The sequence below is a fragment of the Bradyrhizobium nanningense genome (genome assembly GCF_004114535.1).
GTDB lineage: Bacteria > Pseudomonadota > Alphaproteobacteria > Rhizobiales > Xanthobacteraceae > Bradyrhizobium > Bradyrhizobium nanningense.
This window is the reverse complement of sequence record NZ_LBJC01000030.1, coordinates 115,203-169,949: the sequence shown is the minus strand read 5'-3', so window position 1 is coordinate 169,949 and position 54,747 is coordinate 115,203. Positions and strand designations below refer to the sequence as shown.

Genomic DNA, 54,747 nt, shown 5'->3' with positions numbered 1-54,747 from the left:
CCGAAAGGATGGAGCATCCTCATCCTGTCGCTCGTCGTGCTGCCGTTCTGGACCAGCGTGCTGGTGCGCGCCTATGCCTGGCTGGTGCTGCTTCAGCGCAGCGGCGTGATCAATCAGCTCCTGCGCAATCTCGAATGGATCTCCGAGCCGCTCGCGCTGGTCCACAACACCTTCGGCACGGTCGTCGCGACGGTGCACATCCTGCTGCCCTTCATGGTGCTGCCGCTTTATGCGACCATGCAGAAGATCCCGAACGAGCTGATGCAGGCCGGCGCCAGCCTGGGCGCAAGCCCGTCGCTAACCTTTGTCCGCGTGTTCCTGCCGCTGTCGCTGCCGGGCGTGCTGGCGGGCTGTACCATGGTGTTCGTGCTCTGCCTCGGCTTCTACATCACGCCGGAATTGCTGGGCGGCGGCCGCACCGTGATGGTGTCAATGCTGGTGAGCCGCAATGTCGAGCTTTACAACCAGTTCGGGGCCGCGAGCGCCGTCGCAGTGGTGCTGCTCCTCAGCGTCCTCGCGATCTTCGTCGTCGTCAGCCGTTTCATCTCGCTCGATCGCGCGTTGGGGCAGAAATGACGCGCTCCGCGGCCGCAAGCATCGTCCTCTATGCGATCAGCGCGCTGGTGCTGGTCTATCTAATCCTCCCCATTCTGATCATCGTGCCGATCTCGTTCTCCAGCGCGCGCTTCCTCACCTTCCCGCCGCCGTCCTTCTCGCTGCGCTGGTATCAGCAATATTTCGCCAACCCGGCCTGGATGCAGGCGACGCGGGTGACGCTGACCGTCGCAGTCCTGACCGTCCTGATCGCAACGCCGTGTGGGGTGGCTGCTGCCTACGCCATCAGCCAGTCGAAGCTGCGGATCATGCGCGTGATCCATATGGCGCTGCTGCTGCCGCTGGTGGTGCCGATCATCATCACCGCGGTCGGCATCTTCTTCGTCTATGCCAAGGTCGGCCTGGTCGCCACCATGCCCGGCCTCGTGCTGGCGAATGTGATGCTGGGATTGCCTTACGTCGTCATCTCGGTGCTGGCGGGCTTACAGAGCTTCGATCCGGCGCAGGAGATGGTGGCGCGCAGCCTCGGCATGAACCGCCTTCGCAGCTTCTTTGCGGTGACGCTGCCGCAGATCAAGTCCAGCGTAGTCGCCGGCGGCATCTTCGCCTTCATCTCGGCGGTGGACGAGACCATTGTCGCGCTGTTCATCTCGGGCGGCCAGTACCAGCCGCTGACCAAGCGCATGTTCACCGCGCTGCGCGACGAGATCGACCCGACCATCGCCGCGATCTCGACGCTGATGACGGCGGCCTCGTTCATGCTGGTGCTGCTGGCGAGCGCGCGGCAGAAGAAGGGCGGGTGAGGGGAGCGCCGCTCCGCTTTCGGCGTCGTCGCCCGACTTGAGCGCCAGCTAAACCTTCGGCGCCAGCCACGCCAGGATCATCTCCACGATCTGCGTCCGGCTCTTCGCCAGCATCCTGGGCTCGCTCAGGTCGCGATCGAACAGCGCGCCAAAGGTGTGGCGGTTGGCGACGCGGAAGAAGCAGTAGGAGGAGATGGCGAGGTGCAGGTCGATGGCATCGACGTCGTCGCGGAAGACGCCTTCCTCGCGGCCGCGCCTGAGGATGGCGTCGAGGGTTGCGATCACGCTGGCGTTGAGCTGGCGCAGCAGCAGATTCTGCTTCAGGTGCTTGCCGTGATGGATGTTCTCGATTGAGACCAGGCGGATGAAGTTCGGGTTGCGCTCGTCGTGGTCGAAGGTCGCTTCGATCAGCCGACGCAACCCTTCGCGCGCGTCGCAGCTCGCGATGTCGAGCTGGTCTTCCAGCGCGCGGATGCTGCGATAGGCCTCCTCGAGCACCGCGAGGTAGAGCTGCTCCTTGCCGCCGAAATAGTAGTAGATCATGCGCTTCGAAGTGCGCGTCCGCGCCGCGATCGCATCGACGCGCGCGCCGGAATAGCCTTCCGAGGCGAATTCGGCCATCGCCACTTCGAGGATGTCGCGCTTGGTGCGCTCAGGGTCGTTGATGCGCTTGGATGGGGGCGGCATGCGCTCGAGCACTATTGTTTCTCCCGCCAATTTCCACGGATCATCCTGGAGGTGAAGGCAAATTGGGCCGCTTCCGGCGATGACCCAACGTGTATTTTACAGGCGTACGAGTTCGTATACCACAATCCCAAACCAAGCTTACGGCAATCAGAACCATAATCGCGCGCGAGGCGGGGCCCGCCTGTCGCGGTCCGGAGGGGCGCGTATGGCCCTTGATCAGGATCGTCCGATCGCGAAATCCGCAGCCGTTTCCGCGTGAATGGCCGTGGTGTCGAACGTCTCGACCGACGTGTCATCGGGGCCGACCAGCATCGTGATCTCGGTGCAGCCGAGGATGATGCATTCCGCGCCGGCGGCGACGAGCGCGGCCATCACGTCCTGATAGCGGCGACGCGAAGGATCGGCGACGATTCCGAGGCACAGCTCGTCGTAAATGATGCGGTTGACGTCGGCGCGCGCCTTGGTGGGAGGAATCAGCACGTCGAGATCATGCGCGCGCAGCCGATCGACGTAAAAGTCCTCCTCCATCGTGAACCTGGTGCCGAGCAGCCCCACGCGCCGGTAACCTTTCGCCCGAATCCGCTGCGCCGTCGCGTCACCGAGGTGGATGAACGGAACGGTCACGCTGGAGACGATGTCGGGCGCCAGCTTGTGCATCGTGTTCGTGCACAGCACGATCGCCCGTGCGCCGGCACTTTCGAGGCGCCGCGCGACCTCGGCCAGGCTGGCCGCCGCCTCGCTCCAGCGGCCCGCGTACTGCATCTGCTTGATTTCTTCGAAGTCGTAGGAATACAGCAGCAGCGGGGCGGAGTGCAGCTTGCCCAGCCGTTCGCGGACGCGCTCGTTGATCAGCTTGTAATAGAGCGCCGTGCTCTCCCAGCTCATGCCGCCGATCAGGCCGATGGTCTGCATTTCCGATGTCCTCGACGTTGGGGTTCGGCCGGACCATAGACGAAAACGTCCAAGCTCGGTAGCCGTCGCAAAGGCTTGCCTAGCGGGCAACGCGCCTGTGTCGGCCTTTGTCAATCCGCAAGCGCCAAAATATTCCGCTTTGCCGAAATTCGGTTTCGGCGTATGTGTCGCTCATCCTGATCCGGCGAAAGGGGCGGTCGTACGTCGTCACGAGCCGCGGATCGGGGAGCGGTGGACGCAGGCGGCGTCGTGCACGAGAGGCGGGAGCAGGGCGGGATCAACCCCGTGAGGTCCTGCTTCGTGCGGACGAGCGGCGCTGGTGCGTACGGCCAAATCGCGTGGTCCTGGCTGTCGTCGCTACAGCCAAGCCTTGCGGAGGTGCGCCGAGCCCGACCGGGCAAAGCGCGCCGCCAATCCGCGAGGTGACGGAGGCAAGCAGGAACTCGTCTCCGGAGAGAGCGCGCCATACGCTGTCAAACATCGCGCAGGGAAGGCCGGACGTTTCGGCTTCACCTGTTGATCCGTTGTGCCTATGCGTGTGCATCTGATTGCACGGCGGACCGAGGGTGCCAGCCGGCGCCCGGCCTTCCCTGCGCCCTTTCATTCTGAGGGCGTGACGCGAAGCGCAAAACTCGGGCGGAAAGCGCCGCGAGGATGCGAAGGCGTGTCTGCAGCCACACACGCGCTGTCATCGCCCGGCTCGACCGGGCGATCCAGTAATCTGAGGCCATTTGAATCAAGGCTGCGGCGTACTGGATTCCTCGCCCCCGTGCGCAATTGCGCACTAGGCGGGGAATGACAGCGTCATTTGAAGGACCATCTTGTCAGCTCATACACCGTCATTGCTGTCACGTCATCGCGAACGGGTGGTCGTGCAAGGAGCAGGGATCGGCATGCCGCCTGCGCAGGCTATGATCGGCTTTCGAGCTTGCGCGCTCTCCCGGCCTGTCTTACGCAGTTCCCGAATAGTAGCGCATCGCCAAAGCCTTGAGGGAGCCGACATGACCATCCGCAACACCCGCACCGGCGGCCAGATCCTGATCGATCAGCTCGTCGCGCAAGGCGTCGAGCGCGTCACCTGCGTGCCGGGCGAGAGCTATCTGGCCGCGCTCGATGCGCTGCATGACAGTCCGATCGACGTCATGATCTGCCGCGCCGAGGGCGGCGCGGCGATGATGGCGGAGGCCTATGGCAAGCTCACCGGGCGGCCCGGAATCTGCTTCGTCACCCGCGGTCCTGGCGCCACCAATGCCAGCCACGGCGTCCATATCGCCATGCAGGATTCGACGCCGATGATCCTGTTCGTCGGTCAGGTCGATACCGGCATGCGCGAGCGCGAGGCGTTCCAGGAGCTCGATTACAAGGCCGTGTTCGGCGCCATGGCGAAATGGGCGGTCGAGATCGACCGCCCCGACCGCATTCCGGAGCTGGTGGCGCGTGCCTTCCGCGTCGCCATGCAGGGCCGCCCCGGTCCTGTGGTGATCGCGCTGCCGGAGAACATGCTGACCGAGACCGCGGCCGTTGCCGATGCCATGCGCATCGAGCCTGCGGTGAGCTGGCCTGGGCCGGCCGATCTCGAAAAGCTCGGTGCCATGCTCGCGGGCGCCAGGGCGCCGCTGGTCATCCTCGGCGGCTCGCGCTGGACCGACGAGGCGACCAAGGGCATCGCGCGCTTTGCCGAGCGGTTCGACCTGCCGGTCGCGACCTCGTTCCGCCGGGCCTCGCTGATCGATGCCGATCACTCGCATTATGCCGGCGATCTCGGCATCGGGCCGAGCCCGGGCCTGAAGGCGCGCATCGATAACGCCGACGTCATTCTCCTGATCGGCGGCCGCATGTCGGAAATGCCGTCCTCGTCCTACACGCTGTTCGACATTCCCTCGCCGAAGCAGAAGCTGATTCATGTGCATCCAGGCTCGGAAGAGCTCGGCCGCGTCTATCAGCCGGAGCTGGCGATCCAGGCGTCGCCTGCCGCCTTCGCTGCCGCCGTCGAGACGCTGAAGCCCGCGGGCGCAGTGGCCTGGAAGGGCGAGGCCGCCAAGGCGCATGCCGATTACCTTGCCTGGACCGACAAGGCGCGCGAGCTGCCGGGCACGTTCCAATACGGGCAAGTCATGACCTGGCTGCGCGACCGGCTGCCGAAGGACGCCATCGTCTGCAACGGCGCCGGCAATTATGCCGGCTGGATTCACCGCCATCACCGCTTCCACAGTTTTGCGGCGCAGCTGGCGCCGACCTCGGGCTCGATGGGCTACGGCGTGCCGGCGGCGGTGCTTGCGAAACGGCAATATCCGGATCGAATCGTCGTCGCCTTTGCCGGCGACGGCTGTTTCCTGATGAACGGCCAGGAGTTCGCGACGGCCGTACAGTATGACGCGCCGTTGGTCGTGATTGTCGTCGACAATTCGCAATACGGCACCATCCGTATGCACCAGGAGCGCGACTATCCCGGCCGCGTCGTCGGCACTCAGCTCAAGAACCCTGACTTTGCGATGTATGCGAAGGCGTTCGGCGGTCATGGCGAGCGGGTCGAGCGCACCGAAGAATTCGCGCCGGCGTTCGAGCGGGCGCTGGCCTCGGGCAAGCCGTCGATCCTCCACTGCATCATCGATCCCAGAGCGATCTCGGTCGGCAAGGATTTTACGCCCGCGGTGAAGGCATAAGGCGATGGCGGGCGGTCGCCACGTTGCGATCATCGGCGCCGGCGCGGTCGGGGTGATCAGCGCCATCGAGGCGCTGCGCGAGGGCCATCGCGTCACGCTGATCGATCCGGGCGAGCCCGGCGGCGAACAGGCAGCGAGCTACGGCAATGCCGGTTGGCTGTCGTCGCACTCGGTGATCCCACCGGCCGAGCCTGGCATCTGGAAGAAGGTGCCGGGCTATCTGATGGACCCGTTCGGCCCACTTGCGATCCGCTGGTCGTATTTGCCGAAGGCGCTGCCCTGGCTGATCAGATATCTGCTCTCCGGCTGGACCGCGGCGCGGGTCGAGACGACGGCCTTTGCGCTGCGTGATCTGTTGAAGGACGCGCCGCTGCTGCACCGGAAGCTTGCCGAAGAAGCCGGCGTTCCGGAATTGATCGAGCGCAACGGCGTCATGCACGTGTTTCCGTCGCGCGGCAATTTCGACAACGACCTTGGGTGGCGCCTGCGCAAGAAGGTCGGTGTCGAATGGCTGGAGCTTTCCGCCGACGAGATGCGTCAGCGCGAGCCTGATCTGCACCCGCGCTACACCTTTGGTGTAGTGGTGGAGGAGGCTGGCCGCTGCCGCGATCCCGGCGCTTATGTCGCAGCGCTCGCCAATCATGCGATCGCGAGCGGCGCCAAGCATGTGCGGGCCAAGGCGACCGGTCTGAAGCTGTCCGGCAACAAGCTCGTGGCCGTCGTCACCGAGACCGGCGAGATCGCTTGCGATGCGGCCGTCGTCGCGGCTGGCGCCCGCTCGAAGCAGCTCACCGCATCGCTCGGCGATCCCCTGCCGCTGGAGACCGAGCGCGGCTATCACGTCATGATCGAGAATCCGGAATCGGGCCCGCGCAGCTCGATGATGGCGTCCGATGCCAAGATGGTGGTGAACTGGACCAACAGGGGCCTGCGCGCGGCCGGCACGGTCGAAATCGCGGGCCTTCAGGCCGCGCCGAACTGGAAACGCGCGGAGATCCTGCGCGACCATCTCATCAGCATGTTTCCCAAGCTGCCGAAAGACATTCCGGCCTCGCGCATAAAAACCTGGTTCGGCCATCGGCCAAGCATGCCGGATGGACGACCCTGCATCGGCTATGCGCGCGCCTCGCGCGATATCGTCTATGCTTTCGGCCATGGCCATGTCGGCCTGGTCGGTTCGGCCCGGACCGGCCGCCTTGTCGCGCAGCTCCTCAGCGGCAAGCAACCGGAAATTCCGCTTCTTCCCTTCGCGCCCGATCGTTTTCTCTGAGGTCGCAACATGACCATTTCAGCCAACGCGTCATCCCGAATCGCCCGTGGCGGCAAGGCCATCTATGGCGCGCCGCTCGGCATCTTGATGCTGGAGGCGCGCTTCCCCCGCATTCCCGGCGACATGGGCAACGGCACGACCTGGCCCTTTCCCGTGCTCTATCGCGTGGTGAGCGGGGCCTCGCCGGAGAAGGTGGTGCTGAAGGGCGCGGCCGGCCTGCTGCCCGACTTCATCGATGCGGCCAAAGATCTGGTGCGGTTAGGGGCCGAGGCGATCACCACCAATTGCGGCTTTCTCTCGCTGTTCCAGAAGGAGATCGCGGCCGCGGTCGGCGTTCCCGTCGCGACCTCGTCGCTGATGCAGGTGCCGTGGGTGCAGGCGACCCTGCCGCCGGGCAAGCGCGTCGGTCTCGTCACGGTGTCGGGCTCGACCCTGACGCCGGCCCATCTCGAAGGCGCCGGGGTGCCGCTCGACACGCCGCTGGTCGGCACCGAGAACGGCAAGGAGTTCTTTCGCGTCCTGATCAAGGCCGAGAAGGACGACATGGACGTCGCACAGGCCGAGCGTGACGTGGTCGAGGCCGGCAAGCAGCTCGTCGCCAAAAATCCCGATGTCGGCGCCATCGTGCTCGAATGCACCAACATGCCGCCTTATGCGGCGGCGCTTCAAGCCGAGGTCGGGTTGCCGGTTTATGACATCTATTCCATGATCACCTGGTTTCACGCCGGACTGCGCCCGCGCGTCTTTGCGTGAGCGCGTCCGCGAGACCGTCACAAGTCCTGGAGCGAACCCATGAAATTATCTGGTAAGGTCGCCGCCATCACCGGCGCCGCACGCGGCATCGGAAAAGCCTGTGCGAAGAGACTTTTGGACGACGGCGTCAAGGTCGTGATCTCCGACATCGATGCCGAGGGCCTTGCCGCGACGGCCGCCGAGCTGGGCCGGCCGGATACCTTGCGCGCCGTCGTCGGCAATGTCGCCAAGCGCACTGATGTTGACCTGCTCGTCGCCACCGCCGTGAAGGAGTTCGGCCGGCTCGACATCATGGTCAACAATGCCGGCGTCGCCCGCAACCGCGACATCCTCGACATCACCGAAGAGGAATTCGACGAGATCATCGGCATCAACCTGAAGGGCGCGTTCTTCGGCGTGCAGGCGGCCGCCAGGCAGATGATCGCGCAAGGTGGCGGCGGCGTCATCATCAACATGTCGTCGGTGAATGCGCTGCTCGCGATCCCGGCGCTTGCGACCTACGCGATGTCCAAGGGCGGCATGAAGCAGCTCACCTCGGTCGCCGCAGTCGCGCTCGCCCCGCACAACATTCGCGTCGTCGCGGTCGGGCCGGGCACGATTTTGACCGACATGGTGGCGTCGTCGATCTACACCTCGGAGGACGCCCGCAAGACAGTGATGTCACGCACGCCGGCGGGCAGGGGCGGCGAGCCGAGCGAGGTGGCCTCCGTTGTCGCGTTCCTCGCCAGCGACGATGCCTCCTACATCACCGGGCAGACGATCTATCCGGATGGCGGAAGGCTCGTCCTGAACTACACGGTGCCGGTGAAGGAGAAGTAGGAGGAGGTCGCCCCACACTCGCTGTCGTCGCCCGGCTTGACCGGGCGATCCAGTACTCCGAGACAGCAGTGATAGAACCGATGGGCTGCGGCGTACTGGATTCCCCGCTTTCGCGGGGAATGACAGTCGTTGTGAGGCGAGCAGTATTCCTCTCACTCCGCCGCAACATTGATCCCGTGACCGAGCCGCTTCGAGATGCCGCCGGCACAATCCCGCAGCGCATGCGCGATCGGGCTGTCCCAGCGCGCGTCGAACGTGCCCTCAGGCCCCATCGCGGTGATGACCAGCGCGACATGGCCGGAATGGTCGAACACCGGGGCGGAGAAGGCATTGACGCCGGGCAGGGGATCGCCGAGGGCGCGGGCAAGGCCCTGCTTGCGCACCTCGGTCAGCATCTCCGCGACCTTGGCGCCCTTCACCGCGCGCTTGGGATTGTAACCGACGCCATGACGGTCGAGGCCGCTCTCGAGCGCGGCGGCAATCGTCTTCTCCGGCAGGAACGCTGCGAACGCCCGGCCGGTCGCCGTCTCCAGCAGCGCCATCACGGAGCCGACGCGCATGACGATGTGAACCGGCTGGGCCGGCTCTTCGAGCTGGACCACGGTCGGCCCTTGCGTGCCCCACACTGCGAGTGAGACTGCATGTCCGATCTGGCTCGCCAGCGCGGCGATCTTCGGCCTTGCGATGCGCACGCCGGAGAGGCGGCGGAGGCTGATCAGGCCGAGCTCCAAGGCCAGTGCGCCGATCTCGTAGCGGCCGGTGGTCTCGTCCTGCTCGATCAGGCCGATGCGCGAGAAGCTGGCGAGGTAGGGATGCGCCTTGGCCGGCGCCATGCCGGCCTCGCGCGCGAGGTCGCGCAGCATCATCGGCTCGCCGCACCGGGCGAGGGCCCGGAGCAGTTCTCCGCCGACCTCGATCGACTGGATGCCGCGGCTTTCCCTCTTCATGCGCCTCCTGGCGTCTGGCTTACGCCGCGTCGCGCTTGGCGGCGCTGTCGGCGAGATGACGGCCGGCAATGTAGCCGAAGGTCAGTGCCGGCCCAAGCGTGATGCCGGCACCGGGATAATTTCCGCCCATGATGCTCGCCATGTCGTTGCCGGCGGCATAGAGCCCAGGAATCACCCGGCCCTCGGCGTCGAGCGCCCGCGCGTTCGCGTCGGTGACGATGCCGGCATAGGTGCCGAGATCGCCGATCACCATCTTGATGGCATAGAACGGGCCGTTCTCGATCGGCGCGATGCAGGGATTGGGCCCGTGCATCGCGTCGCCCTGGTAGCGGTTATAGGCCTTCGAGCCCTTGCCGAAGGCGGCGTCGTGGCCCTGCGGCGCCGTCGCATTGAACTGTTTGACGGTCTCGACGAAGGCCTTGGCATCGATGCCGGCCTTCGCCGCCAACGCCTCCAGCGTATCGCCGCGCATGAGATAGCCGGTCTGGAGGTGATGACCCAGCGGCATCGGGAAGGGCGGCACGCAGCCGAGGCCGTATTTGCGCAGCGTCGTGTGATCGCAGACCAGGAACGCGGCGATCTCGTCGCCAGGCCTGGCCGCCTTGACCATGGCCTGGACGAAGTCGTGATAGGAATTGCCTTCATTGGCAAAGCGCTTGCCGTCGCGCATTACCGCGATCACGCCCGGCTTGGCGCGGTCGATGAAATGCGGCATCACGCCCTTCGATCCGTCCTTGCGCGTGGTGAGCGACACCGGCACCCAGGCCGCCGCGTTGGGCAGGCGATCCTCGACTCGCCCGCCGGCGGATTCTGCGAGACGCAGCCCGTCGCCGGTGTTGCCGGTGGGCCCCGGCGAATAATGCTCGTTGCCGGTCGGCGCGTGCGGGAACATCTTCTTGCGCCGTTCCGCGTCATGGGGAAAGCCGCCGCAGGCGAGCACGATGCCCTGGCGCGCGCGAACACGCACGTCGCGTCCCTCGCGCGAAACGATCGCGCCGGTCACGGTGCCGTTCTCGACCGTTAGCTCGCGCATTGGCGAGGACAGCCACATCGGAATTTTGAGATCGAGCGCGGATTTGGCGAGGCGCCCGGCGAGCGCATTGCCGTTGGTCAGTGTCATGCCGCGGCCATAGCGCAGCACGTCCATCAGGTGCCGCGACAGCCGCTTGGCGACGTAGACCGCCGAGGTCAGCGACTTCGTCACGCGCATGAAATGGATGATCTCCTTGCCGCTTCCCAGCATCATGCCGAACACGGTGAGCTCGGGCAGCGGCATGCCCAGCGTCTTGATGAGGTCGCCGAGCTCGCGGCCGTCGAACGGACGCGTCACCATGGAACGGCCGCCCTGTGCGCCGCCCGGCGCCTCCGCGTGATAGTCCGGAAACACCAGCGGCATGTCGAAGCGCAGCGCCGTCTTGGTGGTGAAGAAGTCGACCGCCTCGGGGCCGGCCGACAGAAATGCATCAACGCGTGCCGCATCGTAATTGTTGCCGGCCTCGTGCCGCAGGTAAGTGCGGGCTTGCTCCGGCGTTTCCGCAATGCCATAGGCCTTCGCCAGCGAGGTGCCGGGAATCCAGAGCCAGCCGCCGGAGCGGGCGGTGGTGCCGCCGAAGCGCGGCTCCTTCTCGACGATCAGCACGTCGAGGCCGCGGGAGCGGGCGGTGATCGCGGCCGACATGCCGGAGCAGCCCGATCCGGCCACGAGCACATCGCACTCGTAGGTTTCGCTTGCGCTATGCTCGTTGCCGGTCATCTGAACCTCACTTTTTGAGCAGCGGACATTTGGACTCGGAGACCGGGCGGAAGGCGTCTTCGCCCTTCACGGTCTTGACGATGTCCAGATAGTCCCATGGTTCCTTCGATTGCTCGGGCGATTTGACCTTGGCGAGGTACATGTCGCGGATGACGCGGCCGTCCTCGCGCAACTTGCCGCCATGGACGAAGATATCCTCGATCGGCAGCTCGCGCATCTTGGCCATTACCTTGGCGGGATCGTCGCTGCCGGCGGCCTTGATGCCTTTCAGGTAATGCAGAACCGAGCCGTAGACGCCGGTATGGATCATGGTCGGCATCACCTTGGTGCGCTCATAGAACTTCTTGGACCAAGCGCGCGTCGCCTCGTCCATATTCCAGTACGACGCCGTCGTCATATAGGTGCCCTGCGCGGCTTTGAGGCCGACCGCGTGCACGTCGGTGTCGAACATCAGCAGGCCGACCAGCTTCTGGCCGCCCTGCACCAGGCCGAACTCGCCGGACTGCTTGATCGCGTTGTCGGTGTCCTGGCCGGCATTGGCGAAGGCGACGACGTCGGATTTCGAGCTCTGCGCCTGCAACGCGAAGGAGGAGAAGTCCGCGGTATTGGTCGGATGCTTGACGCCGCCGAGCACCCTGCCGCCCATCTCGTTGATGAAGCGGGTTGCGTCCTTCTCGAGCTGCTGGCCGAAAGCATAATCGGCCGTGATGAAGTACCAGGACTTGCCGCCTTCCTTGATCACGGCGGAGGCCGTCACCTTGGACAGCGCGTAGGTGTCGTAGGTGAAGTGCACGGTGTTCGGACTGCACAGCTCGTCGGTCAGCGAGCTCGCGCCGGGGCCGGAGAGCAGGGCAATCTTATTGCGTTCGCGCACCATGTTGTGCACGGCGATCGCGATGCCGGAATTGGGGATGTCGACGACGGCGTCGACCTTGCCGTTGTCGAACCAGCCGCGCACGATCTGCACGCCGACATCGGTCTTCATCTGGTGATCGGCGCTGATGATCTCGATCGGCTTGCCGAGCACGGTCGGCCCGAACTCCTCAACCGCCATCTTCGCGGCCTCGACCGAGCCCGGTCCTGAGTTGTCCCGGCCCCAGCTCGACAGGTCCGTCAGCACGCCGATCCGCACCGCGTCGTCGGAGACTTGCGCGGTCGCCGCTGTCGTCATGGCCGCCGACGTCATGGCCGCGAGCATGGCGCAGGCCAGAAGCCCTCTCATCGTTGTTTCCTCTCTTTTATGGGCCGCACGGCGCGGCCGATCGCTCTGGAGGTAAATTAGATATATACAAATAAGTTTGTCAATGACGAACTGGTTGGGCGAGGAGAGGCGGAACTTCTTCAACCCCGCCGATCATCAGGATCGCCGTGACGCCGAGGCGCCGGAAAAGCGGCGCGCGACGGCCTCGAGTCCTGCCCACCTCAACGGCAAGCGGCAGCGCCGGGCATCACCAGGAAGGTGATGCTCGCTGGCGGCAGGCGGACCCGACCTGCCGCCGTCGCGCGCGCTTCGAAGCGGGGCAGGTCGTCGTCGTCCGACAGCGAGAGGCTCTTGCCGTTCAACTGCACGCTGATGTCTTGCAGATGATCCGCCCGAAGCGTGTAGCGCGCGGCCGAAACGGCCAGCGTCACGGAACGTGACTTGTGTCGCGACGTGTTGATGAGAAGCACGGATGCCGCACCCTTTGTCGCGGCATGGCAATGTGCATAGACGTGGAGGCCGGCTGTCGAGGCCACGTCCGGATCGAGCACGGTCGATCCCATCAATCGGCGCCAGAGCAGGGCGCCCCAGTAATTTGGCCGCGGGCGAAAGGTCCTTTCGTCAAGCAAGCCGTAGTCGCTCGCCGCGAGCGTGTTGTGCATGACGACCTGCACGCCGGCCTTGGCAAGACGGCCGAGTTGATCGAGATAGCGGAACGTGTCGAGGAAGGTCGCATCCCACATGTTGCCGCCGCAGGCGGCATTCGCCGTCTCCGTCAGCCAGATCGGCTTGCCCGGCTCGAATGCGTCGCGCAATCTGCGATAGATGTTCAGCGTGGCGTCGGTCCGCGACAGCCAGTCTTCGGACAGCGCCTGCACCGGATCGTCGTGCGTGCCGCAGCGAGCCGAGAGCGTGTTGTAGTGATGATAGGAGACGCGATCGAGCCCAGGCCCCGTCGCGGCGAGCAGGTCGCGCGTGCGAATGCCGCTGGATGAGGACGCGGACTCGCTTGCGGAGCCCGGACCGGCGATGAGGGTCTCCGGTGCCGAGCGCCGTATCCAGTCGCGAAAGATATTGAAGTCGCGGCCATAGGCCATGGCGTCATATCCCGGCGGGGGGCCGTTGATGGCCGCGAGGGTCGGCTCGTTCATGAATTCGACGGCGGCGATGCGGCCACCCAGTTGGCGGGTCTCGTCAATGAGACGCTGCGCCTGGGCCGGCCTCCACGCGCCGTCCGGGCCACGGCTGCCGGGACTGACGGCAAAGGACGTCACGATCTCCGCATCGACCGCACGGGCAAAATCGACGACGCCACGCCATTGCGCGCGGGTGAGCACGCCGTTGAAGCCGGCGGGTGGCGCGGATTCCGCAGCGTCATTGTCGGCGAAAAACGTCGCATTCGCCCAGGTGCCGCTGACGCGCATGTAGGCGGGCCCCAGCGCCGCGGCGAGCCGGCGCAGCCGCTGGTTGGAGAGATCAACCGGTGGCCGATAAGCGTAGCGATCACGACGCATGTCCTTCTGCGCGTAGGGCTTCCAGAACCGGCCGCCGGTCACCTCGACCATCTCGACATTGTAGGACTGGAAGCGGGCGTCGATCGTGCCTGATACCTTCATGCGTGCAGGCGTGATCATGTCCGCGCCATCGCCGGCCCCCAGCGACGTCGCGCCGAAGAGCAGCGCGAAGCCAATTCTCCGGAATGTCTGCATGGCACGGGTGCCTGCCAATGAAGGCCCTGCCGAACGAGTTCCCATCCTGTTCGACGGGGCAAGGCTATTTCTACGCCTGGTGCGACACAGCTAAATGGCCGGGGATCGTCGAAACTCTTGGTTCGGCAGGCTACCCCTGGGAGAGGTCCGGCGGCCGCAAAATTTTTTCTGGCTGGCCTCTTGAAACCAACTTTCCATTTTCTAAGTCGTTTTTCGCCGCGAGAGCGGTGTGCCGGACGCCAGATCGGGTCCGGTGCGGGCGCCGGGCCGGTCTTCGGACCCCGTCTGAGACCCCGTCCTGCGCTCCTTCGTATCCATCTTGCTCTCAGGAGGACTTGGTTATGAGGACCAGTTTCGACTTCGCGCCCCTGTGGCGTTCCACCATCGGCTTCGATCACCTGGCCGACCTCGTCGACAGCACGCTGCGCCAGGCGACCGAGGACAATTATCCCCCCTATAACATCGAACGCTCCGGCGAGGACCATTACCGGATCAGCCTTGCGGTGGCAGGCTTCGGCGCCAGCGACATCACGGTGACGGCCGAACAGAATGCGCTCACGATCGAGGGCAGGAAACCCGAGACCGCCGCGCGAGAATATCTGTACCAGGGCATCGCCGCACGGCCGTTCCGGCGTGTGTTCAACCTTGCCGACTATGTCCAGGTGAAGCAGGCTTCGTTCCAGGACGGACTGTTGATCATCGACCTGGTCCGCGAGGTTCCGGAAGCGATTAAGCCGCGTCGGATCCCGATCGCGGGTGCCGCGCCTGCGGCCTCGCAGATCGAGCAGAAGAAAGCTGCTTAAGCTTCCGAGCAAGCGAGGTGGCGGAGCGCGGCGCGCCACACGTGGGCCGCGCTTCCCCGATGCATGAAGGAGAGAACCATGGCTTTTCGTGATCTCATTCCCTGGTCAGGGAAACAGGAGCTTAGCCCTGCGCGCGACAATTTCGATCCCTTCCTGACCCTTCACCGCGAGATGAACCGTCTGTTCGACGACGTCTTCCGCGGCTTCGGCGGGACCAGCCTGTCGCCGCTGATGGAAGGCCGCTTCGGCTGGCCGAGGGTCGAGCTCAGCGAGACCGACAAGACGCTGACCGTCTCGGCCGAGCTTCCCGGCCTCACCGAGAAGGAGGTCCAGGTCGAGATTGCCAATGGCGTGCTGACTCTCCGCGGCGAGAAGAAGGCGGAGCGCAACGGCGAAGGCAGATACTTCACCGAGCGTTATTACGGCGCTTTCGAACGTCAGATCCCGCTAGAGGGCGTCGAGGAGGACAAGGCCGAGGCATCGTTCAAGAACGGCGTCCTGACCGTGTCGCTGCCGAAATCCGAGAAGGCGCGCGAAGGCGTCAAGCGCATCGCGATCAACACGCAATGAGTGAAAGCGGGACGGCGGCGATGACCGCCGCCGTCCAAACGTCAACAAGCCCGTCCCTTGGAAAGGAGCATGAGGGGAGGTTCACCAATGACCAATGTCAATACCAACACCGGCACTCTCAATCCGCTGTTTCATCCCGCGGCCCATTACGACTCGCCCGCCGACGTTCTGAATGCGGCCGAGCTCTCTCCGCCGGAGAAGCGGATCATCCTGTCGTCCTGGGCATCCGACATGTACGCGGTCGAGTCCTGTCCCGCTCTGCGTGAGATCCCCGGAATGAGCCACACGGTCCGGCTCGCCGACATCCTGGCCGCCCTGCGCAAGCTCGACGGCGACAATGACAACGACGATCCGCCGCGCGGCGGCGGCGTGCCGATGCGGCTGCGGCGGCCCTGGGCCGCCGCCGAGGGGCGAAGCCCATGATGCTCACGCAGACCGTTCTGGGACTCGTGCTGCTCGGCCAGGCCTCGGCGGCCTTCGCCGCTCCGTTTCTCGCCATGCAAGGCTGGCTCCTCGCGTCCCACGACGAGTGAAGCCACCCCGTTCTCCGATATCCATACAACGCGGCAGGAAGAAAGATGAATGCTGTGCGTCCGCTCTTGCTGGCGATGCTGGTGATGACGCTCACGGCGTTACAGCCTGCTGCCGGCCAAATCCCCGACATGAAGACCGGCGGCTCGGTGCCGACACTGGCGCCGCTGGTGCGCCGGGTGACACCCGCCGTGGTCAACATTTCCGTGCACGGCCGCGTGCGCGAGGACAATCCGCTCTATCGCGACCCGCTGTTCCGCGAGTTCTTCGACGTTCCCCGGCAGATCGAAAAGGAGGTCAGCGCGACCGGCTCCGGCGTGATCGTCGATGCCGAGCGCGGTTATGTGCTGACCAACAATCACGTGGTCGAAGGCACTTCCGCGGTCCAGATCACGACCAAGGACGGCCGGCAGTTTTCCGCCAAGGTGGTCGGGCGCGATCCGCCGACCGACGTTGCAGTGCTTCAGATCCAGAACCCGGCGGGCCTCAAGGCGCTTCCCTTCGGCGACAGCGATGCGCTCGACGTCGGCGATTTCGTGCTTGCGATCGGCAATCCCTTCGGCCTCGGCCAGACCGTGACCTCCGGCCTCGTCAGCGCGCTGGGCCGCACCGGTCTCGGCAAGCAGGGCTACGAGGATTTCATCCAGACCGATGCCGCGATCAATCCAGGCAATTCCGGCGGAGCGCTGGTGAGCCTGCGCGGCGAGCTGGTCGGTATCAACTCGGCGATCATCTCGCCTGCGGGCGGCAATGTCGGCATCGGCTTTGCCATTCCGGTCAACATGGCGCGCAAGGTGATGGAGCAGATCGTCGTGAGCGGCCGCGTCGAGCGCGGTCGCATCGGCGTCTCGCTGAAGGACCTGCATCCGTCGATCAACAAGGGACTGAACCAAGGCGCCGTCATCGCCGAGATCGTGGCGGACTCGCCCGCCGAGAAGGCCGGCCTGCGCAAGGGCGATATCGTGACCGCAGCCGACGAGCGCCCGATCCGCACCGCCGCCCAGCTCCGCAACACGATCGGCCTTGCACGCGTCGGCGAGGAGGTGAGGCTCACTCTGCTGCGCAACGGTGCGCCACTCACCGCCACCGTGCGCGTGGCGCCGGCGACTGAACCGAGCAGCGCGCTTGCAGGCCCCAATCGCCTCGTTCGTTAAAGCATGATGGGATGAGGCTTGATTGCCGCGATGACGGAGGTGCACTCCCTCTCCCGCTTGCGGGAGAGGGCTGGGGAGAGGGTGTCTCCTCAATGGGACAATCTCCAAGAGGAGAAAGCCTTCTCCCGGCGCGCGGGACGATGCTTCGCATCGCCCGGGACGCGCCGACCTCTCCCGCAAGCGGGACAGGTGAACGAGCCCGCGGCAATCGATTCAACCTAAAGCTACTCCGCTCTAGATCGCAGTCCGCCAAAAGGAAAGTGGCTCGCCCCTGCAGCGGTCATAGACCGCATGCTCTCCCCTGCTCAGGCGGCGCGGTCATCCGGCCCGCCTTGCAGGTCGCGGATCAGCCGACGCTCGCGCTCGATGCGCTGCCGATAGAGCTCGCGCTCATGCTCGGTCTTCGCGCTTGCAAGCAGCAGCTCGTAGTGGCCGATCACCTTTTCGCTGCCGCGAATGAGCAGGTCCCGCTGACTGTTCATCGCGCCAACCCGATCGCATCGGCCGGCAGTCCTGAGGCGCGGAAGCCGACAGGGAAAGTCGCTGCGGTCAGCGCATCGAGCGCCGACTTCTCTTCTGCCAGGCGTCTCTCGATGAAATTGCGCTCCAGCTGCGACAGCCTTGTCTTCAGCAGCCGTCGATAGCGGTGAATGTTGTTGCGGTGCGCACGTATGCGGGCCAAATTCTCATCGAGCATCGTCGTCTCTCCAGACGGTCGCGTTGGGTCCTTTGATCTTTCGAGGGTGAGAAAGTGCTTTCTCGGTGAAAGAAATATTCAACGCGAAACCGCTGTCAAGATGTTCGAAGCTCGCACCCGGCCATCCCTGTTGCGGGCACGCTGAAGATCGACTATCAGCCGGAGCGGCGCGCTTGACGCGGCCCAACGACAAGGAGGGGAGCCCCTGCAATGAAACGGACCTCACCGACGCGACGCGATCTGCTTGCAACCGCAGCGGTCGCGACCGCGGCAACCATGGCGGACGTCGTTCCGGCCCCAGCGCAGGCCGGGCCCAAGCCGATCTTTCCGGTGCCGATGGTGACCATCCCCATCGTCGGCGAGAAAGAGGTGTTCCAGGTCCGGCGTATCTACTGCATCGGGCGCAACTATGCGGCACATGCGATCGAGCGCGGCTCGGATCCGAACCGCGAGCCGCCGTTCTTCTTCCAGAAGCCGACCGACGCGATTCAGAACGTCGCGATCGGCGAGGTCGCCGATCATCCCTATCCGTCGTTGACCAAGAACTATCATCACGAGGTCGAGCTGGTTGCCGCGCTGAAATCCGGCGGTACCAATATCACGGTCGATAAGGCGCTCGACCACGTCTATGGCTACGCGCTCGGCCTCGACATGACCCGGCGCGATCTGCAGAACGGCATGGCGGCGGAGAAGAAGCCCTGGGAGATCGGCAAGAGTTTTGACCACGCCGCGGTGCTCGGCCCAATCCATCCGGCCAGCAAGACCGGCCATTTCGAGAAGGGCGCGATCTCGCTGGCCGTCAACGGAACGGTCAAGCAGAACTCGGATCTCAGCAAGATGATCTGGAGCGTGGCCGAGCAGATCGCAAAGCTGTCGGAAGCGTTCGAACTGAAAGCCGGCGACATCATCTATTCCGGTACGCCGGAAAATGTCGGTCCCGTCGTCAAGGGCGACGTGCTGCTATGCAAGCTCGAGGGCCTGCCGGACATGTCGATCAAGATCGTGTAGCTGCAAGCTGCCGCTGCAACCGCCGGTTGGCGGCGGAAGCTCTGCGACGGCGGAGTTCCACCCGCCGATTGCCTTTTGTTGGCCGGCAAGCGAACCTCGTGCGGCCATAATTGAGAACGAGTGAATTCCCGCGAGGGAGGCGCTCCGATGACCAAAGCTCTGATTACTGCTGTCGCAATGCTGGCCTGTGTGCCCGTGAGCGCGGTTGCGCAGGAGCGCGCCGGTGATGCAGCGCTCGGCGCGGTATCCGGCGCGGTCGTGCTGGGACCGGTTGGGGCGGTCGCCGGAGCCTTGATCGGCTACACCGCCGGACCTTCGATCGCCCGATCCTGGGGCATGAGAGGGTCGCAGTCGGCCGGACACCGGCGGCCGCCGCGCCGCGCGGCCGCGACCAGGAGCCCGCCAGGCACGCGCGAGGCGATGGCAGCCAACGGTCAAGTGAGAGCAGCCGCCAATCCGGCTCCGCCGCCGGTTCAAGCTGCGCCCGCCGTGCCGGCGCAGAGCTCGACGCCGCCCGTTCAGGGCTTCGACTGAGACCGCGGCTTCGAGCGGTCGCCTTCGGCCGCAGCCGGTCGACGTGGCGGGCTTGCGCCCCGAACTAGGGCTGGCCGAGGATCTTCTTCGCGGCGCGGAGATGCGGCCTGTCGATCATCTGGCCGTCGAGCCGCAGCGTGCCGGAATTCGGATTGCTGGCGAACGCCGCAATCACCTTCTCCGCCCAGGCCCGTTCGGCGTCCGTCGGCTCGAACGCCGCATTGACGATATCGACATGCTTGGGATGGATCAGCGCCTTTGCCGAAAAACCGTCGCGCCGCGCGGCGCGTGTCTCCTGCTCGAGGCCGGCGAGGTTGTCGATGTCGGTATAGACGGTGTCGATCGGCGCGACCTCGGCCGCGGCCGCTGCCATCAGGCAGAGATCGCGTGCGAGACGATAGGGGCTGTGGAACACGCCACCTGAGGCTTTTGCGGTGGCGCCGAGCGAAGCCGAGAGGTCTTCCGCGCCCCACATCAACCCGGCGAGGCGAGGGGAGCAGCCCTTGTAGCTGCCGAGGCCGAAGATCGAGCTTGCCGTCTCCGTCGCGACGCAGACGATGCGGGTCGTGCCGACCGCGATACCGGATGCAGCTTCCAGAGCTTCGAGCCAGGTCGCGACCAGGCGCACGTCGTCGCCACCCTGCGATTTCGGCAGCACGATGCCGTCGGGCCTGCCGGGCAGCACCGCGGCGAGATCGGCCAGCGTCATGCCGGTATCGAGCGCGTTGACGCGAACATAGAGCTGGTGCGGGCCGGGACGCTTCCTCAGCATCGCCAGCGTCAGGGTGCGGGCTTCCGGCTTCTTCTCGGCGACGACGGAGTCTTCGAGGTCGATGATCAGAGCGTCGGCCTTGCCTTCGCTCGCCTTCTCGAATTTGCGCGGGGAATCGCCCGGCACGAACAACATCGAACGCATCAGACCGGCCTCTTGTGCATCATCGCCATGCGGCGGCATTTGCCGACGATCTCGTCATTCTGGTTCAAGGCATGGTGCTCGAACTCGACGATGCCCGCTCTCGGGCGCGATTTGGATTCCCTCAACGAAAGCACCTTCGTCGTCGCCCGCAAGGTATCGCCATGGAAGACCGGTTTTGGAAACGTGACGTCGGTCATGCCGAGATTGGCGACGGTGGTGCCCAAGGTCGTATCATAGACCGTCATGCCGATCATGATGCCGAGGGTGTAAAGGCTGTTGAAAATGCGCTGGCCGAACTCGGTCTTTTCGGCGAAATGGGCGTCGATATGCAGCGGCTGCGGGTTGAGCGTCAGCAGGCTGAACATGGTGTTGTCCATCTCCGTGACGGTCCGGGTCAGCGGATGCCTGAACTCCTGGCCTACGGAAAAGTCTTCGAAATAAAGTCCGGCCATCGCGGTTTCCTCCCTGCGAAATAACGGGCGCGCTCCTGGCGTCATGCCGCATGAGCCTATGCATCGTAGACACAGTTGATGGACAAATTCACGTATCTGTACCCGGGGTTTTCGAGCTAAAGAACGCAGGCGAGGGCACGTCGCGGCGCAACAAGCGGCCACGGCCCTTGCGGGGGGAACGCGAGAGACGGGAGATGGCGCGGTCGCGGCTCCCAAGAAGGGGATCAAGATCATGGATTTCGCGCTCACCGATCAGCAGGAAGCCATTCGCGATGCCATCGCCAAGATCTGCGAAGGCTTTCCCGATGCCTATTGGCTGAAGAAGGACCACGACGGCGGCTTCCCGCACGACTTCCACAAGGCGCTGGCGGATGCCGGCTGGCTCGGTATCTGCGTGCCAGAGGAATATGGCGGCTCGGGGCTCGGCATTACCGAAGCTGCGATCATGATGCGCACGATCGCGGAATCCGGCGCCGGCATGTCCGGCGCTTCCGCGGTGCACATCAACGTGTTCGGCCTCAACCCCGTCGTCGTGTTCGGCACCGAGGAGCAGCGCAAGCGCATGCTGCCGCCGATGGTCGAGGGCCGCGAGAAGGCCTGCTTTGCTGTCACCGAGCCCAATACCGGCCTCAACACCACGCAGCTCAAGACCCGCGCGGTCGCCAAGAACGACCGTTACGTCGTCAACGGCCAGAAGGTGTGGATCTCGACCGCGCAGGTCGCGCACAAGATCCTGCTGCTCGCACGCACCACGCCGCTGGAGGAAGTGCGCTCGCCGACCCACGGCCTCAGCCTGTTCTACACCGATTTCGACCGCAACAGGATCAAGGTCCACGAGATCGAGAAGATGGGCCGCAAGATCGTCGATTCCAACGAGCTGTTCTTCGAAGATTTCGAGATCCCGATGGAGGATCGGATCGGCGAGGAAGGCAAGGGTTTTCAGTACATCCTCGAAGGCATGAACCCCGAACGTATCCTGATCGCGGCCGAGGCGGTCGGCCTCGGCAAGCTGGCGTTGGCGCGCGCGACCGAATACGCCAAGACGCGAATCGTGTTCAATCGCCCGATCGGCAAGAACCAGGGCATCCAGCATCCGCTCGCGGTGAACTGGGTCGAGCTCGAGGCGGCCTGGCTGATGGTGATGTCGGCGGCCTGGCAATACGACAAGGGCATGCCCTGCGGCGCCGCGGCCAACGCCGCAAAGTACCTTGCGGGCGAGGCCGGTTTCTCGGCTTGCGAGCAGGCCGTGATGACCCATGGCGGCTTCGGCTATGCCAAGGAGTTTCACGTCGAGCGTTATTTGCGCGAAGTGCTGATCCCACGCATCGCGCCGGTCAGCCCGCAGCTCGCGCTCAGCTTCATCGCCGAAAAGGTGCTGGGGCTCGCCAAATCATATTAGGCTCGGCGCCCGGGAAAGATCGCGATGAATCTCGCTCACCGCCGCTAGCTCAATTCATCATCGCGAGCGTCGGACGCTGGCTCTCGCTGGATCCGATGATCCCCGGAAGATCCGTCGCCTCGCCGGCGATCATGTGCGACATGCCCCAGAACAGGTGAGCGAGGCGTGAGAACACCAGCCGCTCGCGCTCGGCAGGAACGGTGCCAACAGGGATCGTGACGGTCTCGAGGCCAACGACCTTCTTGAAATCCGGCCAGATCGTCATCGACTGCGCGATCACGGAGTAGCAGCGCGGATCGTCATCGCTCTCGTCGGGCGCGGACGGCAGGCCCGGATATTGCGTCGGCGCGGCGTAGAATTTGTAGGCACCATAGCCGAGCTTGAGCAGGAATTTCTCGGGCACGGCGACGTCGGCGGCGAAAGATACCAGCCGCGCCTCGCTCAGCACGTTCAGGTCGATGGCGCCGAGGTCCGATGCGCGGAGCGCCGAGCAGAAGGCGAGGTCGCGATTATGCTCGCGGAGCAGATTGGCCAGCGGCTGCTGCTGTTGCACGGTGTCGGTGAGCAGGATGATGGTCTTGAGCATCTCTGATATCCCTCAGGGGAAAAGTTGGCGTGCGGTCATGACCGCATCCTCGGACGCGTGTGCGGCGAAGAAGTCGTTGGCGATGCGCTGCCCCGGAGCGATCTCCAGGATGCGGTATCGCGCCAGACCGGCGGCTTCACGCGCGACGCCGACGTCGTCCTGCCAGGCGCAGAGCGACAGCTCGAGCCGGCCGTATCCGCCGCAATCGGCGGCATAGGCGCCGGTCACGGCCTCGACGGTCGCGGCGACCGCACCCGCGTCGCTGGCCGAGACGTCGCGCAGGATCACGGCGATGCCGCCTCTGGTCTCGGCCTTCGAGGTCATCACCATGAAGGCGTCGCGGGCGCCGGTGCGGCCGGCGCGGCGGGCCGCGCGCACGATGCCGGCAAAGCCGGGATCGGGACCGAGCTCCAGCGTCGTCGTCTGCTGGTCATGCAGGATCGTGGCGCGCGAGGCTCCGAGGTCGCCTTGCAGTGCGTGATAGGTGCGCGGCAGCCATACGGTATCGAGCGGCACCTGCGACGAGGTCAGGCTCCAGGCCTGATCCAGCAAATAGCCCTCCCAGACCGCGGGATAGGCGGCCGCAAGTTGCTGCCAAGCGTGAAGCAGCCGTTCCGCATGGGCGGAGCGGCCGAGATAGAGCGTGCGCGCCGACATCTCCCAGCGATTCCACTTGTGCAGGGCGACGTCGCAGCCGAGGAAGGCGGGAAGCAGCGGCGCGCCGCGCAAGGTCGCACCGGCATCGACGAACAGCAGCGGCTCGCGATACTTGTTCCACATCCGCACCATGAACTCCGCTTTCTCGAAGCAGAGCAGGCGGTCGTCTAGCTGGGTGTCGATCGGTTCGATATGACAGTCGAGCTGCAGGCGTTCGAGCGAATGGCGGAGGCGGCGCGGCGCGGCCTCGTCGCCGCCGCGCGGATGGCAGGAGACGATCCGCGGCCGGAGGGGGGAGGTATCGGCGGCGGCGAAGAATCTCGACCAGCCGATGCCGCCCCACCACATCTCGTGCGGGCCGTCGGCTCCGCAGGGGCCAACGGTGCCGAACTCGGTCAGCTTGGACTTGAGGAAATCGAAGCCGGGGTTCTCGCTTCTGGGAATGACGACGGCGCAGGCTGGATTGAGCGAACGGTAGAACAGCTCGGCCGCCGCGCCGCTCAGTGGCTCCTTGAGAATGATGACGCCGTCGTGCCGCCCGTCCGGGACGCCATCGAGCGTCGGCGCGCCGTACTGGCCGACCAGCCAGCCCAGGCGGTCGTGCTGGGCCCGGCCGAGCTTGATGCCGCCGGCTTGCAGCAACTGGTCAAGATTCGCCTGCGTCGCGTCCCGCAATTCCATGCCCCCTCGTAAGCCCTGGGATTTCAACGGCCGGGGCGGCGCGATCAGGCGCACTATTTGGAGCCGGGGTGATCGCGACGGAGTAGACCGCGATCTCCTGCGTCATCGGGCTGACCGGGATCAGCAGGCAACCGTCTTCAGTCTCGGCGCGATAGTGGCCGCCATTCCGCTGCACGCCGGCGTAGATCAGCCCGTCAGTCGCGATGGCGACAACCTCCTGGCTCTCGGCGGCGTCACGAACGTCGTCGCCCCGCTGCAGGGTCACGCCGTGAAGCAGGCCCTCGGGCGCAAATTTCGCCAGCGGCAGTGCGATCATGGTGACCGCCATGCGACGCGACAGGGGAATGCGCAGACGCAGCTCGCCAAGCCCGGTGCGGTGAACGGTCACCCCCTCCAGCGCTGCGCCGCCGTCGGCGCGGAACAGTCCGACCTGGACTGGGCCGGCGGGCCGTTCCTCAAAGACGTCAGCAGGCAGGCGGTTGGCGCCGAACAGCACGTAGAGATAATTATAGGATGGCGACAGGCCGGCGAAACTGCCCGCGAGCCACATTGGCGGCGCGGCGGCCGTGCAGGCTGCCGAGAGGCCGCGGGCGGTGATCTGGTTGCGCACGAACGGCCCATCGAGCAGCGGCGCGAGCGCGTGAGTGCCGAGATTGACGTCGTGTTTCAACGTGCCGAGCAGCGCGAGCTCGTCATCGTCAGGCAGCAGCAGAAGCCGGCCCAGCGTCGCCGCGCACCAGCTCGCCGCGACATCGGGTGCGGCATAGGGATCGAGGTCGTAGTCGCGGGCGACACCGTCCGCGCTGCCTGCGAAAGCCAGTGCGCCGGCCTGGAGCTCCGCGGCAATCGCCACCTGCTCCGGAGGACGCGGATTGATTTCGCGCAGCACCGCGCCGCCGTCGTAATCGCACACCGAGCCGTCCGCTGAGCAGCAGGCCTGCTCCAGCAACGCGACATTGCGGATCAGCATGCGCTTGACGTGAGGCGTGACGACGAGGTCGGAAATGAAGCCCGCCGCGCTGTCCTGCTCGGCGAGGTCGTCGAAGGCGTCGTCGAGCGACATCAGATAAGCGCCGTGGAGGCGGATCTCGATGCCTTCGAGGTCGAAGATGCGGCGCAGCGCCTTCTGCACGCTGCCGGAATAGCCGAGATCGGCGATGACGAGGTCGGTGCAGTCGTCGAAGCCGGGGATGGTCTGGCGGAGATAGGCGAGCAGCCTGGCGCGCAAGCCCGCGGCGAGCGCGACGATCTCAGCCGGATCGATCAATCCGGGAAGCGCCTCGGCTAGCTCTGCGCCGGAGGCAATCCCGTCCGGAAAGCCGGCAAAGAATGCGGCGACTTTCGCCGGCATGATCTTCACCATGTCGTGGAAGGTCGGCGCGTCGATCTTGAGTACCTTGCCGAGCAGATCGACGAGTGGCTGCATCGTATCGGCCGAGGCGATCAGGCTGACGCGGCGGTTGATCTCGAAATAGGCCGATGTGGCGTCACGTAGCTCCTGCCGGATCCGGTGCGACAGGAAACCGTCGCGGCCGAGAAAGCCGAGCGCGACCTTCCGGCCGGGACCCGCAATCTCCTCGCAGCGCCGCGTCACGAAGGCGTCGAACGCGGCCATCGCCGGGCCGAGCACGGTCAGCCCGAGGTGGAAGGCTTGCGACCTCTTGGCGCTGCGCGCGGCGACCATGCGCCGCAGCGTTCGTGCGCCATGATCGAGCCTTGACGGCGCGCCACCGCACAGCAGCTCGAACAGCGCCGTCTCGCGCTGAAACTTCGAGGCGAGCTGCGCAGTCGCCTGCGGATAATAGCGGGGATGAATGCCGTGGCGCCTCGCCCCCTTGATGTCGGCCTTCTCATTGTCGCCGACGTGAAAGGAAGCACCGGCGTCAATGCCCTGCTCGGAGACGTAGGTGGCGAACAACGCTTCGCTCTTGCCGCTGCCATGGTCGCAGGACGCATAGAGGAAGTCCCAGGTCAGCCCGGGACGGCAAGCCCGCAGCAGCCGGGCCAGCCGGCCGGAGTCCCAATAGGTGTCCGAGATGAATCCGACGCGATGGCCGGCGCGTTTCATGTCCAGATATTGCTTGAGCATGTCCGGGTTGACGCGGCAAAGCTCGACCTCGGCGGTGAACTCGGCTTCGACCAGATCATTCAGGTCGGTTCGTGACAGACCGAACAGCTTGAATGGAAAACAGGAATAGATCTCGTCGATGCGCACTTCGCTCGCGCCGCGTTTCTCCTTCGCAGTCCGGCGCGCACGCGATTCGGCCTGGATGCGATGTTGAACGAAACTCGCGGAAACATTCGGACAAGGTCGTGAAATGCCGGATAGCTCGTAAGTCCTTTCAAATACGCCGTCCGGCGTCGTGCATGCGCGCAACAGAAATGTATCGAAAACATCGAACGACCAAGCAGAAACAATTTGCGCGCGGCGCTCCGCGCCGACCGTAGCTAACTTCATGCTGCAATTCCCCGCCCACTGGGATGATTAACGTGCGCATGCGTCGGGTCAGGCGCCACAAATGCAAAAAAACTTCACGCGCGATTCAAAATCGCGTTCGTCGCGACTGACAGATTCAAAAAAATCGCTAGGTTCGAAAAAGGTGATTCGGAAAAAATTGCCGAGTGCGGAAGTCGTCTCTCGTTCAGTCACGCTCGGAAACAATCGCTTCTTGATGCGCCACGCGCGCGTCGCGTTCGATCACCTAGTGCCGAGTAATGTCTGCGTTTTCTCCCACATGCATCTGTTCAGGATGGATGATCCGCCATGGCGCGAGACGATGTGATGATTGCAGGATCGATGCGCGAAGTTCGCGCGCGGTCGGCAGTTGTTGCCCGCCACTCGGCAAAATTGACCGGCTAACATCTTGAAAAACAACAAAAAATCTTCGCCTGGATCGCTTCATTGGCCCGTTCAACGCCTGGAAGCCGTGTGGCATGTGCGCCCCCGGCATTGCGGGTTGGAGGTTGCGGGATGAGTTACGCTGCTGATGTCATGGCGCCCGCCGAGGCCGGGAGTGCGACAGCGGTGTCGGCCGAAGCGGCGGTGCCGATGATGCCCTCAGTGCCGCTCGCGCCGGACGGCGCGCCTGTCGCCGACGACGTCGTCTATGATGAAGACAGCGAGCTGCTCGACAAGCTCGCGACCGGCGACGAGGTTGCCTTCCGTATGCTTGTCGAGCGCCACATCGATCGCGCCTATGCAATTGCGCTGCGCATCGCCGGCAACGCGGCGGACGCCGAGGACGTGGTGCAGGACACCATGCTCAAGATCTGGAGCCATCGTGGACGCTGGCAGCATGGCCGCGCCAAGTTCTCGACCTGGCTGTACCGTGTCATTTCCAATCGCTGCATCGATCTGCGCCGCAAGCCGCGCAACGAGAACGTCGACACCGTGCCGGAGGTCGCCGACGGCCAGCCCGGCGCGGTCGAGATCATCGAGCGTAACGAGCTGAACGACATGCTGGAACTGGCGATGCAGCGCCTGCCCGAGCAGCAGCGCATCGCGGTGATCTTCTCGTACCATGAGAACATGAGCAACGGCGAGATCGCTCAGGTGATGGACACGACGGTGGCCGCCGTCGAGTCGCTGCTCAAGCGCGGACGCCAGCAGCTTCGCCAGCTCCTGCGCAAGCACGAGCGCGACATCCGCACCGCGTTTACCGACTGCTAACCATAAAATCGCGCCAGCGAAAGCTTTCGCGCCTGATCTCCGTGCACTCCGTCGTTTGAGCGAACGGACGGGGCTGCGGTCCGCGTCGTCGTAAGTCGATTTCAACGATGCGGCACGCCATGCCCATCAGCACAGGAGCTTTCAATGCCCGCAATCAACACCAATACCGCCGCCAATGCCGCGGTTCGTTACCTCAACATCAACTCATCGCAGGAGACCTCTTCGCTCTCGAAGCTGTCGAGCGGTTCGCGCATCACGTCGGCTTCCGACGACGCCGCCGGTCTTGCGATTTCCACCCGCATCTCCTCGGACGTCACCACGCTGCAGCAGGCCGCGACCAACGCCTCGCAGGCCACCGCGATCCTGCAGACCGCCGACGGCGGCGCCTCGAACATCTCCGACATTCTCGCCCGCATGAAGTCGCTGGCCTCGGAATCGGCGTCGGGCACCACGACCGACTCCAGCCGCGCCTATATCAACTCGGAATTCACGCAGCTCACGAGCGAAATCGATTCGATCGCGTCCGGCACCCGTTACTCCAGCCAGAGCCTGCTCGACGGCTCCAGCGTGTTCGCCTCCGGCGTCTCGGTGCTGGTCGGCTCCTCGGGCTCGGATACCATCACCATCACGCTCACGAGCCTGACGGCCTCCTCGCTCGGCGTGTCCTCGCTCGACGTCAGCTCGCTGTCGGACGCGACCTCGGCGCTGACTACGCTTGATACGGCGATCGACACCGTCTCCGCCGCCCGCGCCAGCATCGGTGCCCAGGAATCCCGCTTCAACTTCAGCGCGGACTCGATCTCGACCCAGACCGAGAACCTGCAATCGGCCAACTCGGCGATCAAGGACGTCGACATCGCGGCCGAGCAGTCCAAGCTCTCCTCCGCGGAAGTGAAGACCCAGGCTGCCGTGTCGGCGCTGGCCGCGGCGAACCAGATGCCCCAGTACCTGCTCAAGCTGCTGGGCTGATGACGAGACGGGCGGGCCGGCGTGATGCCGGCCCGCTTCTTACCAGGGACCGATACGCAAAGTGGCTTCCGTCAGTTCGAGCACCAGCAGCACAAGTTCGGGTGTGTCCGTCACCACGAGCGGGACCACCAATTCGAGCAGCATCGACTGGTCGGCGCTGATCCAGTCAGCCGTCGACGCGAAGACCGCGCAGGCGGATACGATCTCGACCACGATCACGAACAACGAGGCCAAGATCTCGGCCTATCAGACGCTCCAGAGCGATCTGAAGACGCTGTATTCGGGGTTGGCGTCGCTGTCGACCGCAGTGGTCAACTCGTTGTCCACCAGCGCGTTTGCCACGCGTGCCGCGAGCATCAGCTCGACCGGGCATGTCAGCGCCTCCTCGGCGCTCTCCATGACGATCAAGAGCGGCGCTGCGACCGGCGACCACACGCTGACGATCAGCCAGCTCGCCGCCGCGCAGAAGGTTGCCGGCACTTCGCAATCGAGTCAGACCGACGAGCTCGGCTATTCCGGCTCGTTTTCCATTGGTCTGGAGGGCGGTACTACGTCCGACATCACCGTCACCAGCACGATGTCGCTCCAGGACGTCGTCGATGCCATCAACGCCCAGACCTCGACGACCAATGTCCAGGCCTCCATCGTGCAGGTGTCCAGCACCTCGTACCAGATGGTGTTGACCAGCACCGAGGATGCGGCCGATATCAGCTATTCCAGCACGTCCGGCGACGACATCATGAACCAACTGGGTGTGACCGACAGCTCGGGAAGCTTCTCCGACGTCATCCAGGAGGCGCAGTCGGCCGAATTTACGCTCGACGGCATCTCGATGACCCGCGATACCAACGACGTCACCGACGTGCTGACCGGGGTCACCTTCAGCCTGCTCCAGGCGACGCCGGACGGAACGTCGCTGAACATCAGCATCGAGACCGATACCAGCCAGATCCAATCGGCTCTGGAGACGTTCGTCACCAATTACAACGCCTTTCGCGACGAGGTCGTCGCCCAGCAGGCGACCGCAACCGACGGCACGGCGGATTCGAGCGCGGTCTTGTTTGGCGACGGAACGATGCGCAACATCATGGATGCGCTCCAGAATGCCCTGAACAGCACGGTCGGCGGCATGACCATGGCCGATCTCGGTCTGTCGTTCAACGAGAGCAACGAGCTGGAGCTCGACACCTCGACACTGTCGGACATCCTGAGCACGAATCTGAGCGGCGTGACCAAGCTGTTGTCGGCACAGACGACGACCTCGTCGAGTCAGCTCAGCGTCGTCAACACGGGGACGTCGCCGCAATCCTTCACCCTGGATCTGACGGTCGATTCCGACGGCAACCTCGCCTCGGCATCGGTCGGCGGCGATTCGACGCTGTTTACGGTCAGCGGTACCACGATCATCGGCGCCGCCGGTTCGATCTACGCCGGCATGGCCTTCACCTACAGCGGGTCGACCTCCCAATCGATCACCGTGACATCGACCTCGGGCATTGCGACGCAGCTCTACCAGATCGCGAAGGATTACTCGTCCTCGACCGGCGTGCTGCAGACGCTGATCACCAATCTGACGACGCGCGATGACGATCTTCAGCAGAAGGTCGACGACATCAACAGTGCGGCCGCGACGCTGCAGTCGCAGCTCCAGACCCAATATGCAAAGTACCAAGCGGCGATCGAGAGCGCCAACAGCACGCTGACCTACCTCAAGGCACTGCTGAACAGCTCCTCGAGCAATTGATCGTGTGAGACAGAGTGATCGATGATGCATAAACAGATGGCGTACATGGCCAACCAGGCCTATCGGGGCGCGGCAACGAGCGTGCCGCCACTCAAGGCGATTTCGATGCTGCTCGGCGGAGCGATCACCTTTCTCCATAAGTCGCTGGCCGCGCAGGAAGCGCGCCGCTTCGAGGAAGGGCACGAACACCTGATGAGGGCGACCGCAATCCTGCGCGGGCTGAGCCACAATCTCGACTTCGCCAAGGGCGGCGCGGTGGCGGAACAGGTGTTCCAGACCTACAACGCGATGATCCTGGCAAGCCTCAAGGCGTTCGGCCGCCCGCATGCGCGTGCGAGTTTCGGGCGTATCATCGCAGGGCTCGCCGAGCTTCGGGAGGCCTGGGAATTCGTCGACACGACGGCGCGTGGCGGGATGGCTGCGCGGGCCGATTCGGCGCGCAGGGGCTGAGGCGGTGGTTTCTCTCCGATGCGGGGAGGGCGGCCGACGACGTCTTCCGTCCGTTTCGTTGGTTTCCGTAGTGGTCCGGGCCCTTTTGGCGCCAAAGCCGGTCCGAAACCGGTTTCCGACGCACGCGCAATGCTTTATGACGGGCCGGACCAAGGCGGGACCGGCAGACGATGGACGTCACCGAGTTTGAGGAACTGATCGACCGGCTGGGCGAGGATCTCTCGCTCTGGCCCGACGATCGGCGTGCGCCCGCCGAAGAGCTGCTGGCATGCTCGCCCGCCGCGCAGGCTGTGCTGGACGAGGCGCGCACCTTGCGCCGTGCGCTCGCATCGCCGCCGGTCCGCGCACCCGCGGGCCTTGCCGACCGCATCGTCGCCGCTGCCGCCAAAATGAAGGGCGAGGCCGCCGAGCCCCGCACGGAAGGCGAGACGGCCGAGAGCTGACGGCTCCTACCGAGATCGTTCCTTCGCCTCGCCCCGCTTGCGGCGGGGCAATCGCACATGGGAGCGATCTCGCCTGTGGCCTTCCTTCGAGACGCCCGCCGTTGGCGGGCCCTCAGGATGGGGACCGGGTGCGCGGCGCCAGTATCAGCGAGGACTAATGCTGCTGAGCCTCATCCTGATGAGACCGCGAAGCGGTCGTCTCGGAGGACGAGGCGCGCGCTCATGTCGCGCTGAGCGCCATGTGCGATTGCCCTGCGCTTGCGGGGCGAGGGGAGTGCACTGCCGCCGCGGCTTCAAACCAGCTTCACATCATTGCTCTTGTCGTAGGTGCACGCGGCAGATTTTGCCGTGTCGAAAGCCGTTCTCGCGCGCGCGAATCGCCGCCTGAATCCGCGCGTCCAGCCGTTTCATCAGCACACAGATTTCAAGCGCGCCGACCAACATCAAGTCGCCGGCAGCGCAGGGAAGCCGGAGTTTCTGATGACCGTTTCCGCCACGAGTTCCGCGACGACTGCGACGATGACGTCATCGTCGAGCACGTCGTCCTCGTCGACACTGACGTCCAGCGACTTCCTGAACCTGCTGGTCAACGAGCTTCAGAACCAGGATCCGCTGAATGCGACTTCGACGACCGACCTCGTCAATCAGCTCACCTCCTACGCCAATTTCACCTCCCAGCAGTCAATCAACTCCAGTCTCACTTCGCTCGCGGGTTCGTTCTCGAGCCTCGTGACGCTCAACTCGGTGAACTATATCGGCCACACTGTCGAGGCGAAGACCGATACGTCAACCTTGAGCAACGGCTCGGCGACCTTCGGCTACTCGCTGTCATCGGCCGCCTCGAACGTCTCGGTCAGCATCTCGGATTCCTCCGGCAACGTTGTCTACACCGGCACCGGCACCGGAAATTCCGGCTCCAACAGCTTCACCTGGGACGGCAAGGACTCCAGCGGCAACCAGCTCTCGGATGGCGGCCAGTACACCATCTCGGTGACCGCGACCGATTCCGCTGGCAACTCGGTCCTCAATTACACGACCGTCACCGGCACGGTGACCGGCATCGACACCTCGACCTCCACGCCCTCGCTGACGGTGAACGGCGTCTCCGTCAGCGCCGCCAACATCCTCGGCGTCACGTCCTGATCTCTCGTCCCGATTTCCTTGGAGTTTCATCATGAGTCTCACCGGTGCATTGTCCTCGGCGATCTCGGCGCTGAGCGCCCAGAGCCAGTCCTTGTCGATGATTAGCGACAACATCGCCAACTCCGATACGACCGGCTACAAGACGACCTCGGGGATGTTCGACGCGCTGGTGACGGCCTCCAGCAACACGACATCTTACGCCTCGGGCGGCGTCACAGTTTCGGGCCGCGCCAACATCACCCAGCAGGGTCTGCTCGCGGCAACCTCCAACGCCACCGATGTCGCGATCCAGGGCTCGGGCTTCTTCGTGGTGACCGACGCCACGTCGGGCGGCACCGTCGCCTATAGCCGCAACGGCGCCTTCACGATCAACAATGCCGGCTATATCGAGAACAACGGTTACTACCTCGAGGGCTGGCGTACCGACGCGGACGGCAACGTCGTCGGCAGTGAATCGGCGAGCAATCTCGAAGCGATCAACACTCAGGTCGCCTCGACCAGCGGCAGCGCCACCACCAAGACCACGATCGCGGCGAACCTGCCGTCGGATGCCGCGACCGGCGATACCTATACCAGCTCGATGACGGTCTACGATTCGCTCGGTGCCGCGAACACGATGCAGATCACCTGGAGCAAGACCGGCACCAACACCTGGAGTGCCAGTTTCGCCAATCCGACGTCGGCCTCGGACACGACGACTGCGACCGGCACGGCTTCGGGCACGATCGACATCACCTTCAACAGCGACGGATCGCTCGCCAGCACGAGCCCGGATCCCGCGACCGTTGCCGTGACCGGCTGGACCGACGGCGCCGCCGACAGCGCGATCACACTCGATCTCGGCACCGTCGGAGGGACCGACGGCCTGACCCAATACGCCTCTGGTGAGACCACACCGTCGGTCAACGTCACCAGCATCGATTCGGACGGTCTATCCTATGGCAAGCTGTCCAGCATCTCGATCGGCAAGAACGGCGTCGTCGACGCCACCTATTCCAACGGCCAGACGATCGCGATCTACAAGATCGCGGTCGCGACCTTCGCCGATCCCAACGGGCTGGCCCCGTCCAGCAACGGCATTTATTCGGCGACAGTGACGTCAGGCAACGCTGCGTTACAGGCCTCCGGCGAGAATGGCGCGGGCACGATCTACGGCAGCGAGCTGGAGTCCTCGACCACCGACACCTCCAGCCAGTTCTCGAGCATGATCTCGGCGCAGCAGGCCTATTCCGCAGCGTCCCAGGTCATCTCCACCGTCAACAAGATGTACGACACCCTGATCTCGGCCATGAGGTGATCGATGCACGGTGAAAGCGCGAGCGCTGCCGGAGAAGCGTTGCTGCGCCGGTTGCGGCGGTTGGTGGCGCGAGCCGCAACGGTTGGGAGTAGCGACCGCAAGCAGCTGCTCGCGCTAATCGACGATTTCGAGATGGTCCGCCGCGGCCTCCTGCGCGAATGCGCGGAGATCGAAGGGCAGATGAAGCAGGCAACCGCCAGGACGACCGCGATCGGCGCCTATTTGCGCAGCTCACAGGCCGGCCGCGGCAAACCGCATAATTAGAAGGCGATGACGATGACCGCAGCCCAGACCAAGAGCAAAGCCAAGAATCAGGCCAAGAATCCGGCCAAGAGCCAAGTCACCGGGACGAGCGATGCGCGGATCGAGTCGCTGATCACGCTGATCGATACGCTGACCGCGCTGGTCGCGGCGGAGAATGCAGAGCTCGCCAAGGGCCTGCCCGCCTCGCGCCTGAAACAGGTCGACGAAAAGAACCGCCTGGCGGAGATGTTCGAGCGCACGGTGGCCGAATGCGCGGCGGGCAACACGAGCCTGAACGTCAGGGACCGGATCCTGCGCGAACAGCTGCTGGAGCGGATTCTGAATCTGCGCGCCGCGATGGACGAGAACCTGCTGCGCCTGCGGGCAGCGATCGAGGCCAGCAACCGCCGGATCGAGGCCGTCATGCAGGCGATCCGCGAGCAGATCGCGGCGGTGTCGCCCTATGGCGCCTCCGGCCGGCTTGCCGCTCGCGCGGTTTCCAGCGGCACCAGCCGCAGCGCCTGACGAGCCGAGGAGCCAGCCGTGTCACTCGATATCGCGCGATCCATCGCCTTCAGCGGGCTATCGGCCACGTCCGTGCAGATCAGCGTGACGTCGTCGAACATCTCGAATGCCGACACGAGGGGCTATACCGCGAAGACCGCGAACCAGTCGAGCAGCGTGACCAACGGCGTCGGCACCGGCGTCACGGTGACGGGCATCACCTCGACCGTCGACAAGCTGCTGCTGAAATCGCTGATCGCCGCGACCTCAGAGCTCGGATCGGCCGATACCACGAATACCTACCTGACTTCGCTCGGAAACCTCTATGGCTCGACCAGCAGCAGTGACAGTTCGTCAACCGGCACCTCGCTCGCCAACAATATCGCCTCGCTCGAATCGGCGGTGTCGTCGCTGGCGAGCTCGCCGAGCAGCGCCTCGCTGCAGTCCAACGTCGTCAGCGCACTCGACGATGTCGCAAGCCAATTGCGGGAGACGTCGAGCGGCATCCAGAAGCTGCGCGCCGACGCCGACCAAGACATCTCGTCCGCGGTCGACGACGTCAATACCGACCTGCAGCAGATCTCGGATCTGAACGCCCAGATCAAGCAGACGGCGGCGGCGGGCCAGTCGACCGCGGACCTCGAGGACCAGCGCAACACCGCGCTGCAGGACCTCGCCTCGAAGATGAACATCAACTACTTCACCGCATCGAACGGCGATATCCAGATCTACACCAAGTCCGGCCAGGCGCTGGTCGACAGCTCCGCGCATACGATCAGCTATACGGCCGCTTCCAATGTGACGGCGTCGACGACGTACACTGCCGGTTCCTCGTCGAGCGGCGGCTTCAGCGCGATCACAGTGAACGGCGTCGACATCACCTCGCAGATATCGGGCGGAGACATCGGTGCGCTCATTACGCTCCGCGACGAGACGCTGCCGGACGCGCAGTCCCAGCTCGACCAGCTGGCCCAGCAGCTCGCATCAGTGATGAACAGCGTCTCGAACAGCGCGTCCGCGGTGCCGGCGCCGACGAGCCTCACCGGGACGACCAGCGTCAGCAGCGGCACGGCGCTGTCCGCCACCGGAACGGTGCGCATCGCCGTCACTGACCAGAGCGGCAATCTGGTCTCATACGGCGATCTCGACCTGTCGTCCTATTCCACGGTCGGCGATCTCGTCACCGCCATCAACGGCATTTCCGGATTGTCGGCATCGGTCGACGCAGATGGCCATCTCTCGATCGCGGCGACCGGCTCGGGCAATGGTGTCGCCATCAACGAGATGACGAGCTCGGTCGGAGCTTTGGGCGAAGGGTTTTCGGACTATTTCGGTCTCAATGATCTCGTGACCGGAACGAGCGCGGCGGATATCGCGGTCAACGCCAAGATCCTGTCCGGGACGAACGAGATCCAGCTCGCGACGCTGGATTCCTCGTCGACCCTGGCCGTTGGCAGCAGCGTGCTGTCGTCCGGCTCGGCCGCAGTGGTCAACGCTTTCTACGATGCGCTGACGGGGTCTCGGACCTTCGCATCCACCGGCGGCCTTGCGGCCACCACCGGCTCCCTGGCCGACTATGCCTCGACCATCGTGTCGGACGTGGCCAGCAAGGCGTCGCATGCGTCTGCCACCTACACGGCGAAGGAAACCGCGCAGTCGACCTATGCCAGTTCGTTGTCCTCGCAATCCGGCGTCAACCTCGACGAGGAATCCGCCAAGCTCAGCACGCTTCAGAACAAGTACACGGCGGCGTCCGCGCTGATCCAGGCCATCAACACCATGTATTCGGCGCTGTTGTCCGCCGTTCAGTCGTAACGGCCGGAGGCACGCTCATGGTCGCGATGCGGGTCGCCACCTTCGCGCAGTCGAACAGGATGATCGCCGACGCGATGCGCGTGGAGTCGGTCATGGCCAACAAGCAGATCCAGGAATCGACGGGCGTGATCGCGACCGATTTCGGCGGTTACGGCTCGGACGCGCAGCATGTCGTCAACTTGCAGGTCTCGGTCACGCGCGCGCAGTCCTATGTCGATGCCGCGACGCTCGCCGACAGCAAGATCCAGGTGATGTATTCGGCCATCGGCTCGATGACCGACATTCTCACGCAGCTCCGGTCCCAGCTCAGCGCGGCCTCGACCGGCGGCTCGACCGAGACCAATTCGGTGATCACCACCGCCCAGCAGATGCTGCAGGAGATGGGCTCGCTGATGAACACGCAATATGACGGCCGGTACGTCTTTGCCGGCGGCAAGACCGATACGGCGCCGGTCGATCTGACCAGCTTCTCGTCCGGCGTGGGATCCACCACCGCGGCCGACACCAGCTACTACAAGGGAGACGACGAGATCGCCTCCGTCCGCGTTGCCTCGGACGAGACGGTATCGTACGGCGTCACCGCCGACAATTCGGCGTTCGAGGAGGTGATGCGCGTATTGAAGTTCGTCGCGAACAGCACCACGCTGTCGTCCTCGGACATTTCCAGCGCGCTCGATCTTGCCGGCACGGCACTCGACGACACCGCGGCGGTGCAGGCGAGGCTCTCGAACGCGGCATCCTCGATCGAGACGGCGAGCGCCCGCCAGACCGACTACAAGAGCTATGCCGAAACGCTGTCGAATGACCTCACCGGCGTCGACGTCGCCGCCATCACGGCACAGCTCTCGACTTACCAGGCGCAGCTCACCGCGTCCTACTCGGCCCTCGCCAAGATCCTGAGCATCAATCTCGCGAGCTACCTGAAATAGATCAGGCTATTTCGGCGGCGATCCGCTCCGTCGCCATCGCGCGCAGCCTTGCGCGCTGGATCTTCACGCCGTTGGCGCTGTCGGTGACGGGAAAGGCGTCCACGAGATAGATTCGTGCCGGGACCTTGTAGCCGGCGAGCCGCTCGCGCAGATGCGCGATCAGCGTCTCCTGCATCGGCGGCTCCCTTGCCGGAATCACGAACGCCACGCAGCGCGTCTGGCCGTTCAGGTCGACCGCAACCACCTGGGCGTCGGCTACGCCGGCATAGGATTTGAGCTCGTCCTCGATCTCGCCGGGCGCGACGAGGAAACCGCCGAGCCGCATGGCATCGCCCGCGCGGGTCTCGTAGACGAAGGAACCGTCGCCGCGCAGCCGGCCGATATCGCCGGTGCGGAAGAACCCGTCCGCAGTGATCGCATCGCGCGTTGCATCCGGGTTGTGGAAATACCCGAGGAAGCGTGACGGCGCGCTGATCTCGATCTCGCCGGAGACGGCACTGGCTGCAAGCTCGCCGGTCTCGGTGTCGCGGACGCGCACTCTTGCGTCAGGTGACATCGGCCAGCCGCCGCCCTCGATACGATCGGCGAAGGCATCGGCAGGCTGCGCGATCGCGAACAGGGCTTGGACCTCGCTCGACCCATAGAGGCCGAACAGCGGCAGGCCGCGCGCCTCGGCTTCCGCGGCCAGCTCGCGCCAGCCGGGCTGGAACGCGGCGAAGCCGCAGACTTCCAGATGCGGGAACGGGCGCGGCGCATCGGTGAGGGCGAGAATGCGTCGGAACATCTCGTCGGAGCCGAAGGCGTGCGTGATCCTGTGCTCGCTGAGGATATTCAGCGCCGGTGCCGCCTCGAAGGCGTCGAGCACATGAACGGTCGCACCCGCCGCGACGAAGCCAAGCAGGCTCGTCATGCCAAAGGTGCCGCAGAACGGCAGCATGGCCAGCAGCGAATGACGATCCGGATCAAGTTGCAGCGCTCGGGCGACGGAGGTGGCGTGCGTGGTCAGCGTCCGCTGCGAATGCGCCACGAGCTTCGGCCCCTTGGTGGTGCCCGAGGTCGTGTAGAGCAGCACCGGCAGGTCGATGTCGTCCTGGGCCGGCGGGGCGGGAGGATAGAACCTGTCGAAGGCGTCGAAGCGCACGCAGGGCCAGTGCGCCGGGATCGCATCCGCGCCGACCACCGCGAGCCGTTGCAGTGCGGGGACTTCGTGCTTGGCGATGCCGTCGAGGATCGCGGCAAAATCGATCGAGCGGAATGCGGCCTCGGCCACCATCAGCCTGGCGCCGGACAAACGAAGCAGATGCGCGACTTCGGCACTGCGGTAGCGCGTATTGACGGCGGCGACGATCGCACCACATCGGGCGGCGGCGAACAGCAGGGCGATCCATTCGATCCGGTTGACCAGCCAGACCGCGACCACGTCGCCCTGGCCGATGCCTTGCGCCGCGAGCCAGGCGGCGGTCTGCTCGATCTTTCTCTCGAATTCCGCGCGCGAGACCGGCGTGCCGTCGAATACGAAGGCGGGATCGGCGGCGGCCTCTGTCCGGAGCAGCGATTGCAGGGAAAACGCGTTGGCACTCATGGCTAGCGGAGTAACCCGATCGTGCAGACCTGTCTACTTGGTGCCGAACATCCGGTCGCCGGCATCGCCCAGGCCCGGCACGATGTAGCCGTGGTCGTTGAGCCGCTCGTCGATCGCGGCGGTCCAGATCGGCACGTCGGGATGCTCGGTCTGGAATTGCGCGATGCCCTCAGGCGCCGCCAGAAGGCAGACGAAGCGGATGTCGCGGGCGCCGCGGGCCTTGAGCAGGGAGGCGCCGGCACAGGCCGAGTTGCCGGTCGCCAGCATCGGGTCCATCAGGATCACGGTGCGGTCGGACAGGTCCTGCGGCGCCTTGAAGTAATATTCCACGGCTTGCAATGTGTCGGGGTCGCGGTAGAGCCCGATATGGGCGATGCGCGCCGAGGGCATCAGCGCCAGCATGCCGTCGAGGAAGCCGACGCCGGCGCGCAGGATCGGCGCCAGCGTGAGCTTCTTGCCGGCGATCTTGGGCGCCTGCATCGGCGCGATCGGCGTCTCGATCTCGACCAGCTCCAGCGGCAAATCGCGCGTCACCTCGTAAGCGAGCAGCATCCCGATCTCGTTCAGGATCTCGCGAAAGCTCTTGGTCGAGCGGTCCTTCTCCCGCATCAGGGAGAGCTTGTGCTGGACCAGGGGGTGGACGACGACGTTGACTTTGCCTGTGCTCATGAAACCGCTCTACACGTTTCCCCAGAATTGCGCCAGATCGGCGGGGCTTTTCGGAGGGGGCAGGTGGCCTCAACCGGGCATCGCCACTGCGCTGCGGGCGCGGTTGCTTGCGGCGTAGGCAGCCCTGGTCAATTCACGGTCGATCGCTGCGCGCATCGCTTGCCGTGCTCTGCAGGTCGGCGCTCCAGGGCGCCCTGATCCAGGCCCGCGTCGAGCGCAGCGGCCGGCCGATCGAGGTCGCGGCGGCGGAATTGGCGCGGCTGATCGAGAGGGAAGCGAGGAGCTAGGCGCCCAGCCCGCGCGCCACCAGCGTGATCACGAGCGTCAGGATCGCGCCCCAGATCAGGCCCAGCGTCATGGTCAGGATGGTCACGGTGACCACCTGCTCGAGATTTCCCTTGAAGAGCGGCATGCGGGCCAGTCCCCTTTAGGCGTGGAGATGCCAGAGATAGATGGCGGCTCTCAGCGCGATCAGGGCCGTGAGCACGCTGCCCATCGAGAGCACGGTCAGCCCATGCAGCGCGAGGCGCTTGAGCTGGGCCCTGCGCGGCTTCGATAGGCGTGGCTCGCGTTCGGTCCAGCGCAGCAATTGTTCAAAGCCATGTGTCAACGTCGGCATTTCTGGAATCCTTTCAGGTGGCCCTAGCCGAAATTGTCGCAGGCGAGCGGCTCGTAAAGCGGATCCGGCAGGGGGCGAACGGAAGGCACGCTCGGCCGCGTCGCGTCTACTGCCAATGCTCGGACCTCGACGAGGGCCGACAGCAGAGCCAGCGCGAGGTCGGCGTGGTGCGCTTCGACCGCGGCATCCAGCCACTCCGGCAGTTCGCGCTGGCGCGACAGCGCACAATGCCACTCGCCCTCGTCATAGGCGATGCGCCGGACCTGCCACATCGGCAGTTCGAGCTCCAGCAGGGCCAGCGCCGCGTCGGCCCAGCCTTCGGCATCGATCAGGCGCATGAGGCGTGAGGTGCGTTCGCTCTGGCCGAGCGAGTGGACGCGTCGGCAAGCCTTGTCGATGACGTCGAACATCAACGGGCGTGTCATCCCCGGGGCTGCGCGAAGCTGCTGTCTGAGGGAAGGCGGGTCGAGGCGTCGAAGAATGGCGGTCATGTCAGGCCTCCTGGAGACGGCGTCGGTCAGTCGGCCGGCATCGCCAGGATGGCCTCAAAGGCATTTGAAAACGAGAGGAGGATCGGACGAGAGATATAGGGATTTCATAAGTGTTGGGGTGGAGGAAAGTGAGGGGTGCGTCATCAGCCGCTGTCGTCCCGGACAAGCGCGCCTCGGCGCGCGCCGATCAGGGACGACAACGTGGTTGCCTCGCGAGCATCGCCGCGAGCCTTTATGAGATTCCTATAACATCGCCGCGGCCATCGTCTCGAAAACCTATGCCGGCGCTGGCACTTCAGCACGGTCAATAGTCCCGGCTGTTATCCGTGGAAATGCGTTCCACTTCCTCACGGGCGGGTCATCGAGAGAAAGTTGCGTCGGACTTAAGGGACGCAACGAGGAGCTATCCCATGATGGACATTCTGATGCTGGCGCTGGGCTTCGGCTTCTTCGCGCTTGCGATCGGCTACACTTACGCCTGCGAACGGCTGTGACGGAGCGGACCATGATCTTCGATTATGCGCTCGCCGGTGCCGTCTCGTTCGGCCTGCTGATGTATCTCACCTACGCGCTGCTGCGGCCCGAGCGGTTCTGACCGGTGCTGCTGCTTGTCGAATTGCTGCTGGCCGACGCCGTGCTCGTCGCCTGCTTGCTGACGGTGCTTCTGCCGCTCTTGCGCCGGGCACCAAGCCTGAAGGGTTAATTCCATGACTATGATCGGTTGGTTCCAGATCATTCTGTTCTGCGTCGTCATCGTTGCGCTGACCAAGCCGCTCGGCTGGTACATGACGCGGGTGTTTGGCGGCGAACGGACCTTCCTGTCGCCGCTGCTGCGCCCCATCGAGGCCGGCATCTATCGGATCTCCGGCGTCGACGAGAGGCGCGAGCAGCACTGGCTGACCTACACAATCGCCGTGCTGCTGTTCCACGTCGGCGGCTTCCTCGTCATCTACGGCGTGATGCGGCTCCAGGCCGCGCTGCCGTTCAATCCGGTCGGGCAGGGCGCGGTTGCGGAAGATCTCTCCTTCAACACGGCAATGTCGTTCATCACCAACACCAATTGGCAGAACTACGGCGGCGAAAGCACGCTGTCCTATCTGACCCAGATGGTCGGCCTGACGCACCAGAACTTCCTGTCAGCCGCAACCGGCATCGCTCTGGCGATGGCACTGATCCGAGGTTTCTCGCGCGCCTCGGTGCGCACCGTCGGCAATTTCTGGGTCGACGTCACGCGCTGCACGCTCTACGTGCTGCTGCCGATTTGCGTCGTCTATACGCTGTTCCTGGTCTGGCAAGGCATGCCGCAGACGCTCGGGGACTATGTCGAGGCGACCACGCTCGAAGGCGCCAAGCAGACCATCGCGGTCGGCCCGGTCGCCTCCCAGGTCGCGATCAAGATGCTGGGCACCAATGGCGGCGGATTCTTCAACGCCAACGCCGCGCATCCCTTCGAAAATCCCACTGCGCTGTCGAATTTCGTGCAGATGCTGTCGATCTTCACGCTCGGCGCCGCGCTCACCAACGTGTTCGGCCGCATGGTCGGAAATCAGCGCCAGGGCTGGGCGATCCTGTCCGTGATGGGCGTGCTGTTTCTGGCCGGCGTCGCCGTCACCTATTGGGCGGAGGCGAACGGAACCTCGACGCTGCAGGCGCTGGGCCTGACCGGCGGCAACATGGAGGGCAAGGAGGTCCGCTTCGGCATCGTCGCGTCCTCGCTGTTCGCAGTGATCACCACCGCTGCCTCGTGCGGCGCCGTCAACGCCATGCATGACAGCTTCACCGCGCTCGGCGGCATGATCCCGCTGATCAACATCGAGCTCGGCGAGATCATCGTCGGCGGCGTCGGCGCCGGCATGTACGGCATGCTGCTGTTCGTCATCCTCGCGATCTTCGTCGCAGGCCTGATGGTCGGGCGCACCCCGGAATATGTCGGCAAGAAGATCGAGGCGCGCGAAGTCAAGATGGCGATGCTGGCCATCCTGGTTCTGCCGCTGATGATCCTCGGCTGGACCGCCGTCGCTGTGGTCTACCCGGCGGCGGTCGCCTCCATGGCCAATGCCGGACCGCACGGCTTCACCGAAGTGCTCTACGCCTACACTTCGGCGGCCGGCAACAACGGCTCCGCCTTCGCGGGCCTCACCGGCAACACCTTCTTCTACAACCTGACCCTCGCCAGCGCGATGTTCGTCGGCCGTTTCTTCATGATCGTCCCGGCCATGGCGATCGCGGGATCGCTCGCCGCCAAGAAGTCGATCCCGCCGTCCCTGGGTACGTTCCCGACCACCGGAGGCCTGTTCATCGGCCTAGTCGTCGGCGTCATCCTGATCATAGGCGGCCTGACCTTCTTCCCGGCACTCGCCCTCGGCCCGATCGTCGAGCATCTGGCGATGAACGCCGGCAACCTGTTCTGATTGTCTGGAGTGGCCTCCATGGATACGACCAAACTGCAAAAACGTGCTGCCGTCTCGGCAATGCTCGATCCCAAGATCGTGATGCCGGCGATCCGCGCTTCCTTCACCAAGCTCGATCCGCGGCTGATGATCAAGAACCCCGTGATGTTCGTGGTCGAGATCGTCGCTGCGCTGACCACCGTGATCTTCCTGCGCGACCTCGTCACCGGCGGCGCTGGCCTCGGTTTCACCTTCCAGATCATCGTCTGGCTCTGGTTCACGGTGCTGTTCGCCAATTTCGCCGAGGCGGTGGCCGAAGGCCGCGGCAAGGCGCAAGCCGAGACGCTGCGCAAGACCCGTACCGAGAGCCAGGCCAAGCTCCTGAGCGGCGCGGGCCGCGACTACAAGCTCGTGCCCGGCACGAGCCTGACGGTCGGCGATCTCGTGCTGGTCGAGGCAGGCGACACGATTCCCTCGGACGGTGAGGTGGTCGAGGGCGTCGCTTCGGTCAACGAGGCGGCCATCACCGGCGAGTCCGCCCCCGTCATCCGCGAGTCCGGCGGTGACCGTTCCGCGGTGACCGGAGGCACGCAGGTGCTGTCCGACTGGATTCGCGTCCGCATCACCGCGGCCCAGGGCTCGACCTTCATCGACCGCATGATCAAGCTGGTCGAGGGCGCCGAGCGGCAGAAGACGCCGAACGAGATCGCGCTCAACATCCTGCTCGCCGGCCTCACCATCATCTTTGTGTTCGCCACCGTCACCATCCCGAGCTACGCCGTCTATGCCGGCGGCTCGATCTCGGTGATTGTGCTGGTCGCGCTGTTCGTGACGCTGATCCCGACGACGATCGGCGCGCTGTTGTCCGCAATCGGCATCGCCGGCATGGACCGTCTGGTGCGTTTCAACGTGCTGGCGATGTCCGGCCGCGCCGTCGAGGCCGCCGGTGACGTCGACACTCTGCTGCTCGACAAGACCGGCACCATCACCCTCGGCAACCGGCAGGCCACCGCGTTCCGCCCGGTGCGCGGGGTGACCGAGCAGGAGCTCGCCGATGCCGCCCAGCTCGCCTCGCTCGCCGACGAGACGCCGGAAGGCCGCTCCATCGTCGTGCTGGCGAAGGAGAAACACGGCATCCGCGGCCGTGACATGGCCGAGCTCGGGGCGACCTTCATCCCATTCACGGCGCAGACCCGTATGAGCGGCGTCGATGCCGGCGGCTCGTCGGTGCGCAAAGGTGCGGTCGATGCCATGCTGAACTACATCGGCGGGGGCGCTCCGGCCGCTGTCGCTTCCGGCAACACCGCGCGGGCGATGCAGCCTGCCGCGCTTTCCGAGCTTGGCCGCGAGATCCAGGCCATTGCGGACGACGTGTCGAAGTCCGGCGGCACGCCGCTGGCTGTCGCCAGGGACGGCAAGCTGCTCGGGATCGTCCAGCTCAAGGACATCGTCAAGGGCGGCATTCGCGAGCGCTTCGCAGAGCTGCGCCGCATGGGCATCCGCACCATCATGATCACCGGCGACAACCCGATGACGGCGGCCGCGATCGCGGCGGAAGCCGGCGTCGACGATTTTCTGGCGCAGGCCACTCCCGAGGACAAGCTCAAGCTGATCCGCGACGAGCAGGCCAAGGGCAAGCTGGTGGCGATGTGCGGCGACGGCACCAACGACGCGCCTGCGCTGGCACAGGCCGACGTCGGTGTCGCCATGAACACCGGAACGCAAGCCGCCCGCGAGGCCGGCAATATGGTGGACCTCGACTCCAACCCGACCAAGCTGATCGAGGTCGTCGAGATCGGAAAACAGCTCTTGATGACGCGCGGTGCGCTGACGACCTTCTCGATCGCCAACGACGTCGCAAAATACTTTGCGATCATTCCCGCGATGTTTCTGGCGTTCTACCCCCAGCTCAACGTGCTCAACGTCATGAACCTGTCGAGCCCGCAAAGCGCCATCCTGTCGGCGATCATCTTCAACGCGCTTGTCATCATCGCTCTGATCCCGCTGGCGCTGAAGGGCGTCGCCTACCGCGCGGTCGGTGCCGGCGCACTGCTCCGGCGCAACCTCCTGATCTACGGGCTCGGCGGCATCGTCATTCCCTTCATCGGCATCAAGGCGATCGACCTCGTCGTTGTCGCCTTGCACCTGGCTTAACATGTCAACGCGAGCGACGAGGCGATCCTGCCAGACCCTCATCCTGAGGAGCGTGGAACGCGCGTCTCGAAGGATGAAGGCCCGGCTGGTGGCCTCGCCCTTCGAGACGCCGTGCAGGCGCGGCTCCTCAGGGTGATGGTCTGGCTTCCTCGCTCGCAATGACGGAAGACATAGGAGACCCAACATGTTCAGAGAAATTCGCCCCGCCATCGTCCTCCTGCTGGTGCTCACAGCCATCACCGGGCTCGCCTATCCGCTGGCGATGACGGCCATCGCCGAAGCGCTCTTTCCCGTGCAGGCGCAGGGCAGCCTGATCGGGAAGGACGGCAAGGTCGTCGGCTCCGCCCTGATCGGGCAGGAATTCAAGGATGACAAGTACTTCCACGGCCGCCCGTCGGCGACATCAGCGCCGGACCCGAGCGAGTCGACCAAGACGGTGCCGGCGCCCTACAACGCCGCCAATTCGGGCGGCTCCAATCTCGGCCCGACCAGCAAGGCTCTGGCCGACCGGCTGAAGGAGGACGTCGACAAGCTCAAGGCCGAAAACCCGAACGCCGACGTTCCGGTCGACCTCGTGACGACCTCGGCCAGCGGCCTCGATCCGAATATTTCGCCCGAAGCCGCGCAATTCCAGGTGCCGCGGGTGGCGAAGGCGCGGAATCTGCCGGAGGAAGCGGTCAAGCAGCTCGTTGCTGCGAACACCGAGGGTCGGCTGCTCGGCTTGCTCGGCGAACCCAGGGTTAACGTATTGGCACTGAATCTCGCGCTCGATCGGGCGGCGGCGAAGTAGCAGGCTAGGCCCGCAATGCACAGATGATTATATTGGGAGCATGGTCCGAGAGCGCCGCGATACCGAACAACGTCCGTCCCCGGAGGCGCTGCTGGAGGCAGCACGCCGGGAGGAGAGCGTCAGCGGCAAGCTGAAGATCTTCGTCGGCGCCGCGCCCGGCGTTGGCAAGACCTATGAGATGCTGCAAAGCGCCCACGCCAAGCGCAAGGCCGGTATCGATGTCGTGGTCGGCTTCGTCGAGACCCACGGCCGCGCCGAGACCGAGGCGCTGATGCGCGGGCTCGAAATGGTCCCGCGCAAGAGGCTCGATTACCGGGGCCAGATCGTCGAGGAGATGGATCTCGACGCCGTGATCGCGCGGCGGCCGCAAATCGCGCTGGTCGACGAGCTCGCTCACACCAACGCCGCCGGCAGCCGCCATCCCAAGCGTTATCTCGATGTCGAGGAACTGCTGTCCCACGGCATCGACGTCTACACCGCGGTCAACATCCAGCACATCGAGAGCCTGAACGACGTCGTCGCCCAGATCACCCATGTCCGGGTGCGCGAGACGGTGCCCGATTCCGTGTTCGATCGCGCCGATGCGATCGAGCTGATCGACCTCACGCCCGACGATCTGATTCAGCGCCTGAAGGAGGGCAAGGTCTATGTGCCGAGGCAGGCCGAGCGGGCGCTGGAGCACTATTTCTCACCGGGCAATCTCACCGCTTTGCGCGAGCTCGCCTTGCGGCGCACCGCCGAGCGGGTCGACGAGCAACTGCTCACCCACATGCAGGCGAATGCGATTCCCGGACCCTGGGCCGCGGGCGAGCGCATCCTGGTCTGCGTCAGCGAGGATCCGCGCGCGGCCGGCCTCGTGCGCTACACCAAGCGGCTGGCCGACCGGCTGCATGCGCCGTTCACCGCGCTCTCGATCGAGACGCGGCGCTCGCTCCAATTGACCGATGAGCAGCGCGATCGATTGGCCGATACGCTGCGGCTCGCGGAATCGCTCGGCGGCGAGGCGCTGACCATTCCCGCGGTCGGCCGTCGCATCGCCGACGACGTCGTCAATTTCGCCCAAGGCAACAACGTCACCCAGATCGTGATCGGCAAGTCGACCCGCTCGCGCTGGTTCGAATTGACGCGCGGCTCGGTCGTGCATGATCTGGTTCGCCGCGCGGGCAATATCAGCGTTCACGTCATCCCCGGCGACGAACCGCCGGCCGAGGATGCGGCCAAGACGGCGATACAGACCGCTGCGCGATCCGAGCCGTTCAATCCGCTGCCCTATGTCAAAACTCTCGGGATCGTGCTGATCGGGCTTGGTGCCGCCGAGTTGATCCGGCCCTATTTCGGCATCGAGAACGTCGATCTCGTGCTGCTGACCTCGGTCGTGGCAGTTGCGGTGCGCTATGGCCTGTGGCCATCGCTGCTGGCGACGGTCGCGGCGTCGCTCTGCTACAATTTCTTCTTCATCCCCCCGATCTACACTTTCACGATCACCGATCCGACCAACGTCGCCGCGTTCTTCTTGTTCATGGTGGTGGCCATGCTCGTCTCCAACGTCGCCGCGCGCGTGCGTATCCAGGCCGACGCCGCCATCGGCCGGATCAGGATGTCCGAGCAGCTCTACGCTTTCAGCCGCAAGCTCGCCGGCACCGCGACGCTCGACGACGTGCTGTGGGCGACGGCCTACCAGATCGCGTTGATGCTGAAGGTCCGCGTCGTGCTTCTGCTACCGGAAGAAGGCTTGCTCACGGTGAAATCCGGCTACCCGCCCGAAGACGATCTCGACCAGGCCGATCTCGCCGCGGCCAACTGGGCCTGGAGCAATGACCGCCCCGCCGGCCGTGGCTCGGATACGCTGCCGGGCGCAAAGCGGCTGTTCCTGCCGATGCGTACCGGCCGCGGCCCGATCGGGGTGATCGGCATCGACGATGATCGCACCGGGCCGCTGCTGACGCCGGACCAGCGCCGGCTGCTCGACGCGCTGGTCGACCAGGGCGCGCTGGCGATCGAGCGCGTGCTGCTGGTCGAGGACATGGACCGCGTCAAGCGCACCGTCGAATCCGAGCGGCTGCGTTCGGCGCTGCTGACCTCGATCTCGCACGATTTGAAGACGCCGCTCGCCTCGGTGCTGGGAGCAGCCTCGACCCTGCGCGATCTCGCCCCGGCCTTGGCCGACACGGAGAAGCGCGACCTGCTCGCCACCGTCATCGACGAATCCGAACGGCTCAACCGCTTCATCGCCAATCTGCTCGACATGACCAAGCTCGAATCCGGCGCCATCGTCCCCAACACGGCGCTGCACGATCTCGGCGAGATCGTGGGCAGCGCGCTGCGGCGCGCTAGCAAAATCCTTGGCGGCCACAGGGTCGAGCTGGTGCTGGCCGCCGATCTGCCGATGCTCCAGCTCGATGCCGTGTTGTTCGAGCAGGTGCTGTTCAACCTGCTCGACAACGCCGCCAAATATTCGCCGCCCGACACGACGGTCTCGATCCGCAGCCGGCGCGACGGCGATCATGTCCTGCTTGAGATCGTGGACGAGGGAGCCGGGATTCCGCCTGAGGAGCTCGAGAGCGTGTTCGACAAGTTCTACCGCGTGCAGAAGGGCGATCATGTCCGCCCCGGCACCGGGCTCGGCCTCGCCATCTCCCGCGGCTTCGTCGAGGCGATGCGCGGTACGATCTCGGCCGCCAACCGCAGCGACCGGCGCGGCGCTGTCCTCACCGTCCGTCTTCCCGTTCCGGCAGAGAGCCGCACATTGGATACCGCCGCATGAACGCTGCGCCGATCAAGGTCCTGGTCATCGACGACGAGCCGCCGATCCGCAAATTGCTGCGGATGGGGCTGACGACGCAAGGCTACGAAATCCTGGAAGCGTCGAACGGCAAGATCGCGCTGGAGAAGCTTGAGGAAGCGCCGGCGCTGATCATTCTCGATCTCGGCCTGCCCGACATTCAGGGGCACGAATTGCTGCGCACCATCCGCGCCCGCAACGAGGGGGTGCCGATCGTGGTGCTGTCGAGCCGCGGCGACGAAGCCGGCAAGGTGCAGGCGCTCGATCTCGGCGCCGACGATTATCTGACCAAGCCGTTCGGTATGGACGAGCTTTTGGCCCGCCTGCGCGCCGCGCTGCGCCACCAGCTCCAGGTCAAGGGCGAGCGTCCGGTGTTCCGCACCGGAGATCTCTCGGTCGATCTCGTGCGCCGCATCGTCAAGGTCGGCGAGCGCGAGGTGAAGCTGTCGCCAAAGGAATACGATCTTCTGCGCGTGCTGGTGCAGCACGCCGGCAAGGTGCTCACGCACCGGTTCCTGCTCAAGGAGCTCTGGGACGAATTGACCGACGCGCAATACTTACGCGTCTATGTCCGCCAGCTCCGCCAGAAAATCGAGGCCGATCCGGAGCGACCGCAATACGTGCTGACCGAGACGGGGATCGGGTACCGGTTGAAAGCGGGGGATTGATCCCCACTGTCATTCCGGGGCGATGCGAAGCATCGAACCCGGAACCTCGAGATTCCGGGGTTCGCCTCTTCGAGGCGCCCGGAATGACGGTGGGGTTGCTACCCCGCCTTCCTGTGCCGCGCCGTCGACCGGTGCGTTTTCCTCGCCACGCGCTGCCGCCCGGTCGCACGCCGCGCGTGCGACTTCGCTGCCGCCTTCTTCCCGCCACGCCCTTTCAGGCTCTGCTTCAACGCGTCCATCAGGCTGACGACATTGCTCGGCCGCTCCTCGGGCTCCGGCAGCTCGATTGTCTTGCCGCTGGCCTTGCGCTTCACCAGCGCCTTCAGCGCCGTTTCATAGTCGTCCTTGAACTTGCCGGGATCGAAATGCGCCGCCTTTGTCCGCAGGATGTGGCCGGCGAGCTCGACCATGTCCTTGGTGATCTTCGGGCTCTTGATGTCGTCGAAGAACTGGTCCTCCTCGCGCAGCTCGTAAGGAAAGCGTAGCGTGGTGCCGAGCAGGCCCTTGCCGAGCGGTTCGATCGCGATGATATGCTCGCGGTTGGTGAGCACGATCTTGGCGAGCGCGACGCGGTCCTGGTCCTTCATGGCGTCGCGGATCACCGCGAAGGCGTCGACCGCGGCCTTGCCGTCGGGCGCGATGTAATAGGGATGGTTGAGGTAGCGCTGGTCGATCTCCTCGCTCGGCACGAAGCTCTCGATGTCGATGGTGTGGTTGCTCTCGATCTGGACCGCCTCGAGCTCCTCCGGCTCGATCTCGACATATTTGCCCTTGCGTAGTTCGTAGCCGCGGCCCTTCTGGTCACTCTCGACGACGGCGCCGGTCTCGGAATCGATCATCTGCTGCTTGAGCCGGTTGCCGGTCTCGCGGTTGATCAGGTGAAACCGCGTCTTCTCGGCCGCCGTGGTCGCCGGATAAAGCACGACCGGGCAACTGACCAGCGACAGCTTCAACGTTCCCTTCCAATAGGCGCGCGGGGCCATTCCATTCTCCAGCGTTTTCAAGGTATTTTGGAACCCCAACCCTGCCACAGGGTTTTGGTTCCGGATGGGACTTTGGCCGTGTTAGGCTTGAATCCCCGAAAGAGAAGCGGGACCGGTCGTGCTGCAAAAACTCTCCACTTACCGACAGAAGCGTGACTTCGAGAAGACACCCGAGCCATCGGGCAAGACCGCGGTAGCGCCATCGAAGCAGCGGCGCTTCGTGATCCAGAAACACGATGCGTCACGGTTGCACTACGACCTCCGGCTGGAATTCGACGGCGTGTTCAAGTCCTGGGCCGTAACGAAGGGGCCCTCGCTCGATCCCCATGACAAGCGCCTGGCGGTCGAGGTGGAGGATCATCCGCTCGATTACGGCGATTTCGAAGGCACGATTCCGGAAGGACAGTATGGCGGCGGCACCGTGATGCTGTGGGACCGCGGCACCTGGGAATCGGACGATCCGGAAGCCGGCTTTAGGAAGGGCGATCTGAAGTTCACCCTGCACGGCGACAAGCTGCACGGCAGCTGGGTGCTGGTGCGGATGCGCAACCGCGGTGGCGAAAAGCGCACCAACTGGCTGCTGATCAAGCATCGCGACGAATATGTCCGCGAGGGCAAGGACAACGACATTCTCGACGAGGACAAGTCGGTCGCCTCCGGCCGTGCGATGGAGCAGATCGCCGAAGGCAAGGGCCGCGCGCCAAAGCCGTTCATGCTGGCGAAGGGCGCCAAGGCCAAAGCTGACGCCGTCTGGCAATCCAACCGTGCCGAGGAAGCGAAGGGTCGTACGGTCAAGCCGGCACCGCGCACGGCGTTGAAGGCCGACAAGATCCCCAAGACCAAGGCGGCGAAGAAGAAAGCCACGACAGCCACCAGCGCGAAGAAGGTCGCGGAGATGCCGGACTTCGTGGCGCCGCAACTCTGCACGCTGGTCGAGCGGCCGCCGGCTGGAGAGGGCTGGTGCCACGAGATCAAGTTCGATGGCTACCGCGTGCAGCTCCGGGTCGAGGACGGCGAGGTGGTGCTGAAGACGCGCAAGGGTCTCGACTGGACCGGCAAGTTCGGCGCCATCGCCAAGGAGGCGGCCGCGCTGCCGGACGTGATGATCGACGGCGAGATCGTTGCGCTCGACCACAATGGTGCACCGAATTTCTCCTCGCTTCAGGCTGCGCTATCCGATGGCAAGACCGAAGAGCTGATCTTCTTTGCCTTCGACCTGCTATTCGCGGAGGGCCGGGATTACCGGCGGCTGCCGCTCGGCGAGCGCAAGGCGCAGCTGAAGCAGCTGCTGGAAGCCCGCAAGCGGAAGTCGACCCAGATCCGCTATGTCGAGCATTTCGAGAGCGGCGGCGATGCCGTGCTGCAATCGGCCTGCAAGCTCGAGCTCGAAGGCGTCGTGTCGAAGAAGCTGGATGCGCCGTATCGTTCGGGGCGCACCGAGAGCTGGGTCAAGTCGAAATGTCGCGCCGGCCACGAAGTGGTGATCGGCGGCTACAAGACCACCAACGGCAAATTCCGCTCGCTGATGGCCGGCGTGCAGCGCGGCGATCATCTCGCCTTCGTCGGCATGGTCGGCACCGGCTTCGGCGCCGACAAGGTCAAGCGCATCATGCCGTCGTTGAAAGCGATGGCGGCCAAGGAAAGCCCCTTCGGCGGCAAGAATGCTCCGAAGAAGACGCGCGAGGTGCACTGGCTGAAGCCGGAGCTCGTCGCCGAGATCGAGTTCGCCGGGTTCACCGCCGACGGCAATATCCGCCAGGCCGCGTTCAAGGGGCTGCGGCAGGACAAGCCGGCCGAGGAGGTGGAGGCGGAGACGCCTGTCGATACCGAGCTTGCCAAACCTATAGCCGGGAAGCGAGCTGCCAAGACAGCCAAGCGGTCCAAGGACGCCGGCACCGCGGAGGTGATGGGTGTCGTCATCTCCAAGCCGGACAAGGAGCTATGGCCGGACGACGGCGATGGCGCTCCGGTCACCAAGCTCGATCTCGCGCGCTATCTCGAAGCCGTCGGCGAGTGGATGATCGTGCATCTCAAGGGGCGGCCATGCTCGCTGATCCGCGCTCCCGAGGGCATCAAGGGCGAATGCTTCTTCCAGCGTCATGCCATGCAGGGGACGTCGAACCTTCTGGAGCTGGCGCGGGTCTCCGGCGACCGCAAGCCGTATCTGCAGATCGATCGGATCGAAGGGCTCGCGGCCGTGGCGCAGATCGGCGGCGTCGAGCTGCATCCCTGGAATTGCGCGCCCTTTGCCTATGATACGCCGGGCCGGCTGGTGTTCGATCTCGACCCGGCGCCGGATGTCGCGTTTGCCGACGTGGTCGAGGCGGCCAAGGAGATGCGGCAGCGGCTGGCCGACATCGGCATGGAGAGCTTCTGCAAGACCACCGGCGGCAAGGGCCTGCATGTGGTGGTGCCGCTGCTTCACGGCGCGCGCGACAAGGTGAGCTGGAAGGAGGCCAAGGCCTTTGCGCAGGGCGTCTGCCAGTGGATGGCCGACGACGATCCCGAGCGCTATCTGCTCAACATGTCGAAGAAGCTGCGCGAGGGAAAGATCTTCCTCGACTATCTCCGCAACGACCGGATGTCGACGGCGGTGGCGCCGCTGTCGCCGCGGGCGCGCGCAGGTGCCACGGTCTCGATGCCGCTGACCTGGGCGCAGGTGAAGAGCGATCTCGACCCGAAGCGCTATACGCTGCGGACCGTGCCGGGCTTGCTCGCGAGATCGAAAGCGTGGGAGGGTTATGATGATGCCGCCGCGTCGATCAAGGCGGCGATGAAGAAACTGGCGGGGAAGAAGTAGAGTGGGTTAGCTCAGCGACGACGCGAAACGCCGTAGCTGAGCGTAACCCACCTCGTTCGCCTAAGTGGAGCAAAGAGGTGGGTTACGCCTTGCGGCTAACCACCCTACAAGCCCTCGTCCTAAATTCGCCCGAGCAGAAGCAGGATCAGCAGGATGACGATGATGAGTCCGAGGCCGCCGCCGCCATAATAGCCGGTGCCGTAGAACGGGCCGCCGCCGATGCCGCTGAAGCCGCCAAGCAGGGCGATGACGAGAATGATCAGAATGATCGTACCGATTGACATGCGAATCTCCTCCAGCCCTTCGTTGAAAGGGTCGTTGCAACCTGTCCCGTTGTGCGGGGGGCAACTTGCCGCAGATTGTAAAGTTCCCGCATTGAAACACGGCTGGCGGATCAACATGCATGGAACCTTTATGCGCGCAGCCGGCATCACTATGTGAGGATCAGTCATATAGGGCAGGGGCCATGTCAGCACCGCTTGTCGTTTCCATTCCGCATCGTCTCGGCCGCGAGGAGGCGGTGCGCCGGCTCAAGACCGGACTGGGCTGCGCGGCGGCCAGCATTCCCGTGATGCAGGTCGAGGAGGAGCGCTGGACCGGCGACAACATGGCCTTTCGCATTCGCGCGCTCGGGCAGGTCGCGACGGGCCAGGTCGATGTCGGCGACGATCAAGTTCGGGTCGAGGTGGTGCTGCCCTGGCTGTTGCAGCGCTTCGCCGAGATGGCGCAGGCCACGATCAAGAAGCGCGGGCAGCTGCTGCTGACCAAGGACCACGGAAAGTAATCTCAGGCGCGTACGCGCGGCCGCGCGGGCCTGATGGCGCTTGCCGTGCGGGCTTCGATGACGAACGCGGGACAATCACGGAAGGCCTGCGCGAGCGGCAAAACGCCACCGGCAAGGCCGGGCGTGGTGTAGCCGGTCAGGTCGATGGTGGCGTCAAAGCCCTCCGGCGCGGGCCATTCCCGGCCAGCTTGCGTGAACGGCGCGAAGTGACGCCCGGCCACGACGATCGCCGCAGCACGGCCGTGGCGACGGGCGAAGGCAATGACATGGTCGGCATGTGTGCCGTGCACCGCCAGCGGCTGGTAGTCGCCTTGAGCGAAGACGTCGGCGAGCTCGTTGCGCAGCTTGAGAAGACGCCGTGTCCAGGCCAGCTTGATCAGGCCGTCCGGCCAGCTCTTGATCAAGCCGTTCCAGTCCGGATCGGCCAGCGATTTCAGCGCCGTATGCCGGCCGCCGAAATCCACCGGGCGGCGGTTATCGGGGTCGACCAGCGACAGGTCCCAGAACTCGGTGCCCTGGTAGAAGTCGGGCACGCCGGGCAGCGTCGCCTTGAGGGTGAGCTGGCTCAGCGAACTCAACATGCCGAGCAGTGCGACGCGGCGGGCCAGCGTTTGCAGCGCCTCCAGGAATTCGCCGGACTGTACGGGATCGAGGATCTTGTCGATGAAGCTCTTGACGCCGTTCTCATAGGCTTCATGCGGGTTGAGCCAGCTGGTCTCTTCCTTGCCTTCGCGCGCCGCCTTCAACGCGTAGGCCTGGATGCGCTCG

At 64.9% G+C, this 54,747-nt stretch carries 55 protein-coding genes (2 of these 55 running past the window's edge); 33 read left to right on the top strand and 22 right to left on the bottom strand.

Translation table 11 applies throughout. The features are described 5' to 3' along the window. Nucleotides 1-576 carry the 3' portion of an ABC transporter permease gene (locus XH84_RS25715; RefSeq protein WP_181769564.1) on the top strand. It extends 297 nt beyond the left edge of the window, so only the last 576 of its 873 coding nucleotides appear in the window; the start codon falls outside the window, past its left edge; its stop codon occupies nucleotides 574-576. After that, a complete protein-coding gene (locus XH84_RS25710) occupies nucleotides 573-1,358 on the top strand; it encodes an ABC transporter permease (RefSeq protein WP_128920195.1) in 786 nt (261 codons plus the stop codon). Before XH84_RS25715 ends, XH84_RS25710 begins: the two co-directional genes overlap by 4 nt. 48 nt (nucleotides 1,359-1,406) lie before the next feature. Here the strand turns inward: XH84_RS25710 and XH84_RS25705 are convergent, their stop codons facing one another. Together XH84_RS25705 and XH84_RS25700 are read right to left on the bottom strand one after the other, a co-directional pair. Continuing rightward, nucleotides 1,407-2,057, bottom strand: coding sequence for a TetR/AcrR family transcriptional regulator (locus XH84_RS25705; RefSeq protein ID WP_128920194.1), 651 nt, complete (start codon nucleotides 2,055-2,057; stop codon nucleotides 1,407-1,409). 204 nt (nucleotides 2,058-2,261) lie between these two features. After that, nucleotides 2,262-2,957 carry an aspartate/glutamate racemase family protein gene (locus tag XH84_RS25700; protein WP_128920193.1) on the bottom strand — a complete coding sequence of 232 codons (696 nt, stop codon included), beginning with the start codon at nucleotides 2,955-2,957 and terminating at the stop codon, nucleotides 2,262-2,264. Between the two features lie 1,001 nt (nucleotides 2,958-3,958). On the opposite strand from XH84_RS25700, the gene XH84_RS25695 reads away from it, so the two are divergent. The 4 genes from XH84_RS25695 to XH84_RS25680 are packed head-to-tail and all read left to right on the top strand — an operon-like array spanning nucleotide 3,959 to nucleotide 8,462. Beyond that, the gene (locus tag XH84_RS25695; RefSeq protein ID WP_128920192.1) at nucleotides 3,959-5,620 is read left to right on the top strand and encodes a thiamine pyrophosphate-binding protein; all 1,662 of its coding nucleotides are present in this window, start codon (nucleotides 3,959-3,961) and stop codon (nucleotides 5,618-5,620) included. 4 nt (nucleotides 5,621-5,624) lie between these two features. After that, nucleotides 5,625-6,890 (top strand): NAD(P)/FAD-dependent oxidoreductase, encoded by a 1,266-nt coding sequence (locus XH84_RS25690; protein WP_128920191.1) that lies wholly within the window; start codon nucleotides 5,625-5,627, stop codon nucleotides 6,888-6,890. Between the two features lie 9 nt (nucleotides 6,891-6,899). Continuing rightward, nucleotides 6,900-7,643 carry an aspartate/glutamate racemase family protein gene (locus XH84_RS25685; RefSeq protein ID WP_128920190.1) on the top strand — a complete coding sequence of 248 codons (744 nt, stop codon included), beginning with the start codon at nucleotides 6,900-6,902 and terminating at the stop codon, nucleotides 7,641-7,643. A gap of 39 nt (nucleotides 7,644-7,682) precedes the next feature. After that, entirely contained in the window at nucleotides 7,683-8,462 is a 780-nt protein-coding gene (locus tag XH84_RS25680; RefSeq protein ID WP_128920189.1) for an SDR family NAD(P)-dependent oxidoreductase, read from the top strand. 152 nt (nucleotides 8,463-8,614) lie between these two features. On the opposite strand, the gene XH84_RS25675 is transcribed toward XH84_RS25680, so the two are convergent. The 4 genes from XH84_RS25675 to XH84_RS25660 all read right to left on the bottom strand — a co-directional run bounded on the left by XH84_RS25675 (nucleotide 8,615) and on the right by XH84_RS25660 (nucleotide 14,072). Continuing rightward, nucleotides 8,615-9,409, bottom strand: a complete 795-nt coding sequence (locus XH84_RS25675; protein ID WP_128920188.1) for an IclR family transcriptional regulator — start codon at nucleotides 9,407-9,409, stop codon at nucleotides 8,615-8,617. Between the two features lie 19 nt (nucleotides 9,410-9,428). Continuing rightward, complete coding sequence (locus XH84_RS25670; RefSeq protein WP_128920187.1) at nucleotides 9,429-11,162, bottom strand: FAD-dependent oxidoreductase; 1,734 nt, start codon at nucleotides 11,160-11,162, stop codon at nucleotides 9,429-9,431. 7 nt (nucleotides 11,163-11,169) lie between these two features. Then, a complete protein-coding gene (locus tag XH84_RS25665; RefSeq protein WP_128920186.1) occupies nucleotides 11,170-12,384 on the bottom strand; it encodes an ABC transporter substrate-binding protein in 1,215 nt (404 codons plus the stop codon). 200 nt (nucleotides 12,385-12,584) lie between these two features. Next, complete coding sequence (locus XH84_RS25660; protein ID WP_128920185.1) at nucleotides 12,585-14,072, bottom strand: glycosyl hydrolase family 79 N-terminal domain-containing protein; 1,488 nt, start codon at nucleotides 14,070-14,072, stop codon at nucleotides 12,585-12,587. A gap of 341 nt (nucleotides 14,073-14,413) precedes the next feature. Between XH84_RS25660 and XH84_RS25655 the strand changes: the two genes are divergently transcribed. The 4 genes from XH84_RS25655 (at nucleotide 14,414) to XH84_RS25640 (ending at nucleotide 17,130) form a co-directional block, all read left to right on the top strand. Further along, entirely contained in the window at nucleotides 14,414-14,875 is a 462-nt protein-coding gene (locus XH84_RS25655) for an Hsp20 family protein (RefSeq protein WP_128920184.1), read from the top strand. A 78-nt stretch (nucleotides 14,876-14,953) separates the two neighbouring features. Continuing rightward, a complete protein-coding gene (locus tag XH84_RS25650; RefSeq protein ID WP_128920183.1) occupies nucleotides 14,954-15,445 on the top strand; it encodes an Hsp20/alpha crystallin family protein in 492 nt (163 codons plus the stop codon). Nucleotides 15,446-15,532: 87 nt separating this feature from the next. Further along, on the top strand, nucleotides 15,533-15,868 hold the full coding sequence (locus XH84_RS25645) for a hypothetical protein (RefSeq protein WP_128920182.1): 336 nt from the start codon (nucleotides 15,533-15,535) through the stop codon (nucleotides 15,866-15,868). Nucleotides 15,869-16,023: 155 nt separating this feature from the next. After that, nucleotides 16,024-17,130, top strand: coding sequence for a trypsin-like peptidase domain-containing protein (locus XH84_RS25640; protein WP_128920181.1), 1,107 nt, complete (start codon nucleotides 16,024-16,026; stop codon nucleotides 17,128-17,130). Nucleotides 17,131-17,435: 305 nt separating this feature from the next. On the opposite strand, the gene XH84_RS40030 is transcribed toward XH84_RS25640, so the two are convergent. Further along, nucleotides 17,436-17,612, bottom strand: coding sequence for a hypothetical protein (locus XH84_RS40030; RefSeq protein ID WP_164936352.1), 177 nt, complete (start codon nucleotides 17,610-17,612; stop codon nucleotides 17,436-17,438). Continuing rightward, entirely contained in the window at nucleotides 17,609-17,827 is a 219-nt protein-coding gene (locus tag XH84_RS25635) for a hypothetical protein (RefSeq protein ID WP_128920180.1), read from the bottom strand. Before XH84_RS25635 ends, XH84_RS40030 begins: the two co-directional genes overlap by 4 nt. Nucleotides 17,828-18,037: 210 nt before the next feature. Between XH84_RS25635 and XH84_RS25630 the strand changes: the two genes are divergently transcribed. Together XH84_RS25630 and XH84_RS25625 are read left to right on the top strand one after the other, a co-directional pair. After that, nucleotides 18,038-18,835 (top strand): fumarylacetoacetate hydrolase family protein, encoded by a 798-nt coding sequence (locus XH84_RS25630; RefSeq protein ID WP_128920179.1) that lies wholly within the window; start codon nucleotides 18,038-18,040, stop codon nucleotides 18,833-18,835. A gap of 147 nt (nucleotides 18,836-18,982) precedes the next feature. Further along, nucleotides 18,983-19,369, top strand: coding sequence for a hypothetical protein (locus XH84_RS25625; RefSeq protein WP_128920178.1), 387 nt, complete (start codon nucleotides 18,983-18,985; stop codon nucleotides 19,367-19,369). Between the two features lie 64 nt (nucleotides 19,370-19,433). Here XH84_RS25625 and XH84_RS25620 read toward each other — a convergent pair whose 3' ends face one another. Continuing rightward, nucleotides 19,434-20,285 carry an HpcH/HpaI aldolase/citrate lyase family protein gene (locus tag XH84_RS25620; protein WP_164936351.1) on the bottom strand — a complete coding sequence of 284 codons (852 nt, stop codon included), beginning with the start codon at nucleotides 20,283-20,285 and terminating at the stop codon, nucleotides 19,434-19,436. Further along, complete coding sequence (locus tag XH84_RS25615; RefSeq protein WP_347338760.1) at nucleotides 20,285-20,782, bottom strand: MaoC family dehydratase; 498 nt, start codon at nucleotides 20,780-20,782, stop codon at nucleotides 20,285-20,287. The genes XH84_RS25620 and XH84_RS25615 overlap by 1 nt, the downstream gene beginning before the upstream one ends. Nucleotides 20,783-20,969: 187 nt before the next feature. Between XH84_RS25615 and XH84_RS25610 the strand changes: the two genes are divergently transcribed. Further along, complete coding sequence (locus tag XH84_RS25610) at nucleotides 20,970-22,136, top strand: acyl-CoA dehydrogenase family protein (RefSeq protein WP_128920176.1); 1,167 nt, start codon at nucleotides 20,970-20,972, stop codon at nucleotides 22,134-22,136. Nucleotides 22,137-22,185: 49 nt separating this feature from the next. Here the strand turns inward: XH84_RS25610 and XH84_RS25605 are convergent, their stop codons facing one another. The 3 genes from XH84_RS25605 to XH84_RS25595 are packed head-to-tail and all read right to left on the bottom strand — an operon-like array spanning nucleotide 22,186 to nucleotide 26,518. Beyond that, on the bottom strand, nucleotides 22,186-22,722 hold the full coding sequence (locus tag XH84_RS25605) for a hypothetical protein (RefSeq protein ID WP_128920175.1): 537 nt from the start codon (nucleotides 22,720-22,722) through the stop codon (nucleotides 22,186-22,188). 12 nt (nucleotides 22,723-22,734) lie between these two features. Then, nucleotides 22,735-24,060: a hypothetical protein gene (locus XH84_RS25600; protein ID WP_128920174.1), complete on the bottom strand. Its 1,326-nt coding sequence runs from the start codon at nucleotides 24,058-24,060 to the stop codon at nucleotides 22,735-22,737. Continuing rightward, on the bottom strand, nucleotides 24,026-26,518 hold the full coding sequence (locus tag XH84_RS25595) for a hypothetical protein (protein WP_245471848.1): 2,493 nt from the start codon (nucleotides 26,516-26,518) through the stop codon (nucleotides 24,026-24,028). Before XH84_RS25595 ends, XH84_RS25600 begins: the two co-directional genes overlap by 35 nt. Before the next feature lie 513 nt (nucleotides 26,519-27,031). On the opposite strand from XH84_RS25595, the gene XH84_RS25585 reads away from it, so the two are divergent. The 5 genes from XH84_RS25585 (at nucleotide 27,032) to XH84_RS25565 (ending at nucleotide 31,336) form a co-directional block, all read left to right on the top strand. Then, the gene (locus tag XH84_RS25585; protein ID WP_128920173.1) at nucleotides 27,032-27,730 is read left to right on the top strand and encodes an RNA polymerase sigma factor; all 699 of its coding nucleotides are present in this window, start codon (nucleotides 27,032-27,034) and stop codon (nucleotides 27,728-27,730) included. A 144-nt stretch (nucleotides 27,731-27,874) separates the two neighbouring features. Further along, nucleotides 27,875-28,699, top strand: a complete 825-nt coding sequence (locus XH84_RS25580; RefSeq protein ID WP_128920172.1) for a flagellin — start codon at nucleotides 27,875-27,877, stop codon at nucleotides 28,697-28,699. A 61-nt stretch (nucleotides 28,700-28,760) separates the two neighbouring features. Next, complete coding sequence (gene fliD / locus XH84_RS25575; RefSeq protein WP_164936350.1) at nucleotides 28,761-30,443, top strand: flagellar filament capping protein FliD; 1,683 nt, start codon at nucleotides 28,761-28,763, stop codon at nucleotides 30,441-30,443. 21 nt (nucleotides 30,444-30,464) lie between these two features. Further along, complete coding sequence (locus tag XH84_RS25570) at nucleotides 30,465-30,893, top strand: flagellar export chaperone FliS (protein WP_128920171.1); 429 nt, start codon at nucleotides 30,465-30,467, stop codon at nucleotides 30,891-30,893. 170 nt (nucleotides 30,894-31,063) lie between these two features. Then, nucleotides 31,064-31,336: a hypothetical protein gene (locus tag XH84_RS25565; protein ID WP_128920170.1), complete on the top strand. Its 273-nt coding sequence runs from the start codon at nucleotides 31,064-31,066 to the stop codon at nucleotides 31,334-31,336. Between the two features lie 309 nt (nucleotides 31,337-31,645). On the opposite strand, the gene XH84_RS41455 is transcribed toward XH84_RS25565, so the two are convergent. After that, nucleotides 31,646-31,780, bottom strand: a complete 135-nt coding sequence (locus tag XH84_RS41455; protein ID WP_283810280.1) for a hypothetical protein — start codon at nucleotides 31,778-31,780, stop codon at nucleotides 31,646-31,648. A 36-nt stretch (nucleotides 31,781-31,816) separates the two neighbouring features. On the opposite strand from XH84_RS41455, the gene XH84_RS25560 reads away from it, so the two are divergent. From XH84_RS25560 to XH84_RS25535, 6 genes are read left to right on the top strand one after another with little or no spacing between them, the layout of a single operon-like run. Then, a complete protein-coding gene (locus tag XH84_RS25560; protein WP_128920169.1) occupies nucleotides 31,817-32,479 on the top strand; it encodes a flagellar hook assembly protein FlgD in 663 nt (220 codons plus the stop codon). Nucleotides 32,480-32,510: 31 nt separating this feature from the next. Then, nucleotides 32,511-33,776, top strand: a complete 1,266-nt coding sequence (gene flgE / locus XH84_RS25555; protein ID WP_128920168.1) for a flagellar hook protein FlgE — start codon at nucleotides 32,511-32,513, stop codon at nucleotides 33,774-33,776. Nucleotides 33,777-33,779: 3 nt separating this feature from the next. Beyond that, nucleotides 33,780-34,040, top strand: a complete 261-nt coding sequence (locus XH84_RS25550) for a hypothetical protein (protein WP_128920167.1) — start codon at nucleotides 33,780-33,782, stop codon at nucleotides 34,038-34,040. A gap of 6 nt (nucleotides 34,041-34,046) precedes the next feature. Further along, entirely contained in the window at nucleotides 34,047-34,544 is a 498-nt protein-coding gene (locus XH84_RS25545; RefSeq protein WP_128920166.1) for a flagellar protein FlgN, read from the top strand. An 18-nt stretch (nucleotides 34,545-34,562) separates the two neighbouring features. Continuing rightward, nucleotides 34,563-36,338 carry a flagellar hook-associated protein FlgK gene (gene flgK / locus XH84_RS25540; RefSeq protein ID WP_128920165.1) on the top strand — a complete coding sequence of 592 codons (1,776 nt, stop codon included), beginning with the start codon at nucleotides 34,563-34,565 and terminating at the stop codon, nucleotides 36,336-36,338. A 17-nt stretch (nucleotides 36,339-36,355) separates the two neighbouring features. Further along, nucleotides 36,356-37,267 carry a flagellin gene (locus XH84_RS25535; protein WP_128920164.1) on the top strand — a complete coding sequence of 304 codons (912 nt, stop codon included), beginning with the start codon at nucleotides 36,356-36,358 and terminating at the stop codon, nucleotides 37,265-37,267. Nucleotide 37,268: 1 nt separating this feature from the next. On the opposite strand, the gene XH84_RS25530 is transcribed toward XH84_RS25535, so the two are convergent. Both XH84_RS25530 and upp read right to left on the bottom strand, forming a co-directional pair. Then, nucleotides 37,269-38,849: an AMP-binding protein gene (locus XH84_RS25530; RefSeq protein ID WP_128920163.1), complete on the bottom strand. Its 1,581-nt coding sequence runs from the start codon at nucleotides 38,847-38,849 to the stop codon at nucleotides 37,269-37,271. A 33-nt stretch (nucleotides 38,850-38,882) separates the two neighbouring features. Next, the gene (upp, locus tag XH84_RS25525) at nucleotides 38,883-39,518 is read right to left on the bottom strand and encodes a uracil phosphoribosyltransferase (protein WP_128920162.1); all 636 of its coding nucleotides are present in this window, start codon (nucleotides 39,516-39,518) and stop codon (nucleotides 38,883-38,885) included. Between the two features lie 107 nt (nucleotides 39,519-39,625). On the opposite strand from upp, the gene XH84_RS25515 reads away from it, so the two are divergent. Then, entirely contained in the window at nucleotides 39,626-39,805 is a 180-nt protein-coding gene (locus tag XH84_RS25515; RefSeq protein ID WP_245471847.1) for a hypothetical protein, read from the top strand. On the opposite strand, the gene XH84_RS41450 is transcribed toward XH84_RS25515, so the two are convergent. The 3 genes from XH84_RS41450 to XH84_RS25505 are packed head-to-tail and all read right to left on the bottom strand — an operon-like array spanning nucleotide 39,802 to nucleotide 40,628. Next, nucleotides 39,802-39,930 carry a hypothetical protein gene (locus XH84_RS41450; RefSeq protein WP_283810278.1) on the bottom strand — a complete coding sequence of 43 codons (129 nt, stop codon included), beginning with the start codon at nucleotides 39,928-39,930 and terminating at the stop codon, nucleotides 39,802-39,804. The two genes, XH84_RS25515 and XH84_RS41450, sit on opposite strands and share 4 nt — an antisense overlap. Before the next feature lie 15 nt (nucleotides 39,931-39,945). Next, nucleotides 39,946-40,137, bottom strand: coding sequence for a hypothetical protein (locus tag XH84_RS25510; protein WP_128920161.1), 192 nt, complete (start codon nucleotides 40,135-40,137; stop codon nucleotides 39,946-39,948). 23 nt (nucleotides 40,138-40,160) lie between these two features. Next, complete coding sequence (locus XH84_RS25505; protein ID WP_128920160.1) at nucleotides 40,161-40,628, bottom strand: hypothetical protein; 468 nt, start codon at nucleotides 40,626-40,628, stop codon at nucleotides 40,161-40,163. A gap of 505 nt (nucleotides 40,629-41,133) precedes the next feature. Here XH84_RS25505 and XH84_RS25500 point away from each other — a divergent pair. The 6 genes from XH84_RS25500 to XH84_RS25475 all read left to right on the top strand — a co-directional run bounded on the left by XH84_RS25500 (nucleotide 41,134) and on the right by XH84_RS25475 (nucleotide 49,412). Continuing rightward, nucleotides 41,134-41,223: a K(+)-transporting ATPase subunit F gene (locus XH84_RS25500; protein ID WP_091879689.1), complete on the top strand. Its 90-nt coding sequence runs from the start codon at nucleotides 41,134-41,136 to the stop codon at nucleotides 41,221-41,223. Between the two features lie 112 nt (nucleotides 41,224-41,335). Further along, complete coding sequence (gene kdpA / locus XH84_RS25495; protein WP_128920159.1) at nucleotides 41,336-43,039, top strand: potassium-transporting ATPase subunit KdpA; 1,704 nt, start codon at nucleotides 41,336-41,338, stop codon at nucleotides 43,037-43,039. Between the two features lie 18 nt (nucleotides 43,040-43,057). Beyond that, a complete protein-coding gene (kdpB, locus tag XH84_RS25490) occupies nucleotides 43,058-45,172 on the top strand; it encodes a potassium-transporting ATPase subunit KdpB (RefSeq protein WP_128920158.1) in 2,115 nt (704 codons plus the stop codon). Nucleotides 45,173-45,356: 184 nt separating this feature from the next. Next, nucleotides 45,357-45,962: a K(+)-transporting ATPase subunit C gene (locus tag XH84_RS25485; protein WP_128920157.1), complete on the top strand. Its 606-nt coding sequence runs from the start codon at nucleotides 45,357-45,359 to the stop codon at nucleotides 45,960-45,962. Between the two features lie 40 nt (nucleotides 45,963-46,002). Further along, nucleotides 46,003-48,726, top strand: a complete 2,724-nt coding sequence (locus XH84_RS25480) for a sensor histidine kinase (RefSeq protein ID WP_128920156.1) — start codon at nucleotides 46,003-46,005, stop codon at nucleotides 48,724-48,726. Further along, nucleotides 48,723-49,412: a response regulator transcription factor gene (locus XH84_RS25475; RefSeq protein ID WP_128920155.1), complete on the top strand. Its 690-nt coding sequence runs from the start codon at nucleotides 48,723-48,725 to the stop codon at nucleotides 49,410-49,412. The genes XH84_RS25480 and XH84_RS25475 overlap by 4 nt, the downstream gene beginning before the upstream one ends. Nucleotides 49,413-49,510: 98 nt before the next feature. Here XH84_RS25475 and ku read toward each other — a convergent pair whose 3' ends face one another. Continuing rightward, complete coding sequence (gene ku / locus XH84_RS25470; protein WP_128920154.1) at nucleotides 49,511-50,395, bottom strand: non-homologous end joining protein Ku; 885 nt, start codon at nucleotides 50,393-50,395, stop codon at nucleotides 49,511-49,513. Nucleotides 50,396-50,513: 118 nt separating this feature from the next. Here ku and ligD point away from each other — a divergent pair, with 118 nt between their 5' ends. After that, complete coding sequence (gene ligD / locus XH84_RS25465) at nucleotides 50,514-53,195, top strand: DNA ligase D (RefSeq protein WP_128920153.1); 2,682 nt, start codon at nucleotides 50,514-50,516, stop codon at nucleotides 53,193-53,195. Nucleotides 53,196-53,314: 119 nt separating this feature from the next. On the opposite strand, the gene XH84_RS25460 is transcribed toward ligD, so the two are convergent. Beyond that, nucleotides 53,315-53,479: a DUF3309 family protein gene (locus XH84_RS25460; protein WP_106945843.1), complete on the bottom strand. Its 165-nt coding sequence runs from the start codon at nucleotides 53,477-53,479 to the stop codon at nucleotides 53,315-53,317. Between the two features lie 182 nt (nucleotides 53,480-53,661). On the opposite strand from XH84_RS25460, the gene XH84_RS25455 reads away from it, so the two are divergent. Further along, entirely contained in the window at nucleotides 53,662-53,979 is a 318-nt protein-coding gene (locus XH84_RS25455; protein ID WP_128920152.1) for a polyhydroxyalkanoic acid system family protein, read from the top strand. Between the two features lie 2 nt (nucleotides 53,980-53,981). On the opposite strand, the gene treY is transcribed toward XH84_RS25455, so the two are convergent. Further along, nucleotides 53,982-54,747, bottom strand: the end of a protein-coding gene (treY, locus tag XH84_RS25450; protein ID WP_128920151.1) for a malto-oligosyltrehalose synthase. Its footprint extends 2,021 nt past the window's final position; the window shows 766 of its 2,787 coding nt (coding positions 2,022-2,787); its start codon lies off the right edge, out of view — the gene reads right to left on this strand; its stop codon occupies nucleotides 53,982-53,984.

What these genes read in the sequence shown, in the direction of transcription:
- XH84_RS25710 (WP_128920195.1), top strand. Translation starts at nt 573, where the DNA reads ATGACGCGCTCCGCGGCCGCAAGCATCGTCCTCTATGCGATCAGCGCG.
- XH84_RS25700 (WP_128920193.1), bottom strand. Translation starts at nt 2,957, where the DNA reads ATGCAGACCATCGGCCTGATCGGCGGCATGAGCTGGGAGAGCACGGCG.
- XH84_RS25695 (WP_128920192.1), top strand. Translation starts at nt 3,959, where the DNA reads ATGACCATCCGCAACACCCGCACCGGCGGCCAGATCCTGATCGATCAG.
- XH84_RS25690 (WP_128920191.1), top strand. Translation starts at nt 5,625, where the DNA reads ATGGCGGGCGGTCGCCACGTTGCGATCATCGGCGCCGGCGCGGTCGGG.
- XH84_RS25685 (WP_128920190.1), top strand. Translation starts at nt 6,900, where the DNA reads ATGACCATTTCAGCCAACGCGTCATCCCGAATCGCCCGTGGCGGCAAG.
- XH84_RS25680 (WP_128920189.1), top strand. Translation starts at nt 7,683, where the DNA reads ATGAAATTATCTGGTAAGGTCGCCGCCATCACCGGCGCCGCACGCGGC.
- XH84_RS25675 (WP_128920188.1), bottom strand. Translation starts at nt 9,409, where the DNA reads ATGAAGAGGGAAAGCCGCGGCATCCAGTCGATCGAGGTCGGCGGAGAA.
- XH84_RS25670 (WP_128920187.1), bottom strand. Translation starts at nt 11,162, where the DNA reads ATGACCGGCAACGAGCATAGCGCAAGCGAAACCTACGAGTGCGATGTG.
- XH84_RS25665 (WP_128920186.1), bottom strand. Translation starts at nt 12,384, where the DNA reads ATGAGAGGGCTTCTGGCCTGCGCCATGCTCGCGGCCATGACGTCGGCG.
- XH84_RS25660 (WP_128920185.1), bottom strand. Translation starts at nt 14,072, where the DNA reads ATGCAGACATTCCGGAGAATTGGCTTCGCGCTGCTCTTCGGCGCGACG.
- XH84_RS25655 (WP_128920184.1), top strand. Translation starts at nt 14,414, where the DNA reads ATGAGGACCAGTTTCGACTTCGCGCCCCTGTGGCGTTCCACCATCGGC.
- XH84_RS25650 (WP_128920183.1), top strand. Translation starts at nt 14,954, where the DNA reads ATGGCTTTTCGTGATCTCATTCCCTGGTCAGGGAAACAGGAGCTTAGC.
- XH84_RS25645 (WP_128920182.1), top strand. Translation starts at nt 15,533, where the DNA reads ATGACCAATGTCAATACCAACACCGGCACTCTCAATCCGCTGTTTCAT.
- XH84_RS25640 (WP_128920181.1), top strand. Translation starts at nt 16,024, where the DNA reads ATGAATGCTGTGCGTCCGCTCTTGCTGGCGATGCTGGTGATGACGCTC.
- XH84_RS40030 (WP_164936352.1), bottom strand. Translation starts at nt 17,612, where the DNA reads ATGAACAGTCAGCGGGACCTGCTCATTCGCGGCAGCGAAAAGGTGATC.
- XH84_RS25635 (WP_128920180.1), bottom strand. Translation starts at nt 17,827, where the DNA reads ATGCTCGATGAGAATTTGGCCCGCATACGTGCGCACCGCAACAACATT.
- XH84_RS25630 (WP_128920179.1), top strand. Translation starts at nt 18,038, where the DNA reads ATGAAACGGACCTCACCGACGCGACGCGATCTGCTTGCAACCGCAGCG.
- XH84_RS25625 (WP_128920178.1), top strand. Translation starts at nt 18,983, where the DNA reads ATGACCAAAGCTCTGATTACTGCTGTCGCAATGCTGGCCTGTGTGCCC.
- XH84_RS25620 (WP_164936351.1), bottom strand. Translation starts at nt 20,285, where the DNA reads ATGCGTTCGATGTTGTTCGTGCCGGGCGATTCCCCGCGCAAATTCGAG.
- XH84_RS25615 (WP_347338760.1), bottom strand. Translation starts at nt 20,782, where the DNA reads ATGACGCCAGGAGCGCGCCCGTTATTTCGCAGGGAGGAAACCGCGATG.
- XH84_RS25610 (WP_128920176.1), top strand. Translation starts at nt 20,970, where the DNA reads ATGGATTTCGCGCTCACCGATCAGCAGGAAGCCATTCGCGATGCCATC.
- XH84_RS25605 (WP_128920175.1), bottom strand. Translation starts at nt 22,722, where the DNA reads ATGCTCAAGACCATCATCCTGCTCACCGACACCGTGCAACAGCAGCAG.
- XH84_RS25600 (WP_128920174.1), bottom strand. Translation starts at nt 24,060, where the DNA reads ATGGAATTGCGGGACGCGACGCAGGCGAATCTTGACCAGTTGCTGCAA.
- XH84_RS25595 (WP_245471848.1), bottom strand. Translation starts at nt 26,518, where the DNA reads ATGAAGTTAGCTACGGTCGGCGCGGAGCGCCGCGCGCAAATTGTTTCT.
- XH84_RS25585 (WP_128920173.1), top strand. Translation starts at nt 27,032, where the DNA reads ATGAGTTACGCTGCTGATGTCATGGCGCCCGCCGAGGCCGGGAGTGCG.
- XH84_RS25580 (WP_128920172.1), top strand. Translation starts at nt 27,875, where the DNA reads ATGCCCGCAATCAACACCAATACCGCCGCCAATGCCGCGGTTCGTTAC.
- XH84_RS25570 (WP_128920171.1), top strand. Translation starts at nt 30,465, where the DNA reads ATGATGCATAAACAGATGGCGTACATGGCCAACCAGGCCTATCGGGGC.
- XH84_RS25565 (WP_128920170.1), top strand. Translation starts at nt 31,064, where the DNA reads ATGGACGTCACCGAGTTTGAGGAACTGATCGACCGGCTGGGCGAGGAT.
- XH84_RS41455 (WP_283810280.1), bottom strand. Translation starts at nt 31,780, where the DNA reads ATGTTGGTCGGCGCGCTTGAAATCTGTGTGCTGATGAAACGGCTGGAC.
- XH84_RS25560 (WP_128920169.1), top strand. Translation starts at nt 31,817, where the DNA reads ATGACCGTTTCCGCCACGAGTTCCGCGACGACTGCGACGATGACGTCA.
- flgE (WP_128920168.1), top strand. Translation starts at nt 32,511, where the DNA reads ATGAGTCTCACCGGTGCATTGTCCTCGGCGATCTCGGCGCTGAGCGCC.
- XH84_RS25550 (WP_128920167.1), top strand. Translation starts at nt 33,780, where the DNA reads ATGCACGGTGAAAGCGCGAGCGCTGCCGGAGAAGCGTTGCTGCGCCGG.
- XH84_RS25545 (WP_128920166.1), top strand. Translation starts at nt 34,047, where the DNA reads ATGACGATGACCGCAGCCCAGACCAAGAGCAAAGCCAAGAATCAGGCC.
- XH84_RS25535 (WP_128920164.1), top strand. Translation starts at nt 36,356, where the DNA reads ATGGTCGCGATGCGGGTCGCCACCTTCGCGCAGTCGAACAGGATGATC.
- XH84_RS25530 (WP_128920163.1), bottom strand. Translation starts at nt 38,849, where the DNA reads ATGAGTGCCAACGCGTTTTCCCTGCAATCGCTGCTCCGGACAGAGGCC.
- upp (WP_128920162.1), bottom strand. Translation starts at nt 39,518, where the DNA reads ATGAGCACAGGCAAAGTCAACGTCGTCGTCCACCCCCTGGTCCAGCAC.
- XH84_RS41450 (WP_283810278.1), bottom strand. Translation starts at nt 39,930, where the DNA reads ATGCCGCTCTTCAAGGGAAATCTCGAGCAGGTGGTCACCGTGACCATC.
- XH84_RS25510 (WP_128920161.1), bottom strand. Translation starts at nt 40,137, where the DNA reads ATGCCGACGTTGACACATGGCTTTGAACAATTGCTGCGCTGGACCGAA.
- XH84_RS25505 (WP_128920160.1), bottom strand. Translation starts at nt 40,628, where the DNA reads ATGACCGCCATTCTTCGACGCCTCGACCCGCCTTCCCTCAGACAGCAG.
- XH84_RS25500 (WP_091879689.1), top strand. Translation starts at nt 41,134, where the DNA reads ATGATCTTCGATTATGCGCTCGCCGGTGCCGTCTCGTTCGGCCTGCTG.
- kdpA (WP_128920159.1), top strand. Translation starts at nt 41,336, where the DNA reads ATGACTATGATCGGTTGGTTCCAGATCATTCTGTTCTGCGTCGTCATC.
- kdpB (WP_128920158.1), top strand. Translation starts at nt 43,058, where the DNA reads ATGGATACGACCAAACTGCAAAAACGTGCTGCCGTCTCGGCAATGCTC.
- XH84_RS25485 (WP_128920157.1), top strand. Translation starts at nt 45,357, where the DNA reads ATGTTCAGAGAAATTCGCCCCGCCATCGTCCTCCTGCTGGTGCTCACA.
- XH84_RS25480 (WP_128920156.1), top strand. Translation starts at nt 46,003, where the DNA reads ATGGTCCGAGAGCGCCGCGATACCGAACAACGTCCGTCCCCGGAGGCG.
- XH84_RS25475 (WP_128920155.1), top strand. Translation starts at nt 48,723, where the DNA reads ATGAACGCTGCGCCGATCAAGGTCCTGGTCATCGACGACGAGCCGCCG.
- ku (WP_128920154.1), bottom strand. Translation starts at nt 50,395, where the DNA reads ATGGCCCCGCGCGCCTATTGGAAGGGAACGTTGAAGCTGTCGCTGGTC.
- XH84_RS25460 (WP_106945843.1), bottom strand. Translation starts at nt 53,479, where the DNA reads ATGTCAATCGGTACGATCATTCTGATCATTCTCGTCATCGCCCTGCTT.
- XH84_RS25455 (WP_128920152.1), top strand. Translation starts at nt 53,662, where the DNA reads ATGTCAGCACCGCTTGTCGTTTCCATTCCGCATCGTCTCGGCCGCGAG.